Below are 56860 nucleotides of genomic sequence, written 5' to 3' on the forward strand. Positions count from 1 at the left end.
AACGTCACTCCGACTCCGACGGTGAACGTGACCCCGACGCCGACAGTGAACGTCACGCCGACGCCGGCGCCTGAAGCGAACATCACCGAACTGATTGTCACGGAGCTTTCGGACCAGGAGAATCTGACGACGTTCGTTGAAGCCGTGAACAACTCTACTATCGGCGAGCAACTCGAAGAGAACAGAAGTTACGCGATATGCGCTCCGACCAACGAGGCGTTTGCCGGGCTGGGCAACCAGACGCTCTCGGTGATCATGGGCGACACGGCACTCTTAAACAGATTCCTCGGCTACCATGTCATCCAGGGTGATTACACGGTTGAAGAACTCGTGCAGCTCTGCGAGGATTCGGCCGACGGGCAGATCTCTCTGCCGACCGTCGAAGGATCGGAGGTTAACGTCTCGCTCACCGAAGACAACCGGTTGATCATCAACAACGTCATCGTTATAACCCAGATCCAGATCACGAACAATATCGTGGTCTACGTGATCGATGGTGTCCTGGTCCCACCGGACATCCCGATCCCAACGCCTACCCCGACTCCGACGGTGAACGTTACGCCGACTCCGACGGTGAACGTCACGCCGACTCCGACAGTGAACGTCACGCCGACTCCGACAGTGAACGTCACGCCGACTCCGACAGTGAACGTCACGCCGACTCCGACAGTGAACGTTACGCCGACGCCGACAGTGAACGTGACTCCGACTCCGACGGTGAACGTTACGCCGACGCCGACGGTGACCCCGCCAATGCCGGAGGAGACCATGGAACTCCAGCTCTATGAAGGCTGGAACTTTGTCTCTATCCCGAGACCTCTCGCTGCGGGCAACGACACGGCAGCATCGGTCTTTGCGGATGTCGAGACCGGCGGCCGGCCGTTCTACACCCACACCCCGGCTGGCGGCTTCGAGCCCCTGGGCGAGAATGAGACCCTGAGGGTCCTTGAAGGCTACTGGGTCTACTCGACCGAGGAGACCACCGTGGAGCTGGTGCTCAGCACCAATCCGGTGAGGGCACCTGCACTGAAGACGCTCAGCCCGGGATGGAACGCCATCGGCCACTCCGACCTGGTGGAGCGCAGCGCGGATGAGACGCTCAGGTCGGTGGAAGACACCTGGGTCTACGTCGTCGGCTACAATGCGGATGACCAGACTTATCGGCCGGCGATCGTCAACAACCAGACCGACGATCAAGGACTCTCCCCGACCGAGGGCTACTGGCTGTTCGTGCGCGAAGACGGCAGGCTGGCTGCCGTCAGCGCCTGACCTTTTTTTGGCGGCTCACGGGACGGAACCTGTTGAAAAAAAGCAACTTCCTGAGGGGTGCGGCGCCGGAGACCGTTCCGGTGCCGACCGCTCACTCCTGCGTTCCCTTGTACTCCCGCATCAGGGCGTCGCCGTAGGCTTCCCGTCTCTTCGTCGGGATGTAGTTGAACTCGCTCGCCCACTTGAGGAGTTCCGCGCGAATCGCGGCATCGTTTTCGAGATGCAGGTTCCGCACGCCGTCGACGATGAAGTCGAGCTGGTTGATGCCGGTCTCCTTCCCGTTCACGAGGACCGTCTTGATCTTGATCGCGTCCGGCCGGACCCCGCCGCAGATGGTGCAGTAATCGCCTTCTTTCTCGTTTGTCACGTCTCCGTCACTCCCGTATCATCGTAAGCGACATCTTGAACCGGGTTATGGCCGAGAGGGCGTGGGGGACGTTCGCCGGGAAGATGATCGTCTCCCCTTCCTTCATCTGGTGCGTCTCGCCCGCCACCCAGACCTCGCACTCCCCGTCGAGGATCGTCACCACCGCGTCGTAGGGTGCGGTGTGCTCCGAGAGCCCTTCATCCTCGTCGAACGAGAAGAGGGTGATGCTCCCCGAGGGTTTGTTGATGATCATCCTGCTTGCCACGGTCCCGTCCTGGTAGGCGACGAGGTCCGCCAGCCGGAGGACCTTCCCCTGCAACTCTGCACGATTCTCTTTAGCCATGGTATACCAACCTCTTCTTTACTCTGATGCCCTTCGCATATTTACTCTTCTCATCTCCCCCGCCCGTACACGAGCGCCCCGTCCACCGGGCAGGCCTCCGTGCACCGGCCGCAGAGGTAGCACTCCCCGAGTCCGTCATCGGGTCTCGCCGCTCCGGTCGGGCATGCCCGCTCGCACTTCCGGCATCCGATGCAGGCGTCCGTCCGCCGGAGCCGGTAGGCGGCCCTTGACGCCGCGGGGGCGAGGAGGGCGCCGTAGGGGCAGACGTAGCGGCAGAACGGCCGGTAGACGACGGCGGAGAGGAGGACGATCGAAAAGAAGACGAAGAACGAGACGCTCACGACCGTGAGGTTGAAGAAGTCCGCAAGGCCTATGAGCGCAAGAAGGTTCATCGAGAGCCCGAGGCCGGCGGCGAGGAAGACGACGAAGACGCCTGCCCTGACCGCGACCGGGACCCGGCTCTCGGCGCTGCCGCGCTTCTTCACCGGCACGAGGTGCATGAGTTCCTGGACGGCTCCCGCCGGGCAGATCTGCCCGCAGATGATCCGGCCGAAGACGAGGGCGAGGACGATGAAGGCCAGCAGCCCCCCGATTGCCATCGGGAGCGGCGACCCGAGGGCCGCCGTGTCCTGGAGGACGACCGCCTGCAGCTGGTAGGGGAAGACCGGCGCAAAGACCAGGAACCCGAAGAATGCCGAGGCTACGAGGAACGGCATCGCGCGCCGCCGGGTGAACCGGCCGGAATACCAGAGCCAGGCGAGGGCGGCAAATGCGAGGAGGCCGTAGAAGAACCCTACGGCCTTCGGGATCGACTCAACGACCATTATACTCTCACAACAGCCGTGTCCCGGTCGTCGGGCGCGGGACCTTCACCACGAGCACCCGGAAGGTGCCGTCGCTCTCGTTCATCCAGCGGTGCGGGATCTTTGCCGGGCTGTCGACCAGGTGATCCTTCCCGACCTCGGCGCGCTCGTCGCCGATCTCGACGATCCCCGTCCCCTCGAGGACGTAGAAGAAGACGTCCACCGGGGTTATGTGCTTCTTGAGCGACTCTCCCGGTGCAAGCGTGATCACCACCGCCGTCGCGTGCTCGGTGTCGTAGACCTTCCGGGCGTCGACGTGGTGCGGGGTTTCGCTGACCGGTTCTTTTGCTACATCAACAATCTTCATATCATTCATCTCCAAGTCTGTCGTATCGCATTCATCCCTTATAATTCGTCCAGTAGTTCGCGAGGCTCTCCCGCCGCCGCCGCTCCTGCCGCCGGGCCCGCATCTCGGGGAAGGTCGGCTCCGTGCTCTGGACCGCAGGGCAGTAGGGACAGAGGGCGAACGCTACGTCGTCGGCCATATCCCTGACCGGGCAGAGGTAGGTTCCCTCCCATTTGTCGACGATCTGCCCGCCGGGGAACGGGGTGCCGACCGGGTGGGCGGGCTCCTCCATGACGAACATGGTGAACGCGGAGAGGAGGTACTTCAGGTAGAGGTACTTCGGATCTTTCTCCCGCGCTTTTGCCGTGCAGGCCTCCGCCACCATCGAGCAGTAGCCGTCGAGCGCCGGGGCCGGGGGGTCGTCGGATCCGCCGCCGTTCCGGGAGAGGAGGACCAGCCGGTGGTGCGCCCCGAAGATCTCTTCCCGGACGCTTTCGAGGAGCCGGTCGCGGTAGCTCTCCGGGAGATGGGCGACCTTACGCTCGAACCGGGCGTTCATCGCCTCGAGGTCGCGGAGGTCGAATGCCGCCGCTTCGTCCGCGATGATGCGGAGAAGGTCGCCCTTCGTCTTCGCGCTCTGCATCCGGCGGCACGCCGCCCGGATGGCCGCCGCCGATACCGTCCCTCCGCGTCCCGCCTCCTCTCCGGTGTCTTCGGCGAAGGTGTCGATGAGGAGGGAGCTGACCTCGTCGGGGCCGGTTGCGGTAGGGTTGCTGTCTTCCCTGCCGACGAACCGCTTGATGCGCTCAAGAATTGCTCGAAGTTGCATGGTCGAAGATCTTAACAACTATGCTACTCCCGAAGGTTTAACCCTCGTGTAACTCTCATAGTAACAACAATGGACAACCTGATCCGGAGCCTCAAGGCGCTCGGGTTGACGGAGTACGAAGCACGGGTCTATGCGGCCCTCGTCGGGATCGGCGAGGGGAGCGCCCGCCAGATCCACGAGGCGAGCGGCGTCCCGCGCCCGAGGGTCTACGACATCGCCGAAGGACTTGCCGGTCGGGGTTTCATCACCATCCGGCGGGGGAGCCCGCACGTCTACATCCCGGCCGAGCCCGCCGTCGTCATCCACCACTTGAAGAGTGCCGTGGATGCCGCGGCGACGGCGGCGGTGCAGGGTCTCGATTCCCTCTCGCTCGACGCCCGGGCGAAGAACTCGCCGATCTGGTACGTGCAGGGGGAGTGGAGCATCCGGCGCCACGCGGAGTCGCTTGCCGGCGGCGTCGCCCGCGACCTTGCCGTCGTCTGCCTGGACTACCGGGAGATCGGTGAGTTCGCCCGCCTGATCGCCGATGCATCGAAGGAGCATCCCGTGAGCGTCCTCCTCCCGAACGGGAAGCGCGGGATCAAAAAGCCGCTCGGGGACGCGTCCCTCTACGTCCCGAAACCCTTCTGCACCTTCTTCCAGGAGAACATCTTCGAGAAGATCTACTGCGGGCCGATCCCGGTGGACGGGTCGGCGTTCCTGCTCGACTACATCTTCATCGCCGACGACCGCGTCTGCATGATCGTCTACCGGGAAGACGGGGTCCGGAACGCCGTCGTCATCACCCTGCCGTTCATCACCTGCGTTCAACGGCAGTTCGTCAACCGGATGATCGCGAACGCCGACTGTATCGACGGCCCCCTTCCGCGTAACCCCGATCAGACGGAGTCGAGCGGTATGTAGGGGGCGAAGGTCAGGACGTCCTTTCTGACGGTATCGAACCCGACCCGCTCGACGAACCGTGCGGTCCGCTCTCCCGGCCGCGCGTTCTCCCGGTAGTACTCGAGCAGCCGGCGGACCAGATCGAGGGCCTGATCTTTCGTGAGGTCCTTTGCGGCCACGTCGCCGATCCGGGGACGGCCGCCGGAGTTGCCCCCGAAGATGACCGTCCAGCCTTTCGCGTTCCCCATGAGCCCGATGTCGCGGAGGTAACTCTCGCCGCAGCACCGGGGGCATCCCGAGACCCCCATCTTGAGTTTTGCCGGCAGGTTCATCTCCTGGTAGAGTTCCTCGACTTCGAGCCCGAGGCCCAGGGAGTCCTGCTTGCCGTACTTGCACGTCACCGTCCCGGGGCATGCCTGGACGTAGTGGACGCAGGGCGCGGTCGCCTGCCCGACGGTCATCCCGAGTTCGTTCCAGATGCTCTCAACGTCCTCTTCTTTGATCCCGACGAGCACCATCCGCTGCCCCGACGTCATCTTGATGACGGGGATATCGTAGCGCCTGACGACCTTGACGATGCTCTCCAGGTGCTCCGGGCTGACGATCCCCGCGGGCGTTCTCGGCACGATCGCGTAGGACGTTTTGTCTCTCTGGAGGATTGCTCCTCTGGGTCCGTTTTCCATGATAGACCTCGCTCCTCCGGCAGGGATGCGCCGGATACAATTCAGCCATCGCCGTCCGGAGGGAAAAGGGTGGTGTCACTCTGCGGGGTACACCCGTTCAGGCACTCCTGTAGCCCCGCGAGCGCAGGCGCCGGAGCAGCACATACCGGATCCTTAGAGCCCCAGTTTCTCCCGCTTCCCCTCGATGTGTGCCAGGATCCCATCCGTCGCCGCTTTTGCGTCCGTCTCGACGTGGAGCACGCCGCCCGTGATGCCGGGCAGGTCCTCGGTCAGGAGTTTGACGAGGTCCGGCCCCCCGGTCACGGTCGGGACCGGGTTGACGTAGGTGTAGACGCCGAGCGCGAGCGCGAAGAGGGCGTCGATCGTCGCTTTCTGCTCCATGTACTCCGGGGCGGCGACGGCGACCGGGAGGTCGGGGAGGGGGACGCCGCCGAGAGCCTCGGAGACCGCGAGGAGGAGGTCGGCGCACCTGCCGGTGTCGGTGCAGGTCCCGAAGCCGAGGACCGGCGGCACGCCGAGCGCCGTGCAGAGGCCTTTCAGCCCCGGCCCGGCCTTCTCCTTCGCTTCGGGCGAGCAGAGCCCGGCGACCTGGAGGGCCGCGACCCCGCAGCCCATCCCGAGCACCAGGACGTCGCGGGCGATCAGGTTCTCCGCGACCGCGACGGTGTGGACGTCCTGCCCGGAGTCGCGCAGCGTAGTGCAGGAGACGAGCCCCACGATGCCCCGGATGGTGCCGTCCTTGATAGCACCAAGCAACGGGTCGAGGCTCCCGCCGAGCGCGTCGACGATGCTTTCGGGGGCGAACCCGACGACCGCCTCCCGCATGGGAAGGCCCCGGATCGGCTCCACCTTCTCGCGCCGTCCCCCGAAGTTCTCGATCCCCATCGATAGGAGGGCCGCCGCCTGCTCCTTCGCCTCCTCCGGGACGTAATCGAGCCGCTCCGTCCCGCCCTCGAAGACGACGACCTCGCTCACGGGGATCAGTTTGAAGTGGTACTTCTCGGCGTAGAGGGGGTCGAGGGGGAGCGAGCAGTTCATGTCGGCGGCAAAGACGTCCACCGCCCCGGTGGCAAGGACCGCCTCCTGCATGATCCAGTTGCCCGTGTAGCCGTAGAAGACGTCGTCCATCTCCCTCCGCTGGATCAGTTCCTGCCCGGTCTCGATGTTCGCGATGATCCGGAGCCCCTTCGCCCCCGCCGCTCGCGCCTTCTGCTGCCACTCCTCAGTGCGGGCGAGGTCGATGAGGGCGAACCCGAGGAAGGGTTCGTGGCCGTTCGGGAGGATGTTGACGTAGTCGGGGTCGAGCACGCCGAGGTCGACCCGCATGGGGTGCGGGCGGGGAATACCGTAGAGGATGTCCTGAATGTATTCGAGGACGATCTGGCTCTGGTAGGCCATCGCGACACCGAGACGCATCGCCCGCATGGCGTGGCTCGCGAACCAGCCGTCGACGTTCGTGAGGGTCGAGGCGGTATCGACGATCGTCTCCCCGTAGATCCCGCCCGGGAAGAGCCCAAGGCGCTTCCAGGTCTCCTTTCGCTCCTCCGGAGCGAGCCGCTCCACGATCCGGCTCGGCTCGTGGGTGAACCGGTGGAAGTCCTCCTCTACGAAGTCGCAGAGCCGGAGCGCGACCTCGGCGTCGCTCCCGCCGGTATCGATCCCGAGCCGTCCTGCAAACGTCCGGAGTTTCTCCGGTTCCGCTATCGAGAACGGGGTCTTCCCCTCCGCGGTTGCCCGGAGGGTCCTGACCGCCTGCTGAGCGTGGAAGTGGTAGTTCGACGCGCCCATGACGTTTCGAAGAAGCATCATCCGCATCGCCATGCCGTCGGCGTTGATCCCGCAGACGCCCCGGTGGTTTCGGCTTGCGTCCGCCCGACAGGGGCCGTTCGAGCAGAAGTCGCATCGTGCTCCCGCCTGGCAGAAGGCGCACCGGCGGTCGGGGTCGGTGCCGAGGCCCTGCGCCTCGTAACGGTCCCAGACGTTGGACATGCCGTCCGCTTTGAGCCGCTCGTAGACGGTCCGGACCGAATCGTGGTATGATATCCTGTTGCTCTCCATGGTCATACGGGCAGGTAACCGAACCGGAGCCATAAAGAAAGTATCGGTGCAGCCTACCCTTCTTCGGTATATCGCTTCAGCGCCACGGCGTTGTTGTGGGCCTCATCTTTGGCGGCGTAGAGGAGCGTGACGGTCCCGTCGTTTGCCTCACGCCGGAGTTGGGCAAGTGCCTCCCCCTTCCCCTCGAGTTCGGCCCGGTAACGCTCCAGGAACTCCTCCCACTTCGCCGGGTCGTGCCCGAACCAACGGCGCAGCTCGTTCGTCGGCGCAAGATCTTTCTCCCACCGGTCGATCATCGCTTCCTCCTTTGAGATGCCCCTCGGCCAGAGCCGGTCGACGAGTACCCGGAGCCCGTCGTCCTCCGAGGGTTCTTCGTAGATCCTTTTCGTGCGTATCATAGGCGCCGATACGGCGGGCCCCTACTTAACCTCTCCCCCATGGGGCAGATTCTTGCCTGGCGGACTTTCCCGGGGCGCAGAGGGCAATCCCGCGAAAGGTATATCATGCTCGCTTCCATCCCCCCGCCCCGTATGACGAGACTGGAAAGACTCCTGATCCTCACTCTGGTGATAGGGTGTGTGGCCCTCTTCTCCGGGGCGGTCGCCCAGGATGGGTATGGGTATGACACAACTGCGACGCCGACAGCAAACGTGACACCGACTACTGAAGCGAACGTTACGATCATGTCGCCTGCGGAGGGTGCCAGCGTTGCCGCCGGAAACGTCACGGTGAGCGTGAACGTTACGAACTTCACGCTGGTGGAGCCGACCGGGCAGGTCAACGCGCCGGGCGAGGGGCACCTGCACTACTATCTGGACGCCCCGGTGCCGATGAACGCGAGTGAACCCGCCATCCCGCCGACCGGCGGCTACGTCATCTCGACGAACCTCACCCACACCTGGGAGAATGTGACGCCGGGTGCGCACAACTTCTCGGTCCAGGTGGTCAACAACGACCACACGCCGATAATACCGCTTGTGTTTGATACGGTGAACGTGACGGTCGGCGGGAACGTGACCGGGAACGCGACGGTGGTGAACCTCGCCGCCGAGAACATCGCCTTCGATACAAATACGATCACAGTGCCCGCGGGGGCGAACGTGACCGTCCACTTCGTCAACAAGGATTCTGGCATTCCCCACAACTTCGCGGTCTATGACAGTTCCCTTCGGTCGGAGCAGATATTTGTGGGTGATATCATCACCGGGCCCGCCGAGACGAACTACACCTTTACGGCACCGTCCGAGCCCGGGACATACTACTTCCAGTGCGACATCCACCCGTCCATGAACGGCGATTTCATCGTGGAGTGATGCAGGGCGGAACGGTATGCAGGGACGGAGTAATCTTTGCGCAGGCCCGGCGCTACACCAGTTCGTGCCTGCGGAGGAACTCCCGGATCTCCCGTGACTCCACCCAGCCCCTGTCGAGTTGCCTGACGATATCGTTGATCCGCCAGACCTGCTTGCGGATCCGCTCCGATGCCTGCTCATCGTCCAGGAGCTCCGACGCAGCGAGGATGACCTGCAGGGGCAGGCGGATGTGGTCGCCGAGGATAGCGAACTGCTCCATGTTATGCTCGATCTGGGTGAACGCCTGGTGCCGCATCTCCTCAGAGCGTCTCTGCTCGGTGATATCGTAGGAGAGCACCGCGACCCGCACCACGTTTCCTTCCGCGTCGGCGATCGGAAAGAGGGAGTTGTAGAGGACCATCCCCTGCCGCTCATCGGCAAACCTGACCGGCCGGCCCGTCGAGAAGACCTCCCCGATGATCTCCCTCCGTCTCGCGGCGACATCCGGGGAAAAGTAGTCAAATATTGATGTGCCCATCAGTTCCTGAACGCTCCTCCCGAACCTCTCGGCAGCCACCTCGTTCAGGACAAGGATTGTGCCGTCGCGGTCGATGAGCATCACTGCGTTTGGCGATGCGTTCATGAGCGCCCGGAACCGTCCTTCGCTCTCTATGATGGTGGCTTCAGCCCGCTTCCGCTCGCGGATGTCGATCCCGATCCCGACACGCGTATCGTCGGAGAGACGGATGTTGGCCCAGGCGGTCTCGACGATGGAACTGTCCTTTGCGACCAGCAGGAGGTCGCGCCACCCCGGCTTCAGCGACTGCATGTAGTCGCCGGCCATCTTCCGGTACTCCGGGTCGGGGAAGAATCTCGCTATCAGGTCACCCCTGGCCCCGTCCTCCTCCGACCAGCCGAGCACCCTCTGGAACTCACGGTTGAGGTGGAAGAGCCTGAGATCCGGGTCATAGATCGTGATCATCACCGGGATGGCGTCGATGATCCCCTGCAGGAGTTCCTGCTGGTGCTCCAGCGCCTGCCGGGACTGCTTCTGTCCGGTGATATCCATCGTGACGCCGACGGCCCGGACGACGTCTCCCGCCTCATCCCTCTGGACCTCGCCACGGGACTCCAGCCAGACAGCGGCTCCCGTGTCGGGGCGGATGATCCTGTACTCGGTGTGGTAGGGCCCGTTGTGCTCTCCTTCGGCGCGCAAGCGGTCGATATCGTCGGGGTGGACCAGTGTCAGCCTCTCCTCGGGCCGGGCGAAGGGCGGGCGGCCGTAGATCCCTGCAAAGTCGCCGCTGATCCTGAGACGGCCGGCGGCCGGCTCCCAGTCCCAGGCAATCATCCTCGCGGCGCTGAGGGCCAGTTCGAGCCGCTGCTGCTGGAGGTGCAGTTCCTCTTCCATCCGTTTCCGGTCGGTGATCTCGGTGCTGACACTCCCGAGCAGGTCTTTCCCGATGGGAATGGTGGAGGAGATATAGTAGCGGTTGCCCCAGAAACTGTTCTCATACTTCTGCCCGACGCCTGACGCCATGATCTCCCGCGACCTCGTGATATATTCGGCCATCACCCCCGCGCCAAAGAGTTCGGTGACGCGTCTCCCGACGATCTCGTCCAGCCTGCCGAGGTCGCGCTGTGAGACCGGGTTTGCGTCGCGCAGGATCCAGTCCACGATCTCGCCGTGCTCGTCGCGGACCATCTCGAAGATGTTGATGGCATCACCCGTATTCTCGAAGAGTCTCCGGTATTTCTCCTCGCTCGCCTGCAGTTCCTCCTCCATCTGCTTCCGGTCGGTCACATCGGAGAGGACCGCTACCGCATAGCGCACGATACCGCTCTCGTCGTGGATGGGAGCGGAACTGGCGTTGATGTAGATCCAGGTGCCGTCTGCCCGGAGGAGCCGGATCTCCTCATCTCTCACCACCTCCCCACTGGCGACCGACCGGGCAATCGGCCACTCCTCGGGCAGGTAGGGCCGCCCATCAGGGTGAACCCCACGAAACATCCTGAGATCGCGCGGCATGTCAGGTCGCCCCCACATCCGGCGTAACTGCTCGTTGTAGTGGATGAGCATTCCCGACGGGGCTTCGGCGATGACGACGCCCTCGGGCATCTGTTCGATGATGGCCTGCAGCAGGGTACGCTCTTCCTCAGCTCTTGCAAGGAGCCGGTCCTGCTCTTCGCTCTCCGGGTGCTCCCGGATCAGCCACCGTTTCTCCCCAACACCCCTGCCGGCGGCGGTGATCACGACCCTGACCGGGGCGCCGCTCCGGGAGCGCAGGGTTGTCTCCCGCGGTGCGCACGCTTTCCCGGCACGGAGGTCCGCGAGCATGAGAGCGATCTCCGATTGAACGTCGGGAAAACCGTGCGCCGCAAGGAGCGTGCCCGGCAGCGGCTCCCCGAGGAGGCTCGCCGCCGCCGGGTTTGCATCGATGATCCTGCCGTCTGCGTCCGTCACCACGAATCTGTCGGGTGAGGACCCGATGAGGTCCAGGAGTTGCTGCCGCTCCTCTTCCACCCGGGTTGCGGCTGCGGCCAGGCTTTCTGCAGCACGGAGAAGGCTCCCGAGCGAGGCGCTGTCGTCTGAATCTGCCGGCGTCCCGGGAGTGAGTTCACTAATACACTCCCGGACGGCGCAAATCTGCTGGTTTAAGGGGTTTTTCTGCATATCCAGTTGTTTCTACCAGACCCCGGGTGTGGATAGTTCTCAGGTCACTAAAAGCGCACCGGGCATGAGCCGGGCCGGCGGACTGAGGGATAACCCGCTTCATAAGATTATCGGGGTTATCATACGCCGGCACATACAGGCTTCCGGCCGCTGAGGCGGCATTTGAGTGAACCGAGGTCTCATGCGGGGTATTGTGTCACGGGCCAGGGGCTGTTACGCTCAGTGCATGCCGCCTGTTTGAAGATATACTTTCGCCAACTACCCCCTCCTCTCGTCGGGGGGCATGGTACTCTGCTCCCATACAGGCTTGCGATGCCACCTCTCCCCGTGTTCGGGGTGTGGACCTGTGATATGAGCCCGGGCAAGCGTCTGGTGCTGCTGAGTTGCCGTTTGCGCTACCTCTCGGTACCGTCATGGGGACTCATCTTCTATGAACCGTCACCATGCGCCGCCGGATCGATCGGGTGTGCACGTCCCGCCGGGAAAAGGTTACTACCCACGACAGAGAGGAACGGCCCGGCAGAAAGACCACATTCCACAAACCCCGCCCCCACACGTCAGGGGTGTGACCGGGCGATCCGGCATAACTATTATCAGTCCCCGTGTCATGCCCCGATCCGCATGACAAAAATTAGCATTGTCATAGCATCCTTCCTGATCCTCGCACTCGTCGCGGGTGCGGGCGCACAGGTAGGATCGAGCAATGTCAGTGGCACCAACGAGAGTTCAAACCAGACGACGGAAAGCATGCAGAACGTGAGCGGCAACGTGACGGATCTCACGAACGCCAAATCCGTACTCGCCGCAGAGCTCGTGGACAACACGTCCTGGACGAACCTGACCTCCGCCCCGAACGTTACGGCCGATATCGGCCTTGAACTCGTCGCGCAGAACTTCACCTCACCCATGATGGTTGCATCACCCGACGACGGGACGGGCCGGCTCTTCGTCGTGGACCAGGTCGGCGTGGTCTGGGTCGTCGACGCGAACGGGACCACGCTCCCCGAGCCGTTCCTGGACGTTCGGGACAGTATGGTCGAACTCCGGCCAGCCTACGACGAGCGCGGCCTGCTCTCGATCGCGTTCCACCCGAACTTCTCGGAGAACGGCAAGGTCTATGCATTCTACAGCGCACCTCTGAGGCAGGAGGCCCCCGAGGGGTGGAACTGCACCAACCACATCTCCGAGTTCCAGGTTGATCCCGGGAACCCGAACCAGGTGAACCCGACCTCCGAGAACGTGCTGATGTACATCGACAAGCCCTACCAGAACCACAACGGCGGCCAGCTGGTCTTCAGTCCCGCCGACGGCTACCTGTATGTGGCGCTCGGGGATGGCGGGCGGGCGAACGACGTCGGGAACGCCCACACCCCCGGCATCGGGAACGGCCAGGATCTCACGAAGATCTATGGCAAGATCCTCAGGATCGACGTGGACAATGTCACTGCCGGAAACCTGACGACTCCACAGAACGTGACCCCGACGGGGAACCAGACAGAGAATGCAGGCGTCAACCGGACGGAGAACCCGCCCGAGCCGACATGGACGACGTTTGCCGGCAGCCTCTACGGGATACCCGCCGACAACCCGTTCGCGGAGAACCGGACCGAGATCCTCGACACCTACGCTTACGACTCCGTCCCGCCCGAGATCTACGCCTACGGGTTTAGGAACCCGGCCTACATGTCGTTTGACTCCGGCGGCAACAACGCGCTCTTCGTCGCCGACGCGGGCCAGAATCTCTTTGAGGAGGTGGACGTCGTCTACAACGGCGGAAACTACGGCTGGAATATCCGCGAGGGCACGCACTGCTTCGACCCGAACGCCACCACCGACCCGCCGGAGTCCTGCAACGTCACCGGCTATCTAGGAGAGCCGCTGATCGGCCCGATATTCGAGGGCGGCCGTGACCTCGGCATCGTCGTCGTCGGCGGCAACGTCTACCGCGGCACCGCCGTTCCGGAGCTCGAAGGGAAGTACGTCTTCGGCTACTGGAGCGACAGCCGGACGGTCGGGAACGGCACTCTCCTCGTCGCGACGCCCCCGGAGGGGTGGATCGCACCGGAGTCCGCCGCGAACCTGACCGCTGACGCGAACGCCATGTGGGAGGTCCAGCCGGTGAACATCACCGGCGGCGAGAACGAGACCCTGGGGATGTTCCTGCGCGGGTTCGGCGAGGATGCCGGGGGTGACCTCTACGTGCTGACGAACGATGTGGGCGGTCCGGACAACGCCACCAGCACCGGCAGGGTCTGGAGGGTCGTGGCGCCCGCACCGACCTCAACGATCGCACCGACCCCGACGGTGAACGTGACGCCGACCCCGACGACGAACCTGACGCCTGGAGCGACGGTGAACATCGTCGCACAGGACTTTGCCTTCGACACTGAGACGATCACGGTGCCCGTCGGGGCGGAGGTGACGATGGTCTTTGACAACCGGGACCAGGGCATCCCCCACAATGTCGCGGTCTACGACAGTTCGCTCAGGGCGGAGCAGATCTTCGTGGGCGATATCATCACCGGGCCCGCCGAGACCACCTACACCTTCACGGCTCCTTCCGAGCCGGGGACCTACTACTTCCAGTGCGACGTTCATCCCGACATGAACGGCGAGTTCATCGTGGAGTAACCAGGAGCGCACCGGCGTGGGAAGAGCGGGATTCCCCCGCTCCTCCCCGCCCATTTTTCCTGTGCGGGCCCCTCCGCGCAGACAGGTATACATAGCATGTACGGGATCGTTTCGCTCATGAGACCCAACGCAGCCCTTCTTGTGGCGCTGCTCATCGTGAGCGCCGGCATGCTGGCCGCAGGGTGCACCGCGCCGGGCGGAGACGGCACCCAGCCGACCCCCACGGGGACGATAACGACGCCGGCCGAGACCGGAACCCCGGCCGCCACAGAGACAACGGCAGCGACGACCGCATCGGACGGAGAGATAGCGACGGTCGATCTCTCCGCCGAGAATTTGGCCTTCGATACGAGCACCATCACGGTGCCTGCAGGGGCGAACGTGACGGTGAACTTCGACAACATGGACGACGGCATCCCGCACAACGTCGCGGTCTACACGAACGCCTCGGCGGCAGAGGAGATCTTCGTGGGCGAGACCATCACCGGCCCGGCCCAGACGACCTACACCTTCACGGCGCCGGATGAGCCCGGGACGTACTTCTTCCGGTGCGACGTCCATCCGCAGCAGATGACCGGCGACTTCATCGTGGAGTGATGCCTTTACAGGACGTTCTCCCTCTTGCCGTGTTCCGGGTGGCCCCTCTGCCCTGAACGGCGGTTCTGCCGGCAGCGGCCCGAACGGGTGAGCAAATTATAAGTAACATGTGCGTGATGGCCCCCTCCCATGAGGTATATCACAGTCCTTCTGGCGGTGCTCCTCATCGTGGGCGCGGGCATACTGGCGGCAGGATGCACCATGCCGGAGGGAGACGGCACCCAGCAGACTCCGATGGAAGAAGAGACTCCGATGGAAGAAGAGACGCCCCCGGGCATGGACGAAGAGACCCTGATTGGAGGAGAAGAGACCCTGGGCGGTCAGGCAGGGTACTGACGCAGTAAGACCGTTGAACGGCTGCATCGCGATGCAGTTCCCCCACTTTTTTCTTATAGATCCCGTGGAAGAAGCGCGAAGGCACGTATCGGACACCGCCCCCGGCGCATCAAAAAAAAAAGAGTCAGGGTTTTTCAGCGCCGCTTCCTCGCCCAGAGGAGGAAGGCCAGCGGTGCAAGGAAGGGCGCGTAGACGAGCGGTGCCGCAGGCGTCGTCGTCGCCGCGACGGTCGGCGCGGTCGTCATCGTCTCCGTCCCTTCGGGCGTCGCGGTAGCCTCTGTCGTGACGTTCGTCTCCGTCGTCATGGTGACGTTCTCCGGCATCGCGGCGATGGCGAAGGTGGAGAACCCGGGGGTGGTCGCCCGGAAGCGATACTTCCCGCTCTCTTCACCGACGACCTCGGTCTCCAGGATCTGCCAGCCCCCGTTGACGTAGCGCATGAGCCTGACGTCCTCCGGGAGCATGTCGTGCTCCTCAAGCCACTTCGCCGGGATGGTGAAGGTCAACGTTGCGCCGCCGATCTGGTTCGGGTTCGCCCATGAGACGGCGATCTCAACGTACTCGTAGGTGCTGCCGCCGGGAGGCGCCGCCAGGTTGGGGCACCCCGTCTCCTTCACGGTCATCAGCAGCCGCGGGATGTTGTCGGCCGCCGTGATGGCGATGCTGCCGACCGACGTGACGTCGATACCCGAGAACGTGTGCGTCTCGCCGCCTTTCAGGTTCTCGCAGATTCCTGCGAAGAAGGTGGGGCCGGTGTCGCCGCCGCCGTCACTATAGGCGCGTTTGTTCGATCCGGGGTTAGTCGGGGTCTGTGTGGGATCTGGTGTTGGATCGGGTGTAGGGTCGGTCGTGGGCGCCGCCGTGACGGTGACCGTGGCTGTTCCTTCAACGCCCCCGGCACACGCCGTCACGTCCGTGGAGCCCAGTGAGAACGCCGCGAAGAGGCCCGAGCGGTCGATCGTGCCGACATCATCGTCGGAGCACGACCACCTGACCCTGACCCAGTCCATCTCGTTCTCGCACTGGTCGAAGACCGTGGCCGTGAACTCCCGGGTTCCTCCGGGCGCGAGCGTGTCTTCAGACGGGTCGACCTCGATGCAGGCCGGAACCGGGAGCGAGGGCTCGACGGTCACGCAGGCGGAGCCGGAGACCCCGTTCGCCGATGCGGTGAGAGTCACTTCGCCGTCGCTGAGAGCGGTGAAGGCGCCGCTGCAGAGATCGATCTCGCCGACGCAATCGTCGCTGCTCTCCCAGTCGATTATGACGTCGGGCATTTCGTAGCCGTACTGGTCGAATGCGGTTGCGGTGAGCGTCAGGCAGTTCCCGGCCGGGATGCAGAAGTCGGACGGGCTGACCTCGATCCGCGCAAGCTCCGGCGCCGTCGACCGGACGGTCACCGTCGCGGTCCCGGATGCGTCGCCCGCTGTTGCGGTGACGGTCGTGCTGCCTTCGCCGCGCGCGGTGAAGAGGCCGTCATCGGTGATCTCGCCGACTCCCGGGTCGACGCACGACCAGCCAATCAGGGAGCCTGCGTTGTCCTGCAGGTCATACACGGCCGTGAACTGCCACTCGTCCCCACAGTTCAGGGTGATCGCCGACGGGGAGACCACGACACCTGCGGATTCATCGGTGACCCCTACCTCCGCCGTCCCGGTGACCCCTTCGGCCGATGCGGTGACGGTCGCCGTGCCGCAATCAAGGGCGGAGAAGGCGCCGCTGCAGAGATCGATGGTTCCGACAGCTTCGTTGCTGCAGCACCAGTCGATCTCGACGTCGGGCATCTCGCAACCGTCCTGGTCAAGAGCGGTCGCGGTGAACGTCGCGGTGTCGCCGGCGGCGAGCGTTATCGCGACCGGGGTGACGACGATGCGGGAGAGGACGGGGTCGTTGCAGTTCACGGTGATGGTTGCGGTTCCTTCAGCACCGTCTCCGTATGCGGTGATGGTTGCCGTGCCGCCGTCAAGGGCGGTGAAGACGCCGCACTCATCGATGGTGCCGACGTTCTCATCGCTGCACTCCCAGGTGATCTCGGCGTCCTCGACGATGTCGCCGAACCGGTCGAACGCGACGACTTCGAACTCCAGTTCGTCGCCGGTCTCGAGCGTTGCCGTGGACGGCACGACCGCGATCTTCGCGAGCGCAGGCCATTCGTTGACGGTGACGGTTACCCCCGCAGAGCAGTTTCCTGCCGTTGCGGTTACGGTCGCCGTACCCGCGGTGAGAGCGGTGAAGCATCCTTCCCCGTCGATGGTGCCGACGGTTTCGTCGCTGCAGGCCCAGTCGACCTCACCGGCGGGCATGGCGTTGCCGTTCCGGTCGTGGCCCGTCACCATGAACCTCTGGATGTCATCGACGTCCAGTGTGGCCCGGGGCGGTGTGAGCGTGATACTCGTGAGCACCGGTTCAGCGGGGTCTTCTGCGTTGACGGTGACGGTCGCGGTCCTGGACACGTTGCCCGCCGACGCGGTGACGTTCGCGGTACCTTCGGCAAGGGCGGTGAAGCAACCGGTGTCGTCGATCTCGCCGACGGTTTCGTTGTCGCACGACCAGTTGAACACAATGCCGGTCATCTCAAGGCCGTTCTGGTCGAGAGCGGTTGCCGTGAACTGCTCGGTGTCGCCGACATCCAGGGTGGCCGTGTCCGGTTCGACCTCGATGCGTTCGAGGGCCGGTTCTTCGTGCTCATCAGCGGTGACCGTGACGGTCGCGGTTTCGGAGAGGTCGCCTGCCGTTGCGGTTACGGTCGTCGTGCCCGCGGCGAGAGCGATGAAGAGGCCGCTGGCATTGTCGATGGTTCCGACGGTCTCGTTATCGCTCGCCCAGGTGACCGCAACGCCGGACATCTCGCCGCCGAACTGGTCGCGGACGGTTGCTTCGAACGTCACCGTGCCGTCGACCTCAAGTGTGGGCGTGGGCGGGTCGATCACGATGTCTTTTGCGATCAGTGCCTCAGTAGTGACCGTGACGGTAGCTTCTCCGGATTTGTCGCCTGCCGACGCGGTGATGGTCGCGGTACCTGCGCTCTTCGCGGTGAAGAGACCGGTGGAATTATCGATGGTCCCGACGGTTTCGTTGTCGCACGACCAGTTGAATGCAATGCCGGTCATCTCTTCTTCGAACTGGTCGAAGGCGGTTGCGGTGAACAGCTCGGTGTCGCCGATCTCCAGGGGGCCTGTGGACGGTTTAACCTCGATGCGATCGAGGGCCGGTTCCTCGGGCTCATCAGCGTTGACCGTGACGGTCGCGGTTCCGTTGATACCTTCGGCGGTCGCGGTAATGGTCGCGGTGCCCGCGGCATGGGCGGTGAAGAGACCGGTGCCATCGATGGTGCCGACGGTCGTGTTGCTGCACGTCCAGTCGAACTCGACGTCGGTCATCTCTTCTCCGGACTGGTCAAGGGCGGTTGCGGTGAACAGCTCGGTGTCGCCGATCTCCAGGGGGCCTGTGGACGGTTTAACCTCGATGGTCGTCAGTTCCGGTGCTCCAGGATCGTAGACGAATATGTAGAGGTTCGAGTCCGGGCCACGGCCCCTCTGCCAGACGATGGTGTTTCCGCTGACGGCGGGGTAGAGGTGTTCGTCACGTGTGTCTTTGGCCAGAACAACGGACATCTCTTCTCCACTGGAGACGTGGTCGTACATAAAGATGCTCCGCGCCGGAACCCGCATGTCCTCCCAGGCGATGATGCTCGCGCTGATTGCCGGCGAGACCTGTTCGGAAGTGTCGAACGTGATCCTTCGCTCTTCTCCGGACGGATCGTCGAGATCAGTCATGTAAATGTCGGCGTTCACCCGGCGATCTTCCCAGGTGACGATGCTCCCGTACAGCGACGGCCAGGATTGTGTCACCTTGTTCGTGGATACCGGGCCGGATGTTCCTGCCTCGATATCGTAGTACCAGACTCTCTCACCGTCCGACGCATTTACCCAGGCGACATACCTCTCAGAGAGAGCGGGCTTGAACTCAGTGCTCCCGCCAGAAATCGTCGTCTTTGCGTCAGCGTCGATGGTGGCCTTCACGGCCCCCTCGCGGATGTCGTAGAGGACGATGTTTGTGCTGCCGGTACTGTCGTCGTACCAGGCAACGTAGTTCCCGCGGACGATGGGCATCCACTGTTTGCCCGGGTCGGTTGTGAGCTGTGTCTCTTCACCCGTCGAGCGCCGGTGGAGGTAGATATCCCAGTTCCCGTTCCGGTTGTCCTGCCAGACGATGTAGTCTCCTGAGATGGACGGTTTCTCCTGCGAGGCAGGGTTATCCGTTATACTCTCGCCCGAGTAGGAAGGATACTGCATACCCCGATATGGATCTGCCCTGAATTTGTCTACCGTCCCAAAGTAGATGTCCTTGTTACCGTTCCTGTCGTCTTCCCAGACGATCATGTTGCCGTCGATATCAGGCCATTCCTGCGCTTTATTGAAGGGAGAATAGAGATCCTCTCCCAGCGCAGCCTCTACCGCCATGACCGGCGGTACCAGCATCCCGATCGCGACGACTGCGCACAATAGTAGCAGATATGTGTGTTTTGTCATTTTTCCCCCTTGACAATCGCTCCCTGTCCGCAGGACGGCGGCGCAGACCTTCCGGTAGCACAAACAGGCTGGCTAAAGCAGGTGCTCGCCGGAGCGTCCGGCAGGCGGAGAGCGAATTCCGATTTAAGACCCGGTCATATGGTAGCCGGTGAGTGGGTGGATAGCGGTATAAATATATATCCTTTACGGTGATTTATTCTCAAATTTTTATAATAAAAACAGGGATCTCTTATGCATCCTTATGGGCAGAGGGAGATCCGGAGGGAGCTTTTTCAAACTGCTTCCTGCCGGCGGGGAGGAGGCCGGTGGCCGCGTATATTCTCCCCCGGACCATTCCTGCCGCGATTTTTTCGTTAAATCTCTTGCAGAAGGACCGGGTGCCCGACCGGGCGGCACATCGCCGCAAGGTCCCGCCGGTTCCTCAGCCGGGTGACCCACACCATGGCGTCGTCGCGGGTTCGTCGGGGCGTTCGTGTAATAGCGGGCGGACGCATCAAGCCTGCCCGGCTCCTTTTCCCGGTCAAGGCCCGAGTGGGAGAGCGGAACCATTTCATCCCGACAATATTTCCGGCAGTGTCTGCAGAAACGCTGCTGATTTTCTGCGAAACTCTTCCCATACGGGTAAGGCGGTAAGCATTCGACCGGGGCACACCCTATCGGGGAAGAGGAAAGGTCGATCCTGGTCTCCGTCGCAGACCGTCCTGTTTGCCAATCAACCCCGCGGGGAGTTGAGCATATCTATGTTACTATATTAATGGTTGAATATTCCGAACAAAGTATTATATATTCCAGGTGCCAGCATGAAACTCAACACCTAAGGGGGGAGTGATATTCGGCGACACGCTCACCTACTGGAGTTTTGCTCGATCGATACGAAATGTAGGCCTCCTCGGCATCCAGACATAGGGTGCCGGCGGTTGAGCGGTACCTACCCTGCAGAGGCTGTCGGATGACGTCGGTACGGCTGCAGGATGTTGGGAAAAATCCGTTTGCGAGGGTGCGGGAGGAACCTCAGCGGAGCGACCGGATTTCCGGAGACCCGGTGACGGTCCACTTCGACGCCGGCAGCCGGAGCCGGAACCACCGGCTTACTACAGGCGGTGAGGAGGCACTCACCTGCACCCCTGCAGCCTGCCCGCACCGCATCGGAGAGCATGGGCTCGCATCCCTCGCCGAATGCGGGATCCGGCTCCTCCCTTTGTTCCGCCGGAACTACTACGCCGGCATAATCAGACAACGGCTCAAGCAGCAGGTTTGTGATCGCGTATGAAGATCCTCCAGGTGACACCGTTCTTCAAGCCGAGCTGGGAGTCCGGGGGTGTGGCACGTGCGGCATATGAGATCTCAAAGCGTCTCCAGAGAGCAGGCCACGACGTCACCGTATATACGACGAATCGGAGCACCTACCCGACCGGGCTTCCCACGAACAGACCCCTCAATGTCGACGGGATGAAGGTTTACTATTTTGAAAATTTACGGAAGTATTTTCCGGGCACAGCAGCACTCCCCATAGTCCCGTACTATTTACCGTTCGTTGCACACCGGGATCTGCAGAATTATGATATAATTCACATCCACGAGCACAGGACACTCCTTGCGGCCATGGTAAGTCATTATGCCAGGGAGTACGGCGTTCCCTACGTCCTGCAACCGCACGGATCGCTCCCGAAGAACAAAACCCTGGGTAAGGCAAGGGTGAAAAATGTCTTTGATTTTATCTTCGGCTCTGCCATTTTAGATGCTGCATCAAGGCTGATCGTCATGAACAGCATGGAAAAGGAACAGAATATGCTGATGGGCATTCATGAGGATAAGATCGCCGTTATTCCCAACGGCATCAGTTTCGAGAGGTGCGTTACCGCCAGGAGCAAAGGGGAGTTCCGGAAATTTTGCGGAATAGAGAACGGAAGCAATCTCATTCTATACCTGGGCAGAATCGATAAAATCAAGGGGATCGATTTTCTGATAGAAGCGTTTTACCGGCTGGTGCAGGAACAAAAAGACGCCATCCTGGTCATTGTCGGGCCGGAATGGGGTTACAAACGGGAACTCGAGGAGAAAGTACGGGCTCTCGGCATTCAGGATCGGGTACGGTTTGTCGGGTATATCGATGACGTCGGCTTTGCCTACCAGGATGCCGATCTGCTTGTCTATCCGGGAAAGTATGAGATATTCGGGCTTGTTCCGTTCGAGGCGATCATAAGCGGAACCCCGGTGATTGTGACAGACGGCAACGGCAGCGGAGAGCTCATCAGGAAAGGCGACTGCGGCCTGACGGTACGATACGGAGACTGTGCGGATCTGGCGGAGAAAATGGCATTCTGCCTTGAAAATCCCGGGGAAGGGAGAAAAATGATTCAGCGAGGACAGGAGTTCGTTCGAAAGAATCTGACATGGGACCGGGTCGTGGAAAAACTCGAACAGGAATACCGGAAGTGCCTATGAACATACTGGCGATCCCGACAACCGTCGGGTTGTCAAAACCCCAGAGCGGGGGCCAGAACAGGTTCTGCAACCTCGTCAAGTGCCAGGCCGCAAATAACCGTATCGTTGTGCTCGAACCGGCTCACCTGTATGATGAGAGCGATGACGATGTCGCGCAGGTATACACCTATCACGATATCGAGGCGCTCCGGAGAAGACTATCCATATTCAGGGACATCAATCCCGATTTCATCCGTAAGGCGGCACAGATCATCAGGGACGAAGAGATCGATCTCATCCAGATCACCCATCCCAGCGGAGCGTTAGCGGCCAGGCTGCTCGGTCTCGTTACGCGCAGGAAGATAACGGTAGTCTACGATGCTCACAATGTCGAATCTGATTTCATTCAACAGACCTTTGCGAACCATAACCACTACTCCCTGGTGGAGCGGAAACTCATACCCGCCTATACGAATTTACTGGAGAGGGTCTCATGCAAGTATCTCGTCGACCACATCACCGCCGTGAGCGACAATGATGCAGGTACGTTCAGGAGAAGGTATCATCTCAAAGACGGGACGATCAGTGTCGTTCCTTCGGGCTGCACCATTTGTCCGCGGATATCTGATGAAGCAAGAACCAGGATTCGCGAAGAGATGGGGCTGCATCCCACGGATATTGCCGTATTCTTCCACGGCCTCTACAGGCATCCGCCGAACCGGGAAGGGTTCGATCTTATTCAATCGTATATCGCCCCTCGTTTTGCCGATACAAACCCGGACGTATCATTTGTCATCGGTGGAACGCAGGTTCCGGAGTTTGAAGAAGCAAATGTCAGGTCGCTTGGATTCATCAGCGATATGCAGAATGTTGCCGGCGCCGATATCGCCATCGTACCTCTGAGAAGCGGAGGAGGAACAAGACTGAAGATATTCGATTATATGAGCGCCGGTCTCCCCATCGTGACCACGAAGAAAGGAATCGAAGGAATCGATGCCGAACATCACGAGCATGCGATCATCGTCGACGACATCGACGAAGAGTTCATAGCGGGGATCAGGTATCTGATCGAAGATAAAGACGAACGGAAGAGAATCGGAGATAATGCTCGAGCACTGGCCGAAGCGAAATATGACTGGCGAATAATCGGAGGGAACCTGGAAGACCTGTACCGGACGCTGGTTTCGGGGTCAGGTGCCCGTCATACCGGTTTCGCATAGATGGTGCCATGCAGATCCGAAACCCCATTACGCTAAACGACTGGAGGATCCGGAGTTATTTCATTGCGATCCTGGTGTTCCAGCTGGGGCTGCTGGTTATACAACTCTTGGGGAGTGCGAACTCGCATATCCTGGTTCTGCAGGCGATCCTGGGATTTGCCTTCTTCTCATTCATTCCGGGCATAATCGTCCTCAGAATCATGAGGGTACATCATCTGAGCACCATCGAAACGCTTCTCTACGCAGTTGGATTGAGTATAGCAATCCTCATGTTCACCGGATTGCTCATGAGCGTGCTTTATCCCCTCGTTGGGATCTCCCGGCCGCTGTCACCCGGTTCAACCCTGATGACGATCAACGTCGCGACATCGATCCTGCTCTTGCTCAGCCTCGTCCGAGATAAAGAACCCGTCGAACCGGGCTATATCGATACGGAGATGGTTCTCTCGAGACCTGCGCTTCTCCTGTACCTGGTGCCGCTACTGACAATTATCGGGACCTATGTTGTAAACCAGTATCACAGCAACGGAGTTCTCATGCTGGTGATCGCGTTCATCGCGGTTATCCCTATACTGGTTGGATTCGACCGGGTGATCCCGGAAGCGTTATACCCTCTGGCGGTTTTATCCATTTCCGTCTCGCTGTTGCTTCACACGTCGCTCGTATCCCCGTATCTCTGGGGCTATGATATCCACTATGAGACGTTCCTTGCAAACCTCGTCATGGACAACGCATTCTGGGACTCCACAAGTCCCGGAAACGTGAACGCAATGCTCTCCGTCGTCCTGCTGGCTCCGATCTACTCGTATGTCACGGGACTGGACCTGACATGGGTGTTCAAACTGGTCTATCCGCTTACGTTCGCCCTGGTGCCCCTGGGACTGTATCATGTTTTCCGAAGGCAGGTGGAGGCAAAGAGCGCTTTCCTCGCATGCTTTTTCTTCGTCTCGTTCATCATATTTTACGCGGAGATGGCCTCTCTGGCGCGTCAGGAGATTGCAGAACTCTTTCTCGTCCTGCTCATCATGCTCATGGTCGCGAGGAATATACCCAGAACAACGAATTTCACGTTATTTGTTGTATTCGGTGCCTCTCTGGCTGTCTCGCATTATGGAACATCGTATATCTACCTGTTCGCCCTCATCGCGGTCTGGCTCTATATAACGCTCTCCTCGATCGCCGCAACCCGCGGCGATACTATGCTCAACCGTTCGCGAACAGCAGCAGGGGAGAGATCATCAGGCGGAGGCTCCCTGAGCCGGAGAGACGATGGAAGGACGGTAACGTTCGCCCACGTCCTCTTCTTTACCGGGTTCACGCTCGGGTGGTATATGCTCGTCGCGGGAGGGACATCCTTCGATACAATCGTATCGATCATCGATCATATCGGCAGTACGATCGTTGTCGACCTGCTGAACCCCGAGGCGACCGAAGGGCTGGATCTCCTCATCAGTACTCCTCAATCGCCCCTGCATACCGTCGCCAAGGGCCTCCACCTCATAACTCTGGCACTCATCGTCGTCGGGTTCATCGCCATCTGTTCCCGGCGCGCCGACACCAACATTTCACGGGAATACGTTACGTTTTCTTTTATTGCGCTCCTTTTCGGAGTTGCGGGCGTCCTCGTACCGAACTTTTCCAGCACACTCAACACCTCAAGACTCTACCAGATTGTGCTCATCTTCCTTGCCCCGCTCTGTGTTATCGGCGGCATCAGCATACTTACAGCACCGGGAACATACATCGCTAAACTCCGGAGCGGATGGCTCACGGGACGGACGCCGCTGGTACTGCTCTCGGTTTTCTTCTCACTGCTGTTCCTCTTCAGTACGGGTTGGATCTACGAGTGCGCCAACGATCAGCCGTCATCCATCGCGCTGAGCCAGGATTCGATCAAGAAATACGGGGGCGATACACCGAAAAATGTCTTCTATGGAACGTTCATACCGGAGCACGACGTTTTTGGTGCCCGCTGGCTGGGTGAGTACATGAGGGACGGTTCGATCGTCTATGCGGATAGAACACGGAAAGATAATGTACTGACTTCCTACGGCAACCTCGCGAGGAACCCTCCCTTTTTGCCAAAAACAGATTTCAAACCGGTTTGGGGCGCATATACCTATCTGGGCACATATAACGTCGTCGAGCGCTCCGCAAGCGGTCCTGAGGAGTATTATGATTACTGGAGCATCGAAGAGATATATCCCGCGATCCGCCGCAACAACAAGGTGTATTCAAACGATCAGAGCGAGATCTATCGGAACGGGTGAGGCTTCCTCCATCCGGGGATCGGCGTTCGCTCTTTGACGCCCGGGTGTGCACGGGAGAGCGGATCACAGGTAGTGCTCCGGCATATAACTGATAAATTCCCCGTATCGAGCTCTGGTAACGCCCTATTCCGACTGTCATTCATGCCTGCATGCCGCGGACCGTGGCGGCTCGCGGGGAGGGGTGGGGGTAATGACAGGATGACAGGCAAGCGCGGGAACACCCGGAGGGGGTCTCAGACTACCGGGTGTTCGCAGGGCACTACCGGATCACAGAACGTACCGCCTGGCCATGGACAGCACGACAACGATGCCGATCGACGCGTATGTCAGGATCCATGCATACCCCACACCGAGGATCCCGTACTGCAGCATCAAGGCATAACTGGATCCCAGAAGCAGGATGAAGATGATGGCGCTGATAGCGATCAGGCTTTTCAGCCCGTACTGGACTTTCTTGATTGCAATAAATACTTCTGAAAACGAGAAGAAAAAACTTGAAATTGCCAGAACCTTGACTAGTTCGAGCCCTGCTACATAATCCGGACCGATCAAACCGAGGATATACTCTCCAAATACGAAGAGGCCCACAACCGCCGGAACGAGCAGCGCAAAAATTCCGGCGAGCGATTTCAGCACGTTTCTCTTCAGTGCTTCGCCGTGGCTCCCCTCGACAAAGAGCGATGTCGTAAATGACGTGGGTATGAGGAATAAGAACATGACAATCGCATACGCAATGAAGTACTGAGCGGCTTGTTCTGCACCGAGAATGTTCAACACAAGGATCGGGAGGATCGTGCTCGGGGCCGCAATGAGCAATCCGGAAACGTAGTTCCCTGCAGAGAAACGAAACGAATCGAGCAAAAATTCCCGATCAATGCCGGAAAGACGAATCCCCGACCTGTAGAGCAGGAAGACCGAAACTATGAGGGCGATGATGAACGAGAGACCCAGCGAACTGAAGATGCCGAGTGCTCCGAGAAAAACCAGGGGGATGAGGATAAGGAGCCTTGAACCGAAAAGGAGGCTCTGAAGGAAGTAGAACTCGGATTTCCGCAGTGCAATGAATGCTGCACCGATGAAGGCCGTTACGGAGTTGGCTATCAGAAAGGCGATGTAGAGGAGCGCATAGTCCTTGACCTGGTGCAACCCGGGCGACCAGATATCCACCGTAGCTATGAACAGAACTCCCAGGACAAGCCCGAATAGTGTCGTGACGGTTATTGCCGTCCCGAGGACTCTGGATTTATCCCGCGTCGGAAAAAACCGTATGATCGATTGATCGAACCCGAGCTTCGATAAGAGGATCAGCATCCCCATGGATGAGATAAGCGCCGTTGCAACTCCTACGTCTTCTTGCGGGTAGAACCGTGCTGCAAGCATCCAGAAGATGAAACCAAAGCCTGCACTTGAGATTGATGTGATGATGATGAAGAACGTATTCCTGTACAGCGGGTCTACAAGATAGGTCTTCAGCTCAATGGGGCTTTTCGGGAACGCGTGCATTACCCCCCCAATGGATGTATCGCGTATATCAAATTATCCGTCCTGACGGCTCTCCTGCACCGGTATCGCCATATCGAGGGGTCCTATTCCGGCAAAAAAGGATCCAGAACGGTCGGCATGTCCACGCATTCTCCTGTTCTGCAAGAGGCGCGAAGTGCGGTGTCTCCGTAGCCCAAAAGAGAATAGGCTGTTACTAACGACGGATCCGGGCATCCCCGGATCAGGTGAAAAAACCTGTCCATAATCAATATGACCACGTACTGTACAGGTGTTACGGGGCGGCACCCGTGGCAAAACCCGGAGGAGAGGAGGGATCAACCGCTCCTCCCGGTAGACGCTTTAGAGAGAAGAGGTCCTGCCGAAGAAGAAGTCGGCGATCAGGGCAACATCCTTCCAGTCCACGGTGCCGTCACCATTAACGTCGGCAGCCGGGTCGGACGGCGTTGTTTTCTGCGCCATCTCGGCAGCGATCGTCACGTCGACCCAATCGACGTTGCCGTCTCCGTTGAGGTCGCCCCTGACGGGGGCGGGGGTGCCGACGACGATCGCTTTGCTCATGACGTTGTTGTTCTCGTTCGACTCGGCGATCCGGTTGACGTCGTCGACGGTGGCCTTCACGGTGTGGGTGCCCTCAATGGCCTTCCAGGTTGCACCGGCCGAGCCGCCGTTCGCGGTCAGGATGATTGACGCACCGGGAGCGATCGCCGTGGCGTGGGTGTCGGACCAGACGCCGGGACCTGCCGCGCCGTCATCGAACGTGAAGAGGACGCCGTGCTTGGTGCCCGCAGGCGTCGCTGCGGTGCCCTGGTTCTTGATCGTGGCCTTCAGCGTCACCGCATCCCCGGTGGCCGGGTTTGCCGGCGTCCAGGAGATGTCGGTCACCACAAGGTCCGGCTTCCCGGAGGGGGCCGGCGTGGTGGGGGTGGGGGTCGGGGTGGACCCCGACGCGGCCTTCGAGACCGCGATCTGCTCGGTGCGAACGTTGTTGGCATCGTTCGACTCAGCAATCCGGTTGACGTCGTCGACGGTGGCCTTCACGGTGTGCGTACCCTCGACGGCCGTCCAGGTTGCACCGGCCGAGCCGCCGTTCGCGGTCACGGTGACCCAGGAGCCGGGGGCGATCGATGCCGTGTGGGCGTCGGACCAGACCCCGGGGCCGGCGGCACCGTCATCGAACGTAAAGAGGACGCCGTGCCGGGTGCCCGCAGGCGTGGGGGCGCCGCCCTGGTTCTTGATCGTTGCCTTCAGCGTCACCGCATCCCCGGAGGCGGGCTTCGCCGGCGTCCAGGCGATGTCGGTCACCACAAGGTCCGGCTTCCCGGAGGGAGCCGGGGTGGTCGGGGTCGGGGTCGGGGTCGGGAGCGGAGCGCTGCCGGGCCTGACGACCGTACAGTCGGTGATCCTGACCGCCCCTGAGTTGACGCTGCTCGTCGTGATTCCCGACGAACCCACCGGAAGCGTATTCGAAACCGTCTTGATACCTTCAACGACGACGTTGTTGGTCCCTCCTCCCGCTACGGTGAACGGCGTCGCCACGTCGGATACAATGCTCCCGGTGAATTTCGAATTGGATGCACTGTTCACCGTGACAAGTCTGGACGCGCTGTTCCCTGAGGCATGGATGTCGAGGTTTGAAGAGACAAAACCCACTCCCAGTGCGGGGTCTCCTATCAGAGCGCCGACACCGTCGATGCCTCTTGGGTTGGTCATCGTGAAGTTCTTGATCTGGACGTAGTCGACGAGCGTTGCGTAGAGACCGCGACCGTGGGAGTTGATGCTCGCGCAGTTCTCCATGACGATCGAGGGGTTGGCGTTCGTCAACTGCGACTGTACGATGAAGAACGATGTCGGCTTCACCGCCGAGTAGTCGGTCTTCCCCCGGCCCGTCTCGAAGTCCGTGCAGTCGTACAGGTAGACGCCGTCGGGGTAGCTGAAGAAGAACCCGTAGGCACTGTTCCCTTCTGCGGTGCAGTTGTTGAACGTGTACGAGCCCTTCGGCGCGTAGTAACCGGAACCGAAGTAGTCCTCGCCGCCCAGGCTGTAGGTCTTCGGGAACGGCTTCTGGCCGTTGTTTCTGCTGATGCAGTCGGTGAGAACGATATCCTTCTTGGTTGGACCGTACTCGAAGTGGAACCCGGACTCAAGCGTGCCTTCGGCGACACACCGGGTCACCCGCAGGTTCTCGATGTCGTTGAGTTCCGCAAAGTCGAACCCGGTAACCCAGGGGTTGTAGGCGCTGTATCGACCGCAGTCGATTGCCTTGCAGTCGGTATACCGTACGTTCTTGTGCACCTTGTAGTTGGTGCCCCATGAACTGTGGAGAAACCCGTAGGTTCCGGGGCTGTCTGCAACCACCCGGGTGAACTCGATGTCCTCGATGTTCTTGTTGCCGAGACCGACGGAGCGCACATAGAAGAGCCCCTGGATGGTCCGGTCGGCAGTTCCGGTGACGTCCCGGACAGCGTTGTGACCTGCACGGATGTACACCACGCCGAAGTCGCGCGATGCGCTGTAGCCGGTGCCTTTGACATGGAAGTTCTCCAGCGTCACGTATTCGGCATCGACCCGGAGAATCCCGTCGTTCGTGAACCGAATAGAGGTCTTATCGTCGCCCTGGCCGGAGAGAGTCGTATGTGCCCTGGGCAGAATACTTCCGGTGCAATTGAACGTCCCTTCCGTCAACCGGACGGTTCCGCCGCTGGCGGGGAGGGCGTTGATAGCGTTCTGAATCTCCGCCTGATCGTTTGATCCGTCACAGACATAGTCGGCCTGAGCCTTCGCTGTGCTGGTGCTGTCACTTGCAGCCACGGTTACTGTGGCCGTGCCGGGCTCAAGTGCTCCGACAAACGGCACCATGCCGAATACCAGAAACACTGCAATAATTAGCCTCGTTGTTCTTTTGACTATCACTAAGTCACCTCGTTCAGGCGATACCCAGTATCAGAAAATCGTAATATATAAAAATATTTAAATTCATTAGAGATATATAATACGTGGTATTTTTAATCGGATTGATTACAACTGCGATAAACCTAAAATAAAATTAAATTGACTCTTTAATATAATAATAACTTATTTATCTTGCTATTTAAACTATGGGCGTGGACGACGCGAACTCGCACGCAGCCGTATGGCTGTTCGGAAGAACGGCCGGTGTACAAGATAATGGTTTTGTGCAGTCCGATAGTAATTTCATGCGTTTAAATCGGAGTAAAGATCCGGTGGAGATCACGTTCCCGCAACCGTCGTCGCCGGACACCGTGCCCGCAGGTGTCGAACGGCTCTATCCCCGGCCGGTGAAAAGGCCGTCGGTCGGAAGAGGCGGAATAAGCCCTGAAACCGGATCCCGGACGACAGGAGCGATCGGGACGAATCGAATCCGGAGATCTTTTGTGCCGGAGAGTGGAGAGGAGGAGTGCGGATACGGCTCAAACGGATGTTCTGTATATTCAGCGGGCGATTCTCGTGTCTGCCGAACACGTGTCACGACTTCACGATCGTCACTGCACCCTCGGGTACATCCTGTGTCAACGTTATGCCCGCTGAGCCGACCGGTAACATCTGCATGTTCTGTACCCGTACATTGCTGGTCCCGTACCCGTCGATAACAAATGGATGCGCCGCGTTTGAATTTATCTGCCCGGAGTATATAACATTCCTGTTACCCATCGCGTATACCAGAGTGGAGACCCGATCCCCCGTTGCATGGATGTCGATGCTGGAATCCACAAATAACGCTCCTCGCGGCGAACCCCCCACCACAGCGCCCTTGCCGTCGATCCCGGCCGGATCAGTCAACCGGAAGTTGTTGATCTGTACGTGATCCATCAGCGCAATATGCAGACCGTATCCGAAAGATTCGATGCTTTCACAGTTCTCCATGACGATCGAGGGGTTGGCGTTCGTCAATAGCGACTGCACGATGAAGAACGACGTCGGTTTCACCTGCGAGTAGTCGGTCTTCCCCCGGCCCGTCTCGAAGTCCGTGCAGTCGTACAGGTAGACGCCGTCGGGGTAGCTGAAGAAGAACCCGTAGGCGCTGTTCGCTTCCGCGGTGCAGTTGTTGAACGTGTACGAGCCCTTCGGCGCGTAGTAGCCGGCACCGAAGTAGTACTCGCCGCTTGTGTCGTAATAGTCGGGGTAGGGTTTCCGGCCGTTGTTTCTGCTGATGCAGTCGGTGAAGACGACGTCGTTCTTGTTGGGTGCCCATTCGAGGTGAAACCCGGATTCCCAGTTGCCTTCGGCGATACACCGGGTCACCCGCAGGCTCTCGATGTCGTTGAGTTCCGCAAAATCGAATCCTGTGACCCAGTTATTGAATCTGGAATGCCGGCCGCAGTCGATTGCCCTGCAATCGGTATACTGGACGTATCTGTGTACCGTATTGTCGGTATCCTGCGAACTATGGAGAAATCCGTACGTTCCGGGACTATCGGCCACACAGCCGATGAACGCAATGTACTCGATATCCCTGGTATAGCCTTCGATGGACTGCACGTAAAAAACGGCCTGGATGGACCGATCAGCCGTGGCCGTGACGTCTTTGATCCACATATGGCTTGCAGTGATGTAGATCACACCCCTGTGCGCCGATTTCCCGGAGTAGCCGGAGCCGGTTGCCCGGAACCCTTCCAGCGCAATAGAATCGCTTTTCATCCAGATCAGGCCGTTATCTGTAAATATCAGGTGGGTAGACTCATCACCCTGTCCTTTCAGGGTCGTGTAGGATCCGGGCAGGATGTTTCCGGAACACTTGAACGTCCCTTCCGTCAGCTGGACGGTTCCGCCGCGGGCGGGGAGGGCATCGATCGCAGCCTGAATCTCATATTGGTCGTCGATACCGTCACAGATATAATCTGCTCCGGCTTTCGATGCCGCACTGCTGTCGCTCGCTGCGACGATGATGGTGGGCTCTGTCACCGTCGGCACCACGGGAGCCGGTATTGCCGGCACCGGCGGGCCGGACGGAGCCGGTTTCCACGGCTGTAAATGCAATGCCAGCACAACGGCACACACGGCTGCTATCACGATGATTATGGCAATAAGCGTGCGTTTGCCTCTCTTTTGGGGATATGGTATCGCCGGCATCGTGTTCTCTCATCTACCGTCGGTCACTCAAAGGTCATCACGAACCGTGTGTACTCTCGCCCGCATCCTCCCCGACCCGAACCTCCGGGATATCGGGATACGCCTGCGGTCGCCGGATCGCTGGTGCGGGTTATCGTCGCCGGAAAGCAACTCCCTGCCGAAGGGGAGGACCCGGATATCATCCGTTCCGCCGAGAATGTCCGTCTCCCGCATCGTGCCGACACCACGGCCGGGGCGTTCAATGCCGGAGTTCTGTCCCACCCGCAGGGACCGGGTTGAAAGGCCCCGTACAACGCCGCCAACCGGGCTCATACCCCTTATGATGCACAGGTACCATTTAATGATTTAGGGCGGAGGAGGCTGTTCTTCCTCGCTATGACGGGAAAACGGGTACGTCCATTTCGGTTCACGGCGCCCCCGGCAAGCCGGCCCGTGCCGGGGGATCGCTGCGTGTTCTGGGAGACAATGACCGGGGGCGAAGATGGAAGTCGGCCCATGGCAGACGGGATGTTCGAATCCCAAAACCCGCCTGGACCCGGTACTTCGGTAAAACGGTTGAGGTAATCTTGAAGAGGTCAAACCATCGACCTCCCTTCGCGTTCTTCGCGCTCTTCGCGTGAGACTATATCGCTATCTTCACCCATTAGCTCACGCGAAGACGCGAAGTCCGGTGCCCGGGTGCCGCTGATCCCGTTTCAGATCGCTATGCGAGGCTGCATTGTTCGATTTCAGATGCCGAAATTAGTGAAGTTCCGGGACCGGGTCGGAGCGATCGGGACGTCAACGCCGCAATCCGTATCGGTTTGCACTTGCAGGCGGCGGAGCAGCGCCGCCGAGCCTGTGGATTCGCTCCCGGCGGGAGAGGGGATGATAGCCGGGAAGCCCCATCCGTAAGGGCGGGTTAGTTCACTGTGTCATACCGAATCATCGTACTATGAGACAGTAGCCCGTTTACCGTAGCATTTTTTGTGTCACAGTAGTTTACAGTAACTATGGATCTCGATCGCCTCCTCGCCCTCATCCGGGGTGGAGAATCCGAGCGAGTTGAGTTCAAGAGGCACCCTCGAGAACCCTCCACCATGAGGTTGCCGCGTTTACCAATTCGGAAGGAGGGTGCCAGGGGCTCACGTCCACTATGTGACGGTTCGATGATCCTGGGCCGGGATGCCGCCGCAGAGACGGGTTGCGATGGCCCGCAGAATGATGGAGCATGCCGACCGTTATAATGACCGGTCCGGGGGATAGGCCCTGAGCGACACCCCGGATTACTCTATCTCCAGATCCCGTTTCAGCGCTTCATGGGTCACGAACGCGCCCCGCCGGATCTCATTGAGCGACGCCCGGATGCCGGTGAGTATCCCCGGACACCTCCCGTCCCTGTTCCGCTCAAGGAGTGTTCTCCGCACATCTCTCGAACGGGGAAGCATCCCTGCCGTCCGGTTCGAAATGAGCAGCCTTTTATCCGGTTAAACGGCATATTTCCATTTATGGCAGGCGCGGATATCGAGGGCGGGGTCTCGGAGGTGCTGAGCGCGATCCTGATGGTGGCGGTCGCGGTCATCCTCGCGGCAATCGTGGCATCGCTGGTCTTCGGGATCGGGCTCCCGGAGGAGCCGAAGACCGTCGCGGTGACGGCGACACGGTCCGGGGATAACGTCACATTCATGGTGCACGGCGGGATGAACATGGACCGGGTCGCGGAGATCCGGTGCTGGATCGGCGGGGTCGGGGAGGGGAACGAGAACTTCAAACTCGACGTCCGGGCCGGGGCGACCAATACATCCAGCATCTCGGACGCGACGCGGGTTGTTATCGTCGGGACGTCTGGTGATAACGAGTCGTGGATACTGCTTGATAAGACGCTCTAACGCGCCGGGTGGTCTGCCTCTACAGGCAGAGCCGCCGGTCTCTTATTCCGGTGGAGGGGCCTCGATTGTCCGGGTTCCGGCACGGGTTCGAGGGCATGAGCATCAGCGGTATCTCACAGGTTATCATAGGCGTTCTTTCGATGATCGAGAGCGACCGCCATAATAACGAGTTGGCGGTGCTCAAATGCCAGGATGACCCGGTGCGTTCCTACCCGCAGGGAGAATAGCGGTAAGTTCGTCAGGCGCTTCACCTGCAGGTGAGGGTATTCTTCTTCAGCCAGCAGTTCAAGTGCCCTGACGATCCGGGCGGCAGCCTCCTCTGGGAGACGCTTTAATTTACGCTGGGCTCTTTTCGAGTAGATGAGCGTGTATCTCACTCAATCCCCAGATCCCGCTTCAACTCCTCGTGCGTCACAAACTCGCCTCGCCTGATCTCATCGAGCGACGCCTGGATGTCGGCGATCGTCTCAGGGCTCAGGGGCTCAGGGTCTTCGCTCTGGTCCAGCAGCCGGCGGACTATGGTCCGGTATGGCTCTCTGGGGTAGCGGCGCAGGCGGTTCAGCCGGTCCCGGTCGGATCTGGCGATCTCGATCGTGGTCGTCTCTTCGGCCATAACGAGTTATGGGTCATTATGAGTTATAAAAGCGTGGCTATGGATTAGGCTGAGGGGTCACGCCGGCGAGCGTCCCGGGGCTCGGAGTCCTCGCTCGGACCCGGGAGTCGGCGTACGATGACCGGGTAGGGCTCGTCCGGGTAGTGGCGGAGTTCGTCCAGCCGATCCCGGTCGGATTTGAGGATCTCGATCGTGGCCATCCCCTTGTTCGGTCACTTGAGTCTCAGCCTCAATACTTCGCTAATTCAGACATCTGCAATCGAGCAATGCAGCCTCGTCTAACGACCTCGAACGGGATCAGCAGCACCCGGGCACCGGACTTCGCACCTTGCGGTGCTCATGCTCCTGCCCTTCGGCCAGTCGCGCTTCGCGGCTTCGCGCTCTTCGCGCGAGGCTCTCTTGAGTCGTACACTGAAACCTCACGCGAAGACGCGAAGGGAAGTCGAGGGGTTGGCTCCCAGAGTGTGGTCTCAACCAAATTTAGCGAAGTACTGAGCCTCTTCGAGCACAGGCTCAGGCAGATTCTGTTCCTCTGCCTCGTCTAGAATGCGGCGAAACCCGCTCCCCCTGCTCGATCGGACCCTTTCGCCGGTCTGTCAACCAGGGGCCGCTCCCCCCTCACAGCGGGAAGATCGCGTACTGATGTACCAGATGTACTGCACCACCGGTATCCAGAAGTGATACCCCTCCCAGCAATTCGTCGCGAACCGGAAGTCGATGACGACCTCCCACGCAAGCGGGAAGAGTCTTCACCAACCATTGTAAATATGGTCAGCACTTACAGTATTATCATGGTTGCAACCAAGCGGATACCGGTCTCAGAAGGTGTATGGGAGGACATCTCCGATCTCAAGCGCCCGGGACAGACGTTCGATGAGCTCCTCTCCCACATGGTGGAACTGGAGAAAAAGCGCCGGTTCATCGAGGATTTGGATCGTATCGAGGCGGAGGGAGATTTTGTGGAGCTGAATTTTGACGTTCCGGATACTGATTAACCGCAAGGTTCTTGAGAGTATCCAGAGTTTCCGCCCGAAGAGCCGGCGGATCGTCATGGAGAAACTGAAGACGCTTCAAGAAGATCCGTTCCCCGGTGGCGGAAGCGATAAGGAACGTCTGTATGTTCAGGGACGGGAGGACACTTATCGCCTTCATATAAGCCATACCATAACGGCATTCTATCGCATTCATGAGGCAGAGCAGGAGGTTCATGTTCTCGCCGTGATGCCGATCGAGCGAGCGCACAAGTGGTATGGGCGTTTCTAACCCCCCGGGTCAACTGTTACCTCTATCGTGCAACTATTCAGCCCGAGTGAATCAGCCGCTCTCCGGTGTACGGATCGTTCCGGAGGACGAGGCTGAACCCAAGGGACGTGTAATCAAACACCGGCGGAACACCGTTCATCCCGATCGTCGCTCACTGCAGAGCCTGAACCGCCACCCAAAAACTTGTATAATTTGCGTGACCAACGGTATAATCATGAAATATACGGTAGTGCTCGAACCGCAGGAAGAGGGCGGGTTCACCGTCCAGTGCGTTGAAATCCCGGGAGCGATCAGCCAGGGCGAGACACGGGAAGAAGCACTTGCCAACATCAAAGAAGCGATAGAACTTGTTCTTGAGGTGCAGTGGAAAGAGGTGCGTCGGCAGGCATCAACTGTCCGTCACGAGATATCGACGGTTGACGTAGCTGATGTCGCATAAGCTGCCGGTTGTCTCCGGGGAAGAGATGGTGAAGTACCTTGCCCGGCATGGTTTCGTTCCGCAACGGCAGACCTCGTCCCATGTTGTCGTGCAGAAGGGGTGGCGAGTCTTTTCTGTACCTCTGCACCAGGAATTGAAGAGAGGCACCCTGAATGCCATCCTCAAACAGGCCGGGATTGATGGGGAAGAGTTCAGGCGCACCTTCAGGTGATGACCTGAGTTATATTCAACCACCTCGGGGGAACTGCCACGCCCTGAATGATGCGGCATTTCATCCAGATCACATCCCAGGAGAACCTGATGTGTCGAGGGTATACTTTCCTAAGGTAGCGGTATGTATCGGAGTTCCTCTGTTCCACCACACTGACGGCAGGAGGCTTCTCCGGGAGAAAGAGAGAGTCCGCCTCGGGGCGAAGGGTTACGGAGGAGCCACGTCTGCTCGCCTGGGGCTTGCAGAACCGTGAACGTCTCCCGCCCGTCCTGACGATGAAGGAGGGCGGCGCTGTTTCGTTCTTTGTCGGCCCCTCTCCCTCACAGCGGGAAGACCGCGTACTGGATGTACCAAATATACTGCACCACCGGTATCCAGAAGTGATAGCCCTCCCAGCAACCCGTTGCGAACCGGAAGTCGACGACGAGTTCCCAGGCAAGCGGGAAGAGCATCAGCACCGGGACGGCATAGGCGAGGAGGCGGGGGGAGGCGCGTTTGGCGAGGACGGCGATATACAGCACCGCGGCTCCGGCGAGGAAGATGCAGGTGAGGGTCGTGACGAACGTGACCTGCCCGCCGGGGCTCCGGCCGGCGATGACCTGGAGGACGACGAAGATGAGCGGGAGTTCGATGACCGCGAGCCAGAAGAGGGTCCGGAGCGCCTCTTTCACCCTGTCACCGTCGAGACCGGCGTGTTTCAGGGCGTAGACGCCGATGACGAGCATGGGGAGGTAGGCCGGAGAGAGGTAGCGCATGTCAGGGATGATCCCGGGGCTTGCCGACATCCCCGGGATGGAGCGGGCGTAGGTGAGCACTACGAGGAGGGCGGACGGAGAAGAGGCCTCCGGGTGGGAAGGCGTAATGGGCGACCACGGCGCTCCAGGGGCTCTCTATCCCGGAGGGGAGCGTGTTTGCTCCGGTGGTGGTATAGCCTGCCACATAGGCGTAGGGGAAGAGAAAATGTCTGACTATAAGGGTTATGCCGGGCGCAGAAAATAGCCTGTTACTCTCATCCCGGTGACCCTTCCAGGAGCCGCGCTGCTTCCTCCCTGAGGCGTGAGATATCTCCCTGGTGCAACCGCTCCATGTAATCGAGCAGGTCTGCATAGAACGCTTCCGTCTCTTCTATGGAGTCGCGGACATCTTCTACCGTGATCGCGAAATCTACGTAGTACTGTTTATCGATGCGTTCTCGTTTGGCGGCAGCAATCCGGGTGTTGTCGATACCATATAGGTTCTCAAGGAGGATTATTGCGCCGGAGTGGTTCTCGCATTTTATGCCCGTCGCAAAGAGGAGGGCCAGCACCATGTAGTACATGCTATAGTATGCCATCGATACGGTCTCCTCAAGCCGCCCGTTCTCGAACAGGATCTTTGCCGAGGCGAGGTAACTTTCCGACTTTTTCCGGTATGCCTCCTGGACCTGAACGCTGGGCTCAACAATCTGGATCTTTCCCTCATGATGGAGTTTATTCAAAAAACCCTGTTTTCTCATAAAATCGCTCGACTCCTTTCACGATGACATGGTTCTTTACGATCTCCTGGATCAATAGATTCTCCGGGTCCCAGAGCCCGATCTTCACGCTGAGCTTTGAATGGCACCGCTCCAGATCCCGTTTCGTCTCCCTATCCTCCGTCTCGATATAGAGATCGATATCGCTCTTTTTATCTGCGGTCCCCTTCGCATAACTGCCGAAGATTACGGCGAGCGGGAAATCCTCTCGCTCCTGAACCGCCTTGATGATGGATCGCAGATGTGGGGCCTCCTGTATCAGGTTTTCGAGAGCGTACCATTCTGCCACATAGACGTGCACCCGTGCTTCAAGGGTTTTCTTCAGGAAATAGGTCTTGTTCTTCCCCTCCATCCTGAAGTCGACGATATTTCCATCTAATAGGCCCTTGAGTTTCCGGAGCACAGTGGTATGCGAGAGGCCCAGATCCTGTGCAAGTTTGCGGGGATGAGAGTCGCTCCTGAGCAGGAGAGCAACGATCTGAATGGACACATTCTGTTCCACATGGTTCATATTTGAACCAATGGGTGAAAAAGGTTCTGGAGCAACGATATGCCAGCCTCCGGGACATCCTCTGTCCCCGGGGTGTCTGATATCCGGTGTTGAGGGGATACTCTGGTTCGTGGAGGATTGCAACGCCACGAGTTCGTCGCACTCCTCCATCGCGTTCCACTCCCGGACCAACCAGGCGTAGCATCCTTCGCAGATATCCGCCTCCTGCAACCGATACACCGCCTTTCCCATCCCGTAGACGTCGCACCGGCCGAGTTCAACCTTCGTCCGGGTAAACGTCCGGTGGTCGAGGACCCCGGGGAGCGACTGCACCTTTGCCGGCCGCTTTGCCGTGATAAGACAGTCGTAGCAGAGGTAGACCCCTCCACCGCCCCGCCTCACCGATGATGTCGGCCGGCGGCCGCAGAGGTGGCAGGGCTCGTCCTTTGCCGCCGGGAGAGGGATGTAGTCGGCGGGGTTGACCGCAGTTGCCATCATTCTGCTGAAAATCGCTGTCATTGCCGTCACTCGTCGGGTCGTCATCCAGCCAGACTGAGGTTCCTCCGCTTCGCCACTTCAACCCCGCGAGATAAAAGTGCAGATATGAACGCGATATGAACGCGTTCATAATGTCACTTCATCGTTATGAACGCGTTCATAACTATGTACACACGTTCATACCTCAGGTTCTCTCCAGACATAGCGAGTTCCTCGTCGTACTCCGATCTGCTCAAACCGGGGATACTTCCCGGCAATCCGGCGAAGCAGACGGGTTGCCTGCGGTCCACTGATGCGGCAGAGGTCAGCAGCTTCCGATCGCCGGATCGACCCGTGCTCCCGAACGTACCCGATAACCATCTGTTCCTGCTGGAGAGGCTCGAATCCTTTAGCCCTGACGTATTCAGCCTCCATATGGAACCGCCGGTACACTGATGTGGAAAGGTGGTAGACGCGTCCCCGGCCTTCCCCCCGCCCCTCCACGAGGCCACGCTCATGCAACCGCTCCAGCACGCGTCGGGCCGCTGTCTGGTTCTTCTGAATCAGGCCTGCGGCGGCACGGGCCGTGATGCGCCGGTCAAAGAATAGCGCATTCATGATGAGCAATTCGTCAAGCGAGAGCGACTTGCCGTCTCGGTCCTGCTCGAAGACAAATGCCGCGAAATTCAGGGACGACTCTCCTCCCGGCAGTTCGACCCTGACCGTCGCACCATCACTGGCATGATAATCCGGTGGAGGTCGCCCGTACCTGAGTTGTCCCATGTAGATCTTATCGACACCACGACCGGTCTGCTCGGTGATGCCTACCCGCTTAAACGCCTCTGCGAGACGGGGATTCCTGGGTTTCGGTTCGTGGACAAGAATGTTGTCCGCCGTAATCCCTTCTAGGAACCCACCGGGGTTGGTGATGTAGAGGTGGTCGTGGTGCCACTGGATATACACGGCATCCGGCCGGGAATAATCCCGATGAAGCACCGCATTATTGACTGCCTCGCGGAAAGCCTCAAGCGAATAGTCCGGGATCGGTACCCTGAACAGTCCGACAAGGACTTCTCGCTCTTCATTCCTGGCTAAAAACCGTGACCCGACCTCCTGTATTATTCGGATGAGCGGAAAATGAAACGTGTCGTTGACCCGCACGTTGCCCTGATCATCAAGCACCTGAAAGTGGACCTCGTGGGTTGGGAGTTGTTCGCGGAGAACCGACTCCCTCCCAAGCAGAAGCAGTCCGGCAATCGTCGGCACTAATTGGCCGTTCTTCGTCTCCACTAGCCGCAGGGCTTTTGCGAGTTCCTCATTTGGAAGATCGAGAAGGCTTCGATCACCTCCGGGTTGGGTCACCGTCTGCCGCAGGCGCTCAAACTCAAGAGGGTCGAGACACTCAAAGGAGAGATGCCCCAGAGGTTGAGCCGTAAAATCAAACAGCCCGAGATCGATCCGGCGTGACCGCTGATCCCGGGGATAAAAGGGAGCCGATGCAGGTTTCCCATCCCCTCCGATGACCCGCCGGAGCGCTTTCCCCTGTGCGGTCGCACAGACCTCCGGGTACGGCTCGACCTCAATGACAATGACTTCGCCATTTGAGTGATCGGCGACCGAAACACGCGCGAGGATGTTCGGAACCGTATTGTGGAAGATCGCAGACCTTACCTTCATCGGATCGGTAACCCTGCCATGCCGGTGATGTGCGCCGGTCACCCGCCCGTCATCCTCGACACCGATGAGGATGGTGCCCCCGTCGGTGTTTGCCATGGCAACGACTTCTTCATAAATTTCTTTGTCTGAAAACGCCCGCCTATCTGATTTGAACTCCACATCGAGCCGTTCACCTTTTGCGATGAGTCCTTGCAATCCGCTCAGATCCATTCCTTCGATGCCTCCAGTATCGCATTCGCCCTGATGTGATAGCGCTCAACCCGGACCAGGGGTTCCCACCCGGGCCTCGATTGGTCCCGGGGAGAATGGGCCGGTAACGGTGGTATCAGGCACAATTTTTGAGATCTTCTCTCCCGGTTCCATGTAACAGCACCCACAGACACCGCCCTTCACACGAGAAGAACACGGTATATCCAGTATAAGTGATACATGAGATTCAAGCAAAAGCGTTACCATTCTCAACGGCGGATAATATGGCACTGTTTTACGATCAGATAATTTTCGGGCTTTGATCTGCCCTGAGGCGGCACCTTTCTGCGATTCACAGCTCACAAATCCCGCAGCCCCTCCATTAAGAGGAGAGAGATCACATCACCCCCGCCCGCCCGTTCCACTCCCGGACCATTCTTGCATAACACCCTTCACAGGTCTTCACGTGCGGTCTCCCGCGATCGATACACCGCTTTCCCATGGTCACGGATATCGCACCGGCCGGGCTCGACCTCCACCTGCTCGAACTCGTGGCGATCGGGTATGTTGGCCGGGGGGTGATCCCGGAGTGTTTTCTCCCGGGCTCCCGTCATTCCGATTCTTAACCCGGAGAAACTCCCGGTGGTCGAGGGTTCCCGATAGAGGTTTTTGCATCATGGGCCCTCGTCTCACATCACTTTTCAGCGCCTTACAGCCGGCGATGTCACCCAAAGGGCGGTTATATGATGTTTTATTGAAGTTTCCGCCCCGTAATGTTGGTATCCGGGGATCGGTTCCGGCATTCTGGGTTTCACACACACACATGCACACACACCACGGAGCCGGTATCGGTGACTGTGGGTATGTTCTGCTGTACTTCAGTACTAAGAGGGAGACGCCTCTCTCTATCTGTACAAACATCGGCCAATTCAACATCGTTTTGGGTCGATTGGCTGTTGCACTCAGTGCTGAAATCCTGCTGTAAATCTGCTGTAATGCTGCAACATGCCATGCTCCCGCTCCGGTCCCGCCCGGCCGCGACCCGCAGTATCAGGTAGGGCGGGATGGCGCCGGCGCATCGCTCCCCGGCAACCGCTCGTATCACCCTGGAGGGAGAAGGGTTGCCGGCCGCCCCGTGTGAATCGATGCTGGCGCATGTTTCATCCCGTGGGCTGCCGCCTGTTTCATCCCGTGGGCTGCCGCCTGTTCTGTCTCTGCGCTACACCCTGTTCCCTCGCTCTGGAACGTTATCAATCTGACTTTACCGCTGGCGGGCCGGGCCCGTGTGCAAGAGGGGGTCCGGTGCGGAGACCTTCCCGCCCTTCAGAGCGGGAAGATCGCGTACTGGATGTACCAGATGTACTGCACCACCGGTAGCCAGAAGTGATACCCCTCCCAGCAGGCCGTCGCGAACCGGAAGTCGACGACGAGTTCCCAGGCGAGCGGGAAGAGCATCAGCACCGGGACGGCGTAGGCGAGGAGGCGGGGGGAGGCGCGGCGGGCGAGGACGGCGACATAGAGCACCACTGTCCCGGCGAGGAAGAGGTAGGTGAGGGTCGTGACGAACGTGACCTGCCCAGCGAGGTTCTGGCCGGCGATGACCTGGAGGGCGATGAAGATGAGCGGAAGATCGATGACCGCGAGGCAGGAGAGGGCGCACCCGGCCGCTGGGGTGAGGAGGAAGGCGTTGTCGGGCGAAGGTCCGCGTCCTGACCCCGGCTATGGTCCTGGTGGCGGAAGCCCCATATGGTAACCGGAAATTCGCAAACTGTTTTGGGCGAACTTGTGATGACCGCCGACTTCGGGGCGGGCAGTCCCGGGATGGGAGAACACGCCTGCTTCTCCAACCCTGCGAGCGGGCGGCCGCTCACGGGTTCCTGAAGGGTGTGCCTGGTGCCATGAAAAACCTCATACAGGATCGGGTAAGATGTATCTTACTAGGATCTATGGATATCGGTATCACCAGACTGAGTTCAAAGGGGCAGATTGTCATTCCGGCATTCATGCGAAGGGGGTTTCCTGAGGGTACACAACTGCTCATCGTCAGGGAGGGGGACCGCTTTATCGTAAAACCGCTTGATGAACTGGAGCCGGAGCTGAAAGAGGATATCCTCTTTGCAGAAAGGACAGAGCGGGCGCTCCAGGAGTTTAAAGAGGGCAAATTTGTCAAGAAGGACCATGCCGATTTTGTTCGTGATCTTGAATCATGGTGACCGTTGCCTACGGCGCGTCCTTTGAGAGGACGATCAAGAAGATCCGTGACGGCAGGATAACCGCATCCGTCATCGGGAACAGAGGGTATCTCACCGCCACGTTTATCGGTTCTCCTCCCGATCTCCTATTCATGGGGCGAGACCGGCGATGCCAGTGGGAGGAACTGTTCGGGGCAAGATCCCCCGGCATACGCTGATGAGGACCTCGAACGAGACAATCCCGGGGCCTGGCCCCGATGGAGCCTCAACCGCCTGTCTTGAACGGGAACGGATAGAGGAGGAGATACATTGGAAAAGCCAGCAGGAAGAACGGCCGGAAGAGAACTGGAAATAGTCATCTCTCCTCTCATCAGGGAGATCCGGGATATCGTCCAGAAAGCCCGCCTGGCCGTAGCACAGAACGTCAACTCGATACAGGTCGTCACCAACTTCGAGATCGGCAGGCGGATCGTCGAACATGAGCAGCAAGGGAAGCCGAAGGCGGGGTATGGGAAACAGACCATGCAGGAGCTTTCACGCCAGCTGACCGAAGAGTTTGGGAGAGGGTTTTCCAAAAGAAATCTTGAGTATATGCGCCGATTTTACCTTGAATACCGTGAGTTGACTCCTCAGACAGTGCCCGACGGGTCCGATACGGCCGTTTCTGCCGGGCAACCAATTGCGCAAACACTGTCTGCGCAATTCACCCCCTGGGTTGCTCTCAGCTGGTCTCACTACGTCTTCCTGATGAACATCGGCCACCGGGAAGAGCGCCGGTTCTACGAGATCGAGGCTCAACAGAACCGCTGGTCGCTCTCGGAACTCAAACGGCAGTTCAACACCGGCCTGTATGAGCGGCTTGCGCTCAGCCGGGACAGGAGCGGTGTGAGAGCCCTCGCCCGCACCGGCCACGTCATTGAGAAGCCACAGGATATGCTCAAAGACCCATATGTTCTTGAATTTCTCGGCCTTGACGAGAAGGTCAGCTACAGAGAGATCGATCTCGAATCGGCCATCATCGACAAACTGGAGACGTTTCTCCTTGAGCTGGGCAAAGGGTTCCTCTTCGAAGCGCGACAGAAGCGGCTTACCTTCGATGCCGACCACTACTTCGTAGACCTCGTCTTCTACAATCGTATCCTCCGGTGTTACGTCCTGATCGACCTCAAAATTGGAAAGATTTCCCACAGCGACCTCGGCCAGATGCAAATGTATGTCAACTACTATGACAGGGAAGTCAAACTCGATGACGAAAACCCGACCGTCGGGATCATCCTGTGCAAAATCAAGAACGACGCACTGGTAGAGCTCACTCTCCCGAAAGACGCCAATGTCTACGCTTCCCGGTATCAGGTCTATCTTCCCTCAAAAGAGGAACTCAAGAAAAGACTGATCGAATGGTCGAAAGACACGCCGGAGACAGAGTGATCGCATGATGATGCTGACCGGGTTCACCAGGGTCGCACGGGGCTGAGATCGAGAGGGGGCAAAAGCCCTCTCAGTCCAGCGCGGGGACGGCGTCGGCCCAGGTCTCGACCCTGCCTTTGATCGCGTCGTCCTGGTAGGACGAGAGCCGGACGGTCTTCCGGGTGAAGGTGACGTAGTAGTCGTCACTGGACGGGTCGTGGCACTTGAGCTGAGCGTAGTAGGACTCGCGGGCGTTGTCGCGCTCGGCCACTCCGCCCATCGCGGTTGCGAAGGTCGCGTTGGCGAGGGCCTCCGCGGCGTTCGCCTCATACGCGGCGATCGAGGGGGACTGCAGGGAGACGGTCCCGACCTTCTTGCCCTCGTCGTTGAGGAAGTTCACTCATCAAGGTGTAGTGCTCGCGGTTCCGGACGATCGGGGCGATGGTCTCGCTGGCTTTGGTCGTATACCCGACGCACCCGAAGGGGTTGTCGTTGATGACGGCCTGGATGAGGTTGGTGAACGCCGTTACGGTGGCAGATCGATGTCGTCATGAGGGACGTCCACAGCGGCAGGCTCTGCTGCCGGCCCCTTGCTGCAGGCGAGGTTGAGCTCACCGGGTGAGGGAAGAGGCTGGGAGGCGGGATGGTGGCGGTGATCGTGAAGGCACTCGGCGGGGGATAACGACAATCCCTTTACCCTTTATTCTTCTCTCTCTATCTCTTCGTCGTCGTCGGGTTCGTCTTCCGTATTCTCATCCTTTGCTTTCAGAACGCGATACAGGCGGCACGATAGGCGCCACCTCTGCCTCTCCTGCAAGGAGTGCGAATTTCCGTATAACGCATAGCCCTTCTGCCGTCTGGCGACAGAATAGATAACTGCAACGATGAGAAGGAGAGCACCACAGGCTCTGAGACCGCGGAGCATTGGAGACTCTTGCCGGAGAATACCGTCGGCGTTTTTAGTGCGTTAGAGCGGCATCCTGCGCCTCCTTTCACCGGCCGGTCAAAAAGGAACTCTCCCACCCCCTTCACAGCGGGAAGATCGCGTACTGGATGTACCAGATGTACTGCACCGCCGGTATCCAGAAGTGATAGCCCTCCCAGCAGCTGGTGGCGAACCGGAAGTCGACGACGAGTTCCCAGGCAAGCGGGAAGAGCATCACCACCGGGACGGCGTAGGCGAGAAGGCGGGGGGAAGCGCGGCGGGCGATGACGGCGACGTAGAGCACCGCGGCACCGGCGAGGAAGAGGTAGGTGAGGGTCGTGATGAACGTTATCTGCCCTGCATGGTTCTGGCCGGCGATGACCTGGAGGATGACGAAGATGAGCGGGAGGTCGATGACCGCGAGCCAGAAGAGGGTCTTGAGGGATTCCCGCACCCCATCGCCGTCGAGGCCGGCGTACTTTAGCGCGTAGACCCCGATGACGAGCATGGGCAGGTAGGCCGGGGAGAGGTAGCGCATGTCGGGGATAATCCCGGGGCTTGCCGGCATCCCGGGGATGGAGCGGGCGTAGGTGAGCACCACCAGGACGGCGGCGAGGGCGAAGAAGGCGAGGAGCCGAGCGTCCCGTGAGTCGATCCCGGTCGATCTCCGGCGGATGATGGCGTAGCCGATTACTCCGGCGAGGAGGAGGGCGAAGAACGAGACCGGCGAGACCTGGAAGAATGCGGCGGCTCCGGCCCTGACCGGCTCGAAGAAGGCGCCGTAGAGGCCGGTGAGGAGGTCGCCGGGCGGCGGGGCGTAGTGCCCGGCGACGGTGCTCAGGAAACCCTGCGGCGCCTTCCCCGCGGCGGAGGCATACCCCGCCGTCCAGGGGAGGACGAGGGGGCTGCCGGAGAGCCCCCAGTTGTTCACGAAGAGCGGGAGGGCGCCGAGCGGGACCCCGACGGCGGCGAGCACGGCCTTCCCGACCTCCCGCCGCCCCTTCGAGGCCGCGACGGCGACCCCGAAGAGGAAGAACCCGGCGGCGAGCGCCGGGCCGAGTTCAGGCCGCGCAAACGCCGTCCACCCGACGGCGATAAACGACCCAAAGAGGTAGAGGATGTTCTCCCGCGAGAGGTAGAGGGTGAAGCAGTAGAGCGCGACGGTGAAGAGGAGGGCGACGAGCGCGTGGTCCTTGGCGTTCCCCGACCAGAAGAGGTACGAGGAGCAGCAGACCGTCGCGGCGAGCCCGAAGAGCCCCCAGAGGTCTGACCCGAGGACTTCGCGGAAGATCAGGAAGGCGACGACGGCGAGGAGGGCGAAGGCAATGCTGTTTGTAAAGACGATTGCGGCGACCTCGGGGTAGACCCCCACGTCGTAGGGGTGCACCCCCCGCACGAACCAGAACGGACGGTAGAGTGCGGCGTTGAGGATCAGGAGTATGCCGGAGGAGATGATCCCGGCCCACGTCCAGGGGACTCCCCGCCAGCGGGCATATCGCGGGAACCAGAACTCGACCATGAGGAGCAGGGCGAGGAGGAGGGCGGACCAGAGGAGGATGACGACGAGGCGGAAGTCGTCGCCGAAGAGCGAGAAGAGGTAGTAGGCCGGGAGCGAGACGATGGGGAGGGCGAGGGTGTAGCAGAGGGTGTCGTGGTGGTTGGCGGCGTAGTCAGCTGCTCCATAGGGCGAGTAGCCGTAGAGGAGGTCGTTTCCGGTGACGAGGTGGTTCAACTGGTCGGCGGTGATCCACTCGTCGGTGAGGTAGAGGAGGGGATAACCGAGCGTCAGGGAGAGAAGGAAGCAGAGAAATGTGATGAATAGCGTTTTCTTTAAAAAAAGGGGATTGTTCATGGAAGGTGCTTACACGTAAGTGTCGAGCACGACATTCTCAGAGCCGTCGGCGAAGTGACCAACGACAACAACATGGTCTCTCTGCGGGGTGCCCATCTCCTCGATCTTCATCGTTGAACCGACACTGAGGGTTGCACCACTTGCAGGTACGTCGGGTCCAAGGGTTCCACTGGCGCCCTGAGTGTACTCTGTAACTTTCGCAGCTGGTACGGGGTCACCTGCAGCGTTGTGAGTGGCACCTGCCTCAATTGTGATCGCCAGGTACTGCAGAGTTGATGCATCGGCACCACCCTGGTAGGTCAGGGAAATGTCCGGTCCATTCTGACTGGCGGTAACTGCAACCGACTTCGTCGTCTGCACGTTCCCGGTCATTCCAAACACAAACGCCGCAATAACCGCGGCGAGGATCACCGTGATCGCGACCATCAGGATGACCCCGATGACCGGCGACACTGCTTCTTCATTCTTGAAGTTCATCATACACACCTCTAGACTCCGAGCCCCGATGGGACAGGCAGTCAATAAAATAAACTGATTTTGCAAGATATATAAAGATATTGGAGTGATTCTTTCCAGAATGATTTTATGTCCCTGTCGCCGGTTGTGTGAAAGAATCTTTCATGGAATACATGGTTTGCCGAAAAGAACCAACAGGCTCAGAATGCCGTTTTATGGGTAATACGAATTCATCGGTATGCACATATAAAAAAGGCCCCCTTCCGGCGTGCCGCCCGGGTGCGGCGGGGTGGGGCGGTATGGTGGTTCGAGCGGGCCGGATCCGGGGCGGCGTGCAGCCGCAGCCGTCTCCGGGGAGATGTGCCTGTGCGTCGTGGGGCGGGACGGTGCCCGTGGATCATGCCGGGCATTGATGGATATCGGTAAGACGGGAAACGGTACCCGCTCCCGAACCCCCGGCTAACCCCGTTCACCGGCGAGGAACGTCCCGGATTCCCTGACGGTGATCCCGGAGAGGATCCCCTCATCCGGTCGCTCAGGATAGGTGTCGGTGAAAGCAGACCCCTTCCCGGATCACGGAGACCGGCGGGAAGTGCGCATCCGGCACCACAGGGATATCCAGGGTTTCGACCGGGGCATTCTCCTCTCCCAGTACTTCGCTAAAATGGCTGAGGTAGTCTTCAAGAGGTCGATCCATCGACTTCTCTTCGCGTTCTTCGCGCCTTCGCGTGAGTTGATAGGCGAAGATACCAATACGGTCTCACGCGAAGAACGCGAAGCCGCGAAGCGCGACTGGCCGAAAGGCAGGAACGTGAGCACCATCAGGTGCGAAGTCCGGTTTCCGAGTGCTGTCAACTCCTCGTTTCCGTATTGTACGAGGCCGCACTGCTCAGTCTCGGGTGCCGAAACGAGTGAAGTACTGTCTCCCCGGGACATGGGCATCGCAGTCTCCGGGGGCGGTAGAAGTGGCAGAGGGGCGGGGTCGTCCGCGTTCTTAACGGTAGATGCTGCTCCGGTGCCCCGCCTCGACCATAATCCGGAGCCGCTACTCCAGGGTCAAGGACCCTTCAGCGCCAGCAGGTCATCTTCGACCACGTTCCAGACTGCATCCCGGTCGATCCCGAAATAGTGGTGGATGAGGATGTTCCTCATCCCGATGATGGGAGATGAGCGGATCACCCCGGACGCACAAAGCGATCCCGAACATCATCCGATACGCTCTTATTTCCGTCTCAAACTCCCGAACGGATTTGTTCTTCAATAAAAGCCTGCATTTCATCTTTTCCCGGCAGTTTTAGCAGATACCTGGAGACGAAGAGATTGTTGTCCATGCCTGCCAGAGCGTATTCCACCAGCGCCTGATTTTTATGGGTGCAGAGCAGGATACCCACCGGCGGGTTATCTCCTTCAGTCATCATGTTCTCTCTATACCAGCTCACATAGGTGTTAAGTTGGCCAATGTTTTCATGACTGAAACCGTCCAGTTTCATCTCTACCAGTACATGGCATTTAAGAATACGGTGGTAAAAAACCAGGTCCACAAAAAAGTGCTCGTCACCAATGAGTATGCGTTTCTGCCGGGCTTCGAAACAGAATCCGTGGCCTAACTCGAGAAGAAATGCTTCCAACCTTTTGAGGAGTTGACTTTCCAGATGTGATTCGCTCATCACTTCTTCAGGCGAAGTTATCCCAAAACGCTATTGCTGGGAGGGGGACACCCCCTCCCAGACCCTCCCCCAAGTGGCGATATCCAGTGGAAAGCCGTTTCACCCCCCTGGCTCAGGATGTGGCTCAGATGGCGGATACCGGGTAATTAAGGGCTCCGATCAGGGTGTGCCGGAGGTTCGGAGATCTTTTTGGGATGACCTCGGCTTGAGTCCCAGAAATTCGAAAATGTAGGGGTCACGGATAGCCAGATTAGGCTCGGCCTGATCCGCATTCTGCTGTGCCACCTCTGAAAGTTTCTTTTTATCGGTCGAGAGCCCGGAGCGTTCATAATATAGACTGTTAATCTGACGTTTCAACTCGCGCACCGACCAATTACCGCGGATGCACTCGACTTCGTAAAAAGCGCGCCTGGTTTCGTCCTCCAGATTGATGAGTTCCGCGAGATGGGTAAAGGAGAGTCTGGAGATCAATATCTTACCTGCAATGCGGGATTGTGGAGTCGCTGACTCCACAATCAGAGATCCGCTATCCTGGGAGTCAATCCCCGATCCAGCGAAAAGTCTCTGTCGAATCGATGCAATCAGGAACTGCGTCAATTGTGGAGGCAGTGCCTCCACAATCTGTGGATAGGTGAGATAGAACCGCCGATATCGGTACAACTCCCGACGGTCGCAACGTGATATCCCCTGAGCCGTCAGGATTTCTGCAAGCCTGTCCATTAGCCTGTCTCCATAATCCGCACGATCAATGCCGGAACGCTCGTATTCCTCAATGTAGCAACCAATGAGCCAGTTTCTGAGCGTCAGGCTGATATTGACTGCACGACTGGCCTGAGCAACCAGTTCATCATGAACGTGGCGGATAAGACCCTACCAGTCCATCAAAATTGAATGTCTGTTCTTCCGTACTCATCTGTAGTGCCTCATAACCTTAGATCATCCCCTGCAGATGATCGTTGAATCGCATGACGGAGAAGTGCTGCTCTTACGAATCCTCCCATCCCCTCATCTGCTCATATCTGTGTAGGATTACATAATTCATTTGATTAACCAGCCCGGAAGACCGGATAAAACACCGGCAGGATCCCCTCATCCGGTCACGGTTGCTCAGGATATGGACGTTATCGGTGGTGACAAAACAGACCCCTTCCCGGATCATGGGGGCCGGCAGGAAATACGCGTCCGGCACCACAAGGGTATCCAGGGTTTCGACCGGGGCGTTCTCCTCCCCGGGGGCGACAGAAGTGGCGGAGGGCCGGGGGGGCGGGGTCGTCCGCGTTCTTAACGGTAGATGCTGCTCCGGTGCCCCGCCTCCAGTACAAGAATCAGGAGGCGTTCATCCTCGATCGTAAGCACGACCCGGTACTGGCCCACCCTGAGCCGGTAGACGGGAGTCCTGGAAAACCCGGCCAGTTTCCGGACGTGCCGGTAGGGGTTCTCCCGAATCCCGGCGACTGAACGGATGATCCGGCGGGCTGCCTCGGGCGGGAGGTTCTGGAGATCCCGCCGTGCCCGGGCGGTGTAGGTGACCGTATAGGTCATTCCTCTACACCAAACTCCTTTTTGATATCGTCCTCGGAGTAGAGCCGGCCGGCCTTGATGTCCTCCAGGGCTTCCTCGATACCCCGGATGGCCTCCTCCGAGAGGGGCTCGTCGTCGACGGTCATGTCGAGCAGGCGGCCGATAACGTCGTTATAGGACTCCCTGGGGTGCCGTTTCAGGCCCTCCAGGCGGTCTTTGTTCGCCAGTGTGATCCAGACGGTAGTGGCGGACATGTAAATCCCTATAAGTCATTATAGGATATGAAACATGTGATGGGGCAGCGTTAGACTCTCTCCTGTAACGTGAGCTGTGTACTGGCAACCCTGCCTATGCAAGCCGCTACTTCCGGATCAAGGGCAAGAGTTATTCCTTCAGCGCCGGCGGGTCGCGTTCGACCACGTTCCAGGTTCCTGATCGCCTCCCTACCGATTTTTGGACGTGCCGCCCCGCCCCCTTCACCCCCGTAAAATAACTACAACAAAAATCATTATTCCTCAAGTTCCATACTCGTCCCGGGAGTTCACATCATGATCATCCGATTTGAAACGGTCTATGAAGACGGCCGTTGATCTGCTCGCGCAGTCGGACACAGCATCTTCACCGATGGGAGGGACTTTGAAGAACTCCTCAAGAAGATCGAAGAAGCCGTTCTTCTGTATTTCGAGGATGAACTCGAACCGGAAGAAGAGATCACAATCCTGACGCAGACAGAGTTGCAGGTGCATTCCGCTGCCAGAGCTTCCGGTTGTTAGTAGCGCAGATATCGTCAGGATTCTTGAGATGGAAACCGGGTGGAAGACCTGTTCATCCGCCAGAGATTTTTGTCGCTGTATCCCGGCCCGTACTCTGCCATCAATTCTCGCGACAATGTCGAGACTATTTTTCTCCCGTAGGCGGCACGCTGTTCCCCCGGGGCATCCCTCAGGATTCGGCCGCCGATATGTCGGTACAGCAGGACCGGCTCGACATTCACCGCAGTCGCGGTGCGGCTCTTTGCCGTGCAGATCTGGTCCGGCGATATGGTGTATGTGGCGCCGGATCCACGAAGGGTTCACCGGAATCCACGCAGAAGTATGCATGGACCGGAACGTTCCGGATAGCCTCCGCGATCGCCGGGGCGCTCTGTGTAATGTGACCCAAAATCCTTATACCTCTCATGAACCTATGGTTTATCATGTCCACGACGATCCAGATTCAACCGGAGACCAAGTCCCGCCTGGACGCCCTGAAAGTTCACCCTCAGGAGAGTGATGACGAGACGCTCAACCGCATCATGGACGTATTATTCGATCCGGAACCGCTCTCCGAAGAGACGCTGCAGCGTATCGAAGAAGGGCTTGCAGACATGCGGTCCGGTCGCTGCCGCTCGCTTGAGGAGATCGCTCAGGAACTGGGCCTGGAATGATCTGGCGGATCGAATTCACCCGCGGAGCGGAACGTGATCTGAAACATCTCCCGAAATCTGATGGAAAACGGATCAAAGACGAATTAACCTCTCTCGCAGAAGAACCGTTTCCCCGTTTACATGTCAAAAAACTGAAAGGACACCAGAGTAGCCCGCTGTATTCTCATCGTGTGGGGCCGTACCGGATCATTCTCGCCATCGAGAACGGGGTGATGACCATAACCGTGATCGAGGTCGGAAACCGGAGTAACGTCTATCGGAAGTATTGATGTGTCGCGAAAACTGCGAAACGAATAGATCAATCCCAACTCATGAGCCGGCACGCGACACCAGTGCGGTCCCCTGCTTAATATTGTAGGGGTGGCAGAAGAGCGTGGCGGTGGGAGCCAGGAACCTTCTCCTCAATGGGTCCTATTCCCGAATCCGGGATAGAAGTTGTTCTTTCAACATCGGGAGATCGTGTTCGGCCACGTTCCAGACCGCATCCCGGTCGATCCCGAAGTAGTGGTGGATAAGAACGTTCCTCATCCCGATGATGTCCGACCAAGGGATACCCGGGTTTGCGGCCCTGAACTCCGGAGAGATCCCTCGCACCGCTTCCCCGACGATCTGGAGGTGGTGGATGACCCAAGACGCTGTGCCATTTCGCCATTGTAGAAGTGCTCACGGCCCCGCACCGACACCCGTTCAATCCGCTCGATGGCTTCGATAATATCCAGTAACCGTTCGCGATCGTCTCTCATAAGGGCCGCGCTTCCCGTATCACCCTTGAGCGGTTCCGCTCCCGGAGTCCCGCTTCGGTCACGACGTCGACCGGGCGATCGAGCAGGAGGGATAGATCCATGGCAAGGCCCCCCACATCAAGAAGACTCCGATCGGGGTCAAGGTCGATCAGGATATCGATATCGCTGTCTGCCCGGGCCTCGTTCCGTGCCACGGATCCGAAAACCCGGACGTTCTTTGCACCCTCCGGTGTGCGAGGGCGAGGATCTCGTCCCGTTTCTGGATGAGAAGGGTGTGGATGTCGGTTCCCGGTTTCATGTCCTGTAATAGCTACACTAATATCGGATATATAGATGTCATCCTGCCCCCTTACTCCCGCCACCTCGGCAGCGTCGAGAGGTACTGGCCGACCATCTCCTTCGCCTTCTCAAGCGGCATCCCGAGGTTCTCGGCCATCATCGGCGCGTACTGCTCGACCGCCCCCTCCCGCGTCAGATCGGGTTCCGTGAATCCCCCGTCGCGGTAGCAGTAGGTGCAGTATCTCACCGAGAGCGACCCGTCCGCCTCCGTCCCGGCGTCCTCGTCGCGGGCAAGGGGCATCCCGCAGCTCTCGCAGAGCGCGATCTCCCGGCCGGCCCACCGCTTCAGGCACGATATCTGTTCCTTCGTGAACGCTATCGCCTTCTCGGGGGGAATCGCATACATCTGCGCCATCATCCCCCCGCCAAGTTTCGCCATCTCATCGATGGTGATATCGGGCGCCGTGAACGCCCCTTCCTGGTAGCAGTAGGTGCAGTAATCCTTCGAGAGTGCGCCGTCCGCTTCCGTCCCGAACTGCTCCTTCTCGCTCATCGGCATCCCGCAGCTCTGGCACGTACGTGTCCCGTCCGTCTTCATACAATCTCCTTGTAAATAAGCAAGCCGACCGCACGGGAGATAAAGATTTGCAAAAACGCTCGTGAAAAGATGCGGCTGCACTCGCCGGCTCCCCGGCCGAAGAACGAGCCGCCGCCTACCCGTTTCGGGGCGGGAACCGGATCGTCATCCTGCCGCCGCCGCCGTGCTCGAGCACCGCGTCGCGCTGGAGCGCCCGGGCGTAGCCCTCAAGGTAGGGCTCGGCCACCCGGACGTCCGCGAAGGCTTCCCGGACCGCCGTTGCCGCGCCGTCGATCGCGATAGCCACGCCACCGTCGGCGGCGTCCGAGGACTCGCAGGGGATCCCCCACGTCAGGAGGAGCCCCTCCATCAGGGTTGGGGGATTGAGCTGCTCCTCAGCGTGAGTGAGGAGTTCCGTTCCGTTCTCTTCGCCGAGCCGCCTGGCGATGGCGGCGATCCGCTCCGTGAGCCCGGCCGGGGCGTCCGCAAGGAGTTTCTGCACGAGCGATCCGGTGACGTCGTGCCGCTGCAGCGACCGTGCCACCTTGATCAGCTGCCAGTCCCGGGCAAACGAAGTACCGGTGCGCATATTACCCTCTCAGGATACCGTAAGCCATCACGCAGAGGCCGAGGATCACCACGATGCGGGAGAAGATCGCCGACCAGGCGACGATGAAGGCATCGGGCGTGAAGATGCTCACGAGATCGGCGAACGTGATCCCTACCACCAGCGTAAACAGCCCGTAGATGAAGAGAAGCAGGGTAGGCTGCCTCACGATCCGGTAGGCATTGAAGATGATGCCGATGAGGAGCGCTCCCAAAAGAAGCGTCACGATCGCAAGCATCTGCTGTATGGTCTCAACTTCCATTCCGTTCATGTCTGTTCCTTGACCTTCCTCACCGAGATGATCGTCTGGATATCCCTCACTCCCGGAAGGCCGGAGAGGGGGACGAGCACGCTCCGTTTCAGCTCGGATATGTTCTGCACCCGGACCTTGACGAAGAAGTCGCCGGGCTCAAGAACCTCGTAGAGTTCAAGGATGCTCGGGAGACTCCGCATAAACTCTTCGACCTCCGGTTTCCCGTCGGGGTGAACCCTGACGTTCAGAAAAGCGACCAGAGTATGCTCGAAGCACTTCTGGTTGATGACGATCGTGAACCGCTCGAGGATACCGGCGTTCTTCAGCTTCTCGATCCGTTTAAAGACCGTCGACGGCGCGATACCCAGCATTGAGCCGAGTTCTGCCATAGACATTCGCCCGTCTTTCTGCAGTTCCCGAAGGATCGCGTCGTCGATCTCATCCATTCATACAGTAGTTACAAGTTTTTATTAATAACAATTCCGCATTTGTTTTTATAATCTGAGTGGATTGTTTTTCGTTTCTACCGTATAATGAGGAGTATCTGGGAGTTTTGTCGGGGCTTCGCCAGGTGATTAAATGCATGTTTCCCCGGGGAAGGAGGAAACAAAATTCAGATGATCTCGGTAATGTGGAAATATCGTTTCAAACCCTGTAAAAGGTTGTTCCTCCCGGATTGACGATCCTGACCGGCCCGGATCCTCCCGCTGCTTCCCGGATGGCCGTATCGATGAACCCCCTTGCCGCGCGGAACCCCTCCTCCACGGGCATCCCCCGGGCAAGGCAGGCAGCGAGCGCCGCCGAGAAGCAGCATCCCGACCCGTGTACCGAGTAGGGGTATCGCTCCCCGGAGAGCTGTAACCCACCGTCCCGGTCGACCAGGATATCGACCGCTGCACCGCCGGTGAGATGTCCGCCCTTCACCACCACGGCACGGGCGCCGAGGTCGAGGATCCGTTGCCCGGCGTCAGCCATCTCCTCGACGGTCGTGACCCGCATCCGGCTGAGCACCTCCGCCTCCGGGATGTTCGGGGTGACGACCGCCGCCCGGGGGATGAGGAGTTCCGCGAGGTCCCTGACGGCATTCTCCGCAAGCAGCCGGTGGCCCGACGTCGAGATCATCACTGGATCGATCACGAGCGCGGCATCCTCCGGCAGGGTCTTTGCGACCGCACGGACGTTTGCGGCGTTCCCGAGCATCCCGGTCTTCCACGCCCCTATCGAGAAACCGTCGGCGACCGCCTCCATCTGCGCCCGGACCGCGTCGGGCGGGAGCATCCAGGTCCCCCGCACCTCGCGGGTGTTCTGGGCCGTCACCGCCGTAACGACCGTCAGTCCATAGACCCCGAGCGCCGTGAACGTCTTCAAGTCCGCCTGGATGCCTGCCCCTCCCCCCGAGTCCGAACCGGCGATGGAGCAGGCGGCGATCATCTCTCCACCCGTCATCCATCAGGTGTCGCCCGGGATCTGCTTGAATCTTTGCCTCTCCTGCGCCACTCCCTTTATCTCGTTCTGCACCGACCACTCTTACAATGGATGTAGAAGAGATCAGCCGCCGGCACCTCGCCGCCGGCACCCCTGACGACGAGATCGTGCGCCTTCTCTCCCGGGATATCCTCTCGATCAAGCACCACCGCGTAACACCCGCATACGCCGAGGCATTTGCCCGGGCGGTCGTTGCCGAAGCGAAGAACTCGACCGGGCTCTCCGGCGACCTCTTCGCGTTCGAGCCCTCCGGTTCGACGATGGGCGAGTTCGGCGTCGGTTCACGAGGGTCGGGCGACTTCTTCGCCCACCGGCAGCTCGCCCGGATCATCGGCCGGACGGAGGCAGCGGTCGGCGTCGACGAGATGGACGATGCCGGCGCCGTCCGTGCCGGCGGAGACTACATCATCACCACCGTCGACGGGATGCACTCCCGCCTCTCCGACTTCCCCTTCCTCGCCGGATTCCACGTCACCCGGGCGACGCTCCGTGACGTCTACGTCATGGGCGCAAAACCCGTCGCGCTCCTCTCCGATATCCACGTCGCCGACGACGGCGACGTTGCGAAGATATTCGACTACACGGC

59 protein-coding genes (1 of these 59 cut by a window edge) are annotated in these 56860 nt (G+C 59.7%); 20 read left to right on the forward strand and 39 right to left on the reverse strand.

All coding sequences use genetic code 11. The annotated features are described in order from the left end of the window. A partial coding sequence (locus L21_RS13600; protein WP_143727268.1) for a fasciclin domain-containing protein occupies positions 1 to 1269 on the forward strand: 1269 nt, incomplete at its 5' end. A 91-nt stretch (positions 1270 to 1360) separates the two neighbouring features. On the opposite strand, the gene L21_RS09970 is transcribed toward L21_RS13600, so the two are convergent. From L21_RS09970 to L21_RS09990, 5 genes are read right to left on the reverse strand one after another with little or no spacing between them, the layout of a single operon-like run. After that, positions 1361 to 1636 (reverse strand): aldolase, encoded by a 276-nt coding sequence (locus tag L21_RS09970; RefSeq protein WP_074370334.1) that lies wholly within the window; start codon positions 1634 to 1636, stop codon positions 1361 to 1363. A gap of 7 nt (positions 1637 to 1643) precedes the next feature. Further along, positions 1644 to 1979, reverse strand: coding sequence for a cupin domain-containing protein (locus L21_RS09975; protein ID WP_074370335.1), 336 nt, complete (start codon positions 1977 to 1979; stop codon positions 1644 to 1646). A 50-nt stretch (positions 1980 to 2029) separates the two neighbouring features. Beyond that, a complete protein-coding gene (locus tag L21_RS09980) occupies positions 2030 to 2803 on the reverse strand; it encodes a 4Fe-4S binding protein (protein WP_074370336.1) in 774 nt (257 codons plus the stop codon). A gap of 7 nt (positions 2804 to 2810) precedes the next feature. Further along, complete coding sequence (locus L21_RS09985; protein ID WP_074370423.1) at positions 2811 to 3149, reverse strand: cupin domain-containing protein; 339 nt, start codon at positions 3147 to 3149, stop codon at positions 2811 to 2813. 31 nt (positions 3150 to 3180) lie between these two features. Then, positions 3181 to 3957, reverse strand: coding sequence for a DUF2115 domain-containing protein (locus tag L21_RS09990; protein WP_256712984.1), 777 nt, complete (start codon positions 3955 to 3957; stop codon positions 3181 to 3183). A 69-nt stretch (positions 3958 to 4026) separates the two neighbouring features. Between L21_RS09990 and L21_RS09995 the strand changes: the two genes are divergently transcribed. Continuing rightward, on the forward strand, positions 4027 to 4860 hold the full coding sequence (locus tag L21_RS09995) for a TrmB family transcriptional regulator (protein WP_074370337.1): 834 nt from the start codon (positions 4027 to 4029) through the stop codon (positions 4858 to 4860). On the opposite strand, the gene L21_RS10000 is transcribed toward L21_RS09995, so the two are convergent. The 3 genes from L21_RS10000 to L21_RS10010 form a co-directional block, all read right to left on the reverse strand. Next, positions 4836 to 5522: a nitrite/sulfite reductase domain-containing protein gene (locus tag L21_RS10000; protein ID WP_074370338.1), complete on the reverse strand. Its 687-nt coding sequence runs from the start codon at positions 5520 to 5522 to the stop codon at positions 4836 to 4838. The genes L21_RS09995 and L21_RS10000 overlap by 25 nt on opposite strands. Before the next feature lie 153 nt (positions 5523 to 5675). Next, positions 5676 to 7586, reverse strand: a complete 1911-nt coding sequence (gene cooS / locus L21_RS10005; RefSeq protein WP_218600641.1) for an anaerobic carbon-monoxide dehydrogenase catalytic subunit — start codon at positions 7584 to 7586, stop codon at positions 5676 to 5678. Between the two features lie 47 nt (positions 7587 to 7633). After that, complete coding sequence (locus tag L21_RS10010) at positions 7634 to 7978, reverse strand: DUF488 domain-containing protein (protein WP_074370339.1); 345 nt, start codon at positions 7976 to 7978, stop codon at positions 7634 to 7636. Between the two features lie 132 nt (positions 7979 to 8110). Here L21_RS10010 and L21_RS14440 point away from each other — a divergent pair, with 132 nt between their 5' ends. Continuing rightward, complete coding sequence (locus tag L21_RS14440; protein ID WP_074370340.1) at positions 8111 to 8893, forward strand: cupredoxin domain-containing protein; 783 nt, start codon at positions 8111 to 8113, stop codon at positions 8891 to 8893. Positions 8894 to 8945: 52 nt separating this feature from the next. Here L21_RS14440 and L21_RS10020 read toward each other — a convergent pair whose 3' ends face one another. Next, positions 8946 to 11546 (reverse strand): PAS domain S-box protein, encoded by a 2601-nt coding sequence (locus L21_RS10020; protein ID WP_074370341.1) that lies wholly within the window; start codon positions 11544 to 11546, stop codon positions 8946 to 8948. Positions 11547 to 12167: 621 nt separating this feature from the next. On the opposite strand from L21_RS10020, the gene L21_RS10025 reads away from it, so the two are divergent. The 3 genes from L21_RS10025 (at position 12168) to L21_RS10035 (ending at position 15110) form a co-directional block, all read left to right on the forward strand. Beyond that, complete coding sequence (locus tag L21_RS10025; RefSeq protein WP_074370342.1) at positions 12168 to 14177, forward strand: PQQ-dependent sugar dehydrogenase; 2010 nt, start codon at positions 12168 to 12170, stop codon at positions 14175 to 14177. A 117-nt stretch (positions 14178 to 14294) separates the two neighbouring features. After that, positions 14295 to 14774, forward strand: a complete 480-nt coding sequence (locus tag L21_RS10030) for a cupredoxin domain-containing protein (protein ID WP_143727269.1) — start codon at positions 14295 to 14297, stop codon at positions 14772 to 14774. 129 nt (positions 14775 to 14903) lie between these two features. Next, positions 14904 to 15110, forward strand: a complete 207-nt coding sequence (locus tag L21_RS10035) for a hypothetical protein (RefSeq protein ID WP_074370344.1) — start codon at positions 14904 to 14906, stop codon at positions 15108 to 15110. 134 nt (positions 15111 to 15244) lie between these two features. Here the strand turns inward: L21_RS10035 and L21_RS10040 are convergent, their stop codons facing one another. Beyond that, the gene (locus tag L21_RS10040; protein WP_256712989.1) at positions 15245 to 19639 is read right to left on the reverse strand and encodes an Ig-like domain-containing protein; all 4395 of its coding nucleotides are present in this window, start codon (positions 19637 to 19639) and stop codon (positions 15245 to 15247) included. A 949-nt stretch (positions 19640 to 20588) separates the two neighbouring features. Here L21_RS10040 and L21_RS13895 point away from each other — a divergent pair. From L21_RS13895 to L21_RS10055, 4 genes are read left to right on the forward strand one after another with little or no spacing between them, the layout of a single operon-like run. Continuing rightward, positions 20589 to 20909 carry a hypothetical protein gene (locus L21_RS13895; protein WP_143727270.1) on the forward strand — a complete coding sequence of 107 codons (321 nt, stop codon included), beginning with the start codon at positions 20589 to 20591 and terminating at the stop codon, positions 20907 to 20909. Then, the gene (locus L21_RS10045; RefSeq protein WP_074370346.1) at positions 20906 to 22084 is read left to right on the forward strand and encodes a glycosyltransferase family 4 protein; all 1179 of its coding nucleotides are present in this window, start codon (positions 20906 to 20908) and stop codon (positions 22082 to 22084) included. Before L21_RS13895 ends, L21_RS10045 begins: the two co-directional genes overlap by 4 nt. After that, complete coding sequence (locus L21_RS10050) at positions 22081 to 23283, forward strand: glycosyltransferase family 4 protein (RefSeq protein WP_074370347.1); 1203 nt, start codon at positions 22081 to 22083, stop codon at positions 23281 to 23283. The genes L21_RS10045 and L21_RS10050 overlap by 4 nt, the downstream gene beginning before the upstream one ends. A gap of 8 nt (positions 23284 to 23291) precedes the next feature. Beyond that, a complete protein-coding gene (locus tag L21_RS10055) occupies positions 23292 to 25553 on the forward strand; it encodes a DUF2206 domain-containing protein (protein WP_074370348.1) in 2262 nt (753 codons plus the stop codon). A gap of 267 nt (positions 25554 to 25820) precedes the next feature. On the opposite strand, the gene L21_RS10060 is transcribed toward L21_RS10055, so the two are convergent. From L21_RS10060 to L21_RS14170, 5 genes are all read right to left on the reverse strand, one after another. Further along, entirely contained in the window at positions 25821 to 27056 is a 1236-nt protein-coding gene (locus L21_RS10060) for an oligosaccharide flippase family protein (protein WP_074370349.1), read from the reverse strand. Between the two features lie 339 nt (positions 27057 to 27395). After that, positions 27396 to 29912, reverse strand: a complete 2517-nt coding sequence (locus tag L21_RS10065) for a CARDB domain-containing protein (protein WP_074370350.1) — start codon at positions 29910 to 29912, stop codon at positions 27396 to 27398. A gap of 627 nt (positions 29913 to 30539) precedes the next feature. Further along, positions 30540 to 31976, reverse strand: a complete 1437-nt coding sequence (locus L21_RS10070) for a C10 family peptidase (RefSeq protein WP_256712995.1) — start codon at positions 31974 to 31976, stop codon at positions 30540 to 30542. Positions 31977 to 32171: 195 nt separating this feature from the next. Continuing rightward, on the reverse strand, positions 32172 to 32456 hold the full coding sequence (locus L21_RS10075; protein ID WP_143727272.1) for a hypothetical protein: 285 nt from the start codon (positions 32454 to 32456) through the stop codon (positions 32172 to 32174). 953 nt (positions 32457 to 33409) lie between these two features. Further along, positions 33410 to 33550: a hypothetical protein gene (locus tag L21_RS14170; RefSeq protein ID WP_178377715.1), complete on the reverse strand. Its 141-nt coding sequence runs from the start codon at positions 33548 to 33550 to the stop codon at positions 33410 to 33412. Between the two features lie 81 nt (positions 33551 to 33631). Between L21_RS14170 and L21_RS10080 the strand changes: the two genes are divergently transcribed. Next, complete coding sequence (locus L21_RS10080; RefSeq protein ID WP_074370353.1) at positions 33632 to 34012, forward strand: type IV pilin N-terminal domain-containing protein; 381 nt, start codon at positions 33632 to 33634, stop codon at positions 34010 to 34012. A gap of 113 nt (positions 34013 to 34125) precedes the next feature. Here L21_RS10080 and L21_RS10085 read toward each other — a convergent pair whose 3' ends face one another. Then, positions 34126 to 34389 carry a type II toxin-antitoxin system RelE family toxin gene (locus tag L21_RS10085; protein ID WP_074370354.1) on the reverse strand — a complete coding sequence of 88 codons (264 nt, stop codon included), beginning with the start codon at positions 34387 to 34389 and terminating at the stop codon, positions 34126 to 34128. Continuing rightward, entirely contained in the window at positions 34386 to 34625 is a 240-nt protein-coding gene (locus tag L21_RS10090; RefSeq protein WP_074370355.1) for a hypothetical protein, read from the reverse strand. Before L21_RS10090 ends, L21_RS10085 begins: the two co-directional genes overlap by 4 nt. A gap of 767 nt (positions 34626 to 35392) precedes the next feature. Here L21_RS10090 and L21_RS10095 point away from each other — a divergent pair. The 3 genes from L21_RS10095 (at position 35393) to L21_RS14610 (ending at position 36538) form a co-directional block, all read left to right on the forward strand. Continuing rightward, a complete protein-coding gene (locus L21_RS10095) occupies positions 35393 to 35620 on the forward strand; it encodes a hypothetical protein (RefSeq protein ID WP_256713000.1) in 228 nt (75 codons plus the stop codon). Positions 35621 to 36102: 482 nt separating this feature from the next. Further along, a complete protein-coding gene (locus tag L21_RS10105) occupies positions 36103 to 36327 on the forward strand; it encodes a type II toxin-antitoxin system HicB family antitoxin (RefSeq protein ID WP_074370358.1) in 225 nt (74 codons plus the stop codon). A gap of 25 nt (positions 36328 to 36352) precedes the next feature. Beyond that, entirely contained in the window at positions 36353 to 36538 is a 186-nt protein-coding gene (locus L21_RS14610) for a type II toxin-antitoxin system HicA family toxin (RefSeq protein ID WP_218600642.1), read from the forward strand. Positions 36539 to 36858: 320 nt separating this feature from the next. Here L21_RS14610 and L21_RS10115 read toward each other — a convergent pair whose 3' ends face one another. The 6 genes from L21_RS10115 to L21_RS14445 form a co-directional block, all read right to left on the reverse strand. Further along, a complete protein-coding gene (locus tag L21_RS10115; RefSeq protein ID WP_074370360.1) occupies positions 36859 to 37353 on the reverse strand; it encodes a hypothetical protein in 495 nt (164 codons plus the stop codon). Positions 37354 to 37547: 194 nt separating this feature from the next. Further along, a complete protein-coding gene (locus L21_RS10120; RefSeq protein WP_074370361.1) occupies positions 37548 to 38033 on the reverse strand; it encodes a HEPN domain-containing protein in 486 nt (161 codons plus the stop codon). Beyond that, on the reverse strand, positions 38008 to 39039 hold the full coding sequence (locus L21_RS10125) for a nucleotidyltransferase domain-containing protein (RefSeq protein WP_256713003.1): 1032 nt from the start codon (positions 39037 to 39039) through the stop codon (positions 38008 to 38010). The genes L21_RS10120 and L21_RS10125 overlap by 26 nt, the downstream gene beginning before the upstream one ends. Before the next feature lie 177 nt (positions 39040 to 39216). Then, positions 39217 to 40905: an RNA-binding domain-containing protein gene (locus L21_RS10130; protein ID WP_074370362.1), complete on the reverse strand. Its 1689-nt coding sequence runs from the start codon at positions 40903 to 40905 to the stop codon at positions 39217 to 39219. Between the two features lie 431 nt (positions 40906 to 41336). Then, positions 41337 to 41498 carry a hypothetical protein gene (locus L21_RS14175; protein WP_178377717.1) on the reverse strand — a complete coding sequence of 54 codons (162 nt, stop codon included), beginning with the start codon at positions 41496 to 41498 and terminating at the stop codon, positions 41337 to 41339. Positions 41499 to 42207: 709 nt separating this feature from the next. Continuing rightward, entirely contained in the window at positions 42208 to 42408 is a 201-nt protein-coding gene (locus L21_RS14445) for a hypothetical protein (RefSeq protein ID WP_178377716.1), read from the reverse strand. A gap of 422 nt (positions 42409 to 42830) precedes the next feature. On the opposite strand from L21_RS14445, the gene L21_RS10140 reads away from it, so the two are divergent. From L21_RS10140 to L21_RS10150, 3 genes are all read left to right on the forward strand, one after another. Further along, positions 42831 to 43097, forward strand: a complete 267-nt coding sequence (locus tag L21_RS10140) for an AbrB/MazE/SpoVT family DNA-binding domain-containing protein (protein WP_074370364.1) — start codon at positions 42831 to 42833, stop codon at positions 43095 to 43097. Next, positions 43091 to 43294, forward strand: a complete 204-nt coding sequence (locus L21_RS10145) for a hypothetical protein (protein ID WP_074370365.1) — start codon at positions 43091 to 43093, stop codon at positions 43292 to 43294. The genes L21_RS10140 and L21_RS10145 overlap by 7 nt, the downstream gene beginning before the upstream one ends. Before the next feature lie 91 nt (positions 43295 to 43385). Next, positions 43386 to 44504: a PDDEXK nuclease domain-containing protein gene (locus L21_RS10150; RefSeq protein ID WP_218600643.1), complete on the forward strand. Its 1119-nt coding sequence runs from the start codon at positions 43386 to 43388 to the stop codon at positions 44502 to 44504. A 70-nt stretch (positions 44505 to 44574) separates the two neighbouring features. Here the strand turns inward: L21_RS10150 and L21_RS10155 are convergent, their stop codons facing one another. The 9 genes from L21_RS10155 to L21_RS14660 form a co-directional block, all read right to left on the reverse strand. Continuing rightward, entirely contained in the window at positions 44575 to 44883 is a 309-nt protein-coding gene (locus L21_RS10155; RefSeq protein WP_256713007.1) for a hypothetical protein, read from the reverse strand. Between the two features lie 628 nt (positions 44884 to 45511). Next, the gene (locus tag L21_RS14450) at positions 45512 to 47260 is read right to left on the reverse strand and encodes a hypothetical protein (RefSeq protein WP_074370367.1); all 1749 of its coding nucleotides are present in this window, start codon (positions 47258 to 47260) and stop codon (positions 45512 to 45514) included. Between the two features lie 9 nt (positions 47261 to 47269). Next, on the reverse strand, positions 47270 to 47740 hold the full coding sequence (locus L21_RS10175; RefSeq protein ID WP_074370428.1) for a type IV pilin domain-containing protein: 471 nt from the start codon (positions 47738 to 47740) through the stop codon (positions 47270 to 47272). A gap of 1032 nt (positions 47741 to 48772) precedes the next feature. Then, positions 48773 to 48895, reverse strand: coding sequence for a HepT-like ribonuclease domain-containing protein (locus L21_RS10180; protein WP_256713008.1), 123 nt, complete (start codon positions 48893 to 48895; stop codon positions 48773 to 48775). A gap of 53 nt (positions 48896 to 48948) precedes the next feature. Beyond that, positions 48949 to 49383 carry a PDDEXK nuclease domain-containing protein gene (locus tag L21_RS10185; protein ID WP_256713009.1) on the reverse strand — a complete coding sequence of 145 codons (435 nt, stop codon included), beginning with the start codon at positions 49381 to 49383 and terminating at the stop codon, positions 48949 to 48951. A 159-nt stretch (positions 49384 to 49542) separates the two neighbouring features. After that, positions 49543 to 50247: a DUF1016 N-terminal domain-containing protein gene (locus tag L21_RS10190; protein ID WP_083608942.1), complete on the reverse strand. Its 705-nt coding sequence runs from the start codon at positions 50245 to 50247 to the stop codon at positions 49543 to 49545. A gap of 417 nt (positions 50248 to 50664) precedes the next feature. Then, positions 50665 to 50925 (reverse strand): type II toxin-antitoxin system RelE family toxin, encoded by a 261-nt coding sequence (locus tag L21_RS10195; RefSeq protein ID WP_074370369.1) that lies wholly within the window; start codon positions 50923 to 50925, stop codon positions 50665 to 50667. Further along, the gene (locus L21_RS10200) at positions 50922 to 51158 is read right to left on the reverse strand and encodes a DUF7557 family protein (RefSeq protein ID WP_074370370.1); all 237 of its coding nucleotides are present in this window, start codon (positions 51156 to 51158) and stop codon (positions 50922 to 50924) included. Before L21_RS10200 ends, L21_RS10195 begins: the two co-directional genes overlap by 4 nt. A gap of 261 nt (positions 51159 to 51419) precedes the next feature. Next, positions 51420 to 51980: a hypothetical protein gene (locus L21_RS14660; protein WP_256713010.1), complete on the reverse strand. Its 561-nt coding sequence runs from the start codon at positions 51978 to 51980 to the stop codon at positions 51420 to 51422. Between the two features lie 119 nt (positions 51981 to 52099). Between L21_RS14660 and L21_RS10215 the strand changes: the two genes are divergently transcribed. Together L21_RS10215 and L21_RS10220 are read left to right on the forward strand one after the other, a co-directional pair. Continuing rightward, entirely contained in the window at positions 52100 to 52330 is a 231-nt protein-coding gene (locus L21_RS10215) for a DUF7557 family protein (RefSeq protein WP_074370430.1), read from the forward strand. Next, on the forward strand, positions 52327 to 52599 hold the full coding sequence (locus L21_RS10220) for a type II toxin-antitoxin system RelE family toxin (RefSeq protein WP_074370373.1): 273 nt from the start codon (positions 52327 to 52329) through the stop codon (positions 52597 to 52599). Before L21_RS10215 ends, L21_RS10220 begins: the two co-directional genes overlap by 4 nt. Positions 52600 to 52741: 142 nt before the next feature. Here the strand turns inward: L21_RS10220 and L21_RS14460 are convergent, their stop codons facing one another. From L21_RS14460 to thiD, 7 genes are all read right to left on the reverse strand, one after another. After that, positions 52742 to 52924, reverse strand: coding sequence for a HepT-like ribonuclease domain-containing protein (locus L21_RS14460; protein ID WP_256713011.1), 183 nt, complete (start codon positions 52922 to 52924; stop codon positions 52742 to 52744). Between the two features lie 145 nt (positions 52925 to 53069). Further along, the gene (locus L21_RS10230; RefSeq protein WP_305954481.1) at positions 53070 to 53267 is read right to left on the reverse strand and encodes a nucleotidyltransferase family protein; all 198 of its coding nucleotides are present in this window, start codon (positions 53265 to 53267) and stop codon (positions 53070 to 53072) included. A 155-nt stretch (positions 53268 to 53422) separates the two neighbouring features. Beyond that, positions 53423 to 53950: a zinc ribbon domain-containing protein gene (locus tag L21_RS10235; RefSeq protein ID WP_074370374.1), complete on the reverse strand. Its 528-nt coding sequence runs from the start codon at positions 53948 to 53950 to the stop codon at positions 53423 to 53425. A 115-nt stretch (positions 53951 to 54065) separates the two neighbouring features. Then, on the reverse strand, positions 54066 to 54518 hold the full coding sequence (locus tag L21_RS10240; RefSeq protein WP_074370375.1) for a hypothetical protein: 453 nt from the start codon (positions 54516 to 54518) through the stop codon (positions 54066 to 54068). A 1-nt stretch (position 54519) separates the two neighbouring features. Then, positions 54520 to 54807: a hypothetical protein gene (locus tag L21_RS10245; RefSeq protein WP_083608946.1), complete on the reverse strand. Its 288-nt coding sequence runs from the start codon at positions 54805 to 54807 to the stop codon at positions 54520 to 54522. Next, on the reverse strand, positions 54804 to 55235 hold the full coding sequence (locus tag L21_RS10250; protein WP_074370376.1) for an Lrp/AsnC family transcriptional regulator: 432 nt from the start codon (positions 55233 to 55235) through the stop codon (positions 54804 to 54806). The genes L21_RS10245 and L21_RS10250 overlap by 4 nt, the downstream gene beginning before the upstream one ends. Positions 55236 to 55434: 199 nt before the next feature. After that, positions 55435 to 56235, reverse strand: coding sequence for a bifunctional hydroxymethylpyrimidine kinase/phosphomethylpyrimidine kinase (gene thiD, locus L21_RS10255; protein WP_256713012.1), 801 nt, complete (start codon positions 56233 to 56235; stop codon positions 55435 to 55437). 86 nt (positions 56236 to 56321) lie between these two features. Here thiD and L21_RS10260 point away from each other — a divergent pair, with 86 nt between their 5' ends. After that, positions 56322 to 56860 carry the 5' portion of an AIR synthase-related protein gene (locus L21_RS10260; protein WP_074370377.1) on the forward strand. The gene runs 790 nt beyond the window's last position, so only the first 539 of its 1329 coding nucleotides appear in the window; its start codon is at positions 56322 to 56324; its stop codon lies beyond the right edge, outside the window.

This window comes from Methanoculleus chikugoensis, assembly GCF_900095385.1.
Taxonomy (GTDB): domain Archaea; phylum Halobacteriota; class Methanomicrobia; order Methanomicrobiales; family Methanoculleaceae; genus Methanoculleus; species Methanoculleus chikugoensis_A.

Excerpts from the sequence above, each read along its gene's own strand:
- L21_RS09975 (WP_074370335.1), bottom strand. The coding sequence starts at position 1,979 with ATGGCTAAAGAGAATCGTGCAGAGTTGCAGGGGAAGGTCCTCCGGCTG.
- L21_RS09980 (WP_074370336.1), bottom strand. The coding sequence starts at position 2,803 with ATGGTCGTTGAGTCGATCCCGAAGGCCGTAGGGTTCTTCTACGGCCTC.
- L21_RS09985 (WP_074370423.1), bottom strand. The coding sequence starts at position 3,149 with ATGAAGATTGTTGATGTAGCAAAAGAACCGGTCAGCGAAACCCCGCAC.
- L21_RS09990 (WP_256712984.1), bottom strand. The coding sequence starts at position 3,957 with ATGCAACTTCGAGCAATTCTTGAGCGCATCAAGCGGTTCGTCGGCAGG.
- L21_RS09995 (WP_074370337.1), top strand. The coding sequence starts at position 4,027 with ATGGACAACCTGATCCGGAGCCTCAAGGCGCTCGGGTTGACGGAGTAC.
- L21_RS10000 (WP_074370338.1), bottom strand. The coding sequence starts at position 5,522 with ATGGAAAACGGACCCAGAGGAGCAATCCTCCAGAGAGACAAAACGTCC.
- cooS (WP_218600641.1), bottom strand. The coding sequence starts at position 7,586 with ATGACCATGGAGAGCAACAGGATATCATACCACGATTCGGTCCGGACC.
- L21_RS10010 (WP_074370339.1), bottom strand. The coding sequence starts at position 7,978 with ATGATACGCACGAAAAGGATCTACGAAGAACCCTCGGAGGACGACGGG.
- L21_RS14440 (WP_074370340.1), top strand. The coding sequence starts at position 8,111 with ATGACGAGACTGGAAAGACTCCTGATCCTCACTCTGGTGATAGGGTGT.
- L21_RS10020 (WP_074370341.1), bottom strand. The coding sequence starts at position 11,546 with ATGCAGAAAAACCCCTTAAACCAGCAGATTTGCGCCGTCCGGGAGTGT.
- L21_RS10025 (WP_074370342.1), top strand. The coding sequence starts at position 12,168 with ATGACAAAAATTAGCATTGTCATAGCATCCTTCCTGATCCTCGCACTC.
- L21_RS10030 (WP_143727269.1), top strand. The coding sequence starts at position 14,295 with ATGAGACCCAACGCAGCCCTTCTTGTGGCGCTGCTCATCGTGAGCGCC.
- L21_RS10035 (WP_074370344.1), top strand. The coding sequence starts at position 14,904 with ATGAGGTATATCACAGTCCTTCTGGCGGTGCTCCTCATCGTGGGCGCG.
- L21_RS10040 (WP_256712989.1), bottom strand. The coding sequence starts at position 19,639 with ATGACAAAACACACATATCTGCTACTATTGTGCGCAGTCGTCGCGATC.
- L21_RS13895 (WP_143727270.1), top strand. The coding sequence starts at position 20,589 with ATGACGTCGGTACGGCTGCAGGATGTTGGGAAAAATCCGTTTGCGAGG.
- L21_RS10045 (WP_074370346.1), top strand. The coding sequence starts at position 20,906 with ATGAAGATCCTCCAGGTGACACCGTTCTTCAAGCCGAGCTGGGAGTCC.
- L21_RS10050 (WP_074370347.1), top strand. The coding sequence starts at position 22,081 with ATGAACATACTGGCGATCCCGACAACCGTCGGGTTGTCAAAACCCCAG.
- L21_RS10055 (WP_074370348.1), top strand. The coding sequence starts at position 23,292 with ATGCAGATCCGAAACCCCATTACGCTAAACGACTGGAGGATCCGGAGT.
- L21_RS10060 (WP_074370349.1), bottom strand. The coding sequence starts at position 27,056 with ATGCACGCGTTCCCGAAAAGCCCCATTGAGCTGAAGACCTATCTTGTA.
- L21_RS10065 (WP_074370350.1), bottom strand. The coding sequence starts at position 29,912 with ATGGTGCCGTTTGTCGGAGCACTTGAGCCCGGCACGGCCACAGTAACC.
- L21_RS10075 (WP_143727272.1), bottom strand. The coding sequence starts at position 32,456 with ATGAGCCCGGTTGGCGGCGTTGTACGGGGCCTTTCAACCCGGTCCCTG.
- L21_RS10080 (WP_074370353.1), top strand. The coding sequence starts at position 33,632 with ATGGCAGGCGCGGATATCGAGGGCGGGGTCTCGGAGGTGCTGAGCGCG.
- L21_RS10090 (WP_074370355.1), bottom strand. The coding sequence starts at position 34,625 with ATGGCCGAAGAGACGACCACGATCGAGATCGCCAGATCCGACCGGGAC.
- L21_RS10095 (WP_256713000.1), top strand. The coding sequence starts at position 35,393 with ATGGTCAGCACTTACAGTATTATCATGGTTGCAACCAAGCGGATACCG.
- L21_RS10105 (WP_074370358.1), top strand. The coding sequence starts at position 36,103 with ATGAAATATACGGTAGTGCTCGAACCGCAGGAAGAGGGCGGGTTCACC.
- L21_RS14610 (WP_218600642.1), top strand. The coding sequence starts at position 36,353 with ATGGTGAAGTACCTTGCCCGGCATGGTTTCGTTCCGCAACGGCAGACC.
- L21_RS10120 (WP_074370361.1), bottom strand. The coding sequence starts at position 38,033 with ATGAGAAAACAGGGTTTTTTGAATAAACTCCATCATGAGGGAAAGATC.
- L21_RS10125 (WP_256713003.1), bottom strand. The coding sequence starts at position 39,039 with ATGATGGCAACTGCGGTCAACCCCGCCGACTACATCCCTCTCCCGGCG.
- L21_RS10130 (WP_074370362.1), bottom strand. The coding sequence starts at position 40,905 with ATGGATCTGAGCGGATTGCAAGGACTCATCGCAAAAGGTGAACGGCTC.
- L21_RS14175 (WP_178377717.1), bottom strand. The coding sequence starts at position 41,498 with ATGACGGGAGCCCGGGAGAAAACACTCCGGGATCACCCCCCGGCCAAC.
- L21_RS10140 (WP_074370364.1), top strand. The coding sequence starts at position 42,831 with ATGGATATCGGTATCACCAGACTGAGTTCAAAGGGGCAGATTGTCATT.
- L21_RS10145 (WP_074370365.1), top strand. The coding sequence starts at position 43,091 with ATGGTGACCGTTGCCTACGGCGCGTCCTTTGAGAGGACGATCAAGAAG.
- L21_RS14450 (WP_074370367.1), bottom strand. The coding sequence starts at position 47,260 with ATGAACAATCCCCTTTTTTTAAAGAAAACGCTATTCATCACATTTCTC.
- L21_RS10175 (WP_074370428.1), bottom strand. The coding sequence starts at position 47,740 with ATGATGAACTTCAAGAATGAAGAAGCAGTGTCGCCGGTCATCGGGGTC.
- L21_RS10185 (WP_256713009.1), bottom strand. The coding sequence starts at position 49,383 with ATGAGCGAATCACATCTGGAAAGTCAACTCCTCAAAAGGTTGGAAGCA.
- L21_RS10195 (WP_074370369.1), bottom strand. The coding sequence starts at position 50,925 with ATGACCTATACGGTCACCTACACCGCCCGGGCACGGCGGGATCTCCAG.
- L21_RS10200 (WP_074370370.1), bottom strand. The coding sequence starts at position 51,158 with ATGTCCGCCACTACCGTCTGGATCACACTGGCGAACAAAGACCGCCTG.
- L21_RS10215 (WP_074370430.1), top strand. The coding sequence starts at position 52,100 with ATGTCCACGACGATCCAGATTCAACCGGAGACCAAGTCCCGCCTGGAC.
- L21_RS10220 (WP_074370373.1), top strand. The coding sequence starts at position 52,327 with ATGATCTGGCGGATCGAATTCACCCGCGGAGCGGAACGTGATCTGAAA.
- L21_RS10235 (WP_074370374.1), bottom strand. The coding sequence starts at position 53,950 with ATGAAGACGGACGGGACACGTACGTGCCAGAGCTGCGGGATGCCGATG.
- L21_RS10240 (WP_074370375.1), bottom strand. The coding sequence starts at position 54,518 with ATGCGCACCGGTACTTCGTTTGCCCGGGACTGGCAGCTGATCAAGGTG.
- L21_RS10245 (WP_083608946.1), bottom strand. The coding sequence starts at position 54,807 with ATGAACGGAATGGAAGTTGAGACCATACAGCAGATGCTTGCGATCGTG.
- L21_RS10250 (WP_074370376.1), bottom strand. The coding sequence starts at position 55,235 with ATGGATGAGATCGACGACGCGATCCTTCGGGAACTGCAGAAAGACGGG.
- thiD (WP_256713012.1), bottom strand. The coding sequence starts at position 56,235 with ATGACGGGTGGAGAGATGATCGCCGCCTGCTCCATCGCCGGTTCGGAC.